The 57267-nt window shown below is 54.8% G+C and carries 50 protein-coding genes (1 of these 50 only partly in view); 27 read left to right on the top strand and 23 right to left on the bottom strand.

What is annotated here, in order from left to right; translation table 11 throughout:
- Positions 1–69: the end of a DNA-3-methyladenine glycosylase I gene (locus tag AC0QKW_RS11015; protein ID WP_473151118.1), read on the top strand. It extends 573 nt beyond the left edge of the window; only the last 69 of its 642 coding nucleotides appear in the window; its start codon lies beyond the left edge, outside the window; the stop codon is at positions 67–69.
- A 125-nt stretch (positions 70–194) separates the two neighbouring features.
- Here the strand turns inward: AC0QKW_RS11015 and AC0QKW_RS11010 are convergent, their stop codons facing one another.
- From AC0QKW_RS11010 to AC0QKW_RS10990, 5 genes are all read right to left on the bottom strand, one after another.
- Positions 195–2411, bottom strand: a complete 2217-nt coding sequence (locus AC0QKW_RS11010; protein ID WP_473151117.1) for a GumC family protein — start codon at positions 2409–2411, stop codon at positions 195–197.
- A 663-nt stretch (positions 2412–3074) separates the two neighbouring features.
- Positions 3075–4277: a polysaccharide biosynthesis/export family protein gene (locus AC0QKW_RS11005; protein ID WP_473151116.1), complete on the bottom strand. Its 1203-nt coding sequence runs from the start codon at positions 4275–4277 to the stop codon at positions 3075–3077.
- A 258-nt stretch (positions 4278–4535) separates the two neighbouring features.
- Positions 4536–5555 carry a glycosyltransferase family 2 protein gene (locus tag AC0QKW_RS11000; RefSeq protein ID WP_473151115.1) on the bottom strand — a complete coding sequence of 340 codons (1020 nt, stop codon included), beginning with the start codon at positions 5553–5555 and terminating at the stop codon, positions 4536–4538.
- Positions 5556–5954: 399 nt separating this feature from the next.
- Positions 5955–6938 (bottom strand): glycosyltransferase family 2 protein, encoded by a 984-nt coding sequence (locus tag AC0QKW_RS10995; RefSeq protein ID WP_473151143.1) that lies wholly within the window; start codon positions 6936–6938, stop codon positions 5955–5957.
- A 331-nt stretch (positions 6939–7269) separates the two neighbouring features.
- Positions 7270–10686 (bottom strand): amino acid adenylation domain-containing protein, encoded by a 3417-nt coding sequence (locus AC0QKW_RS10990; protein WP_473151114.1) that lies wholly within the window; start codon positions 10684–10686, stop codon positions 7270–7272.
- A 916-nt stretch (positions 10687–11602) separates the two neighbouring features.
- On the opposite strand from AC0QKW_RS10990, the gene hppD reads away from it, so the two are divergent.
- From hppD to AC0QKW_RS10965, 5 genes are all read left to right on the top strand, one after another.
- Positions 11603–12691, top strand: a complete 1089-nt coding sequence (hppD, locus tag AC0QKW_RS10985) for a 4-hydroxyphenylpyruvate dioxygenase (protein WP_473151113.1) — start codon at positions 11603–11605, stop codon at positions 12689–12691.
- A gap of 122 nt (positions 12692–12813) precedes the next feature.
- The gene (gene tyrA, locus AC0QKW_RS10980; RefSeq protein WP_473151112.1) at positions 12814–13932 is read left to right on the top strand and encodes a bifunctional chorismate mutase/prephenate dehydrogenase; all 1119 of its coding nucleotides are present in this window, start codon (positions 12814–12816) and stop codon (positions 13930–13932) included.
- Positions 13933–14141: 209 nt separating this feature from the next.
- Entirely contained in the window at positions 14142–15431 is a 1290-nt protein-coding gene (locus AC0QKW_RS10975) for a flavohemoglobin expression-modulating QEGLA motif protein (RefSeq protein ID WP_473151111.1), read from the top strand.
- A gap of 180 nt (positions 15432–15611) precedes the next feature.
- Positions 15612–16625, top strand: coding sequence for a ribose-phosphate pyrophosphokinase (locus AC0QKW_RS10970; protein WP_473151142.1), 1014 nt, complete (start codon positions 15612–15614; stop codon positions 16623–16625).
- A gap of 294 nt (positions 16626–16919) precedes the next feature.
- Entirely contained in the window at positions 16920–17099 is a 180-nt protein-coding gene (locus AC0QKW_RS10965) for a hypothetical protein (RefSeq protein WP_473151110.1), read from the top strand.
- 151 nt (positions 17100–17250) lie between these two features.
- Here the strand turns inward: AC0QKW_RS10965 and AC0QKW_RS10960 are convergent, their stop codons facing one another.
- Positions 17251–17742 (bottom strand): TM2 domain-containing protein, encoded by a 492-nt coding sequence (locus tag AC0QKW_RS10960; RefSeq protein ID WP_473151109.1) that lies wholly within the window; start codon positions 17740–17742, stop codon positions 17251–17253.
- Positions 17743–17891: 149 nt separating this feature from the next.
- Positions 17892–18509 carry a Uma2 family endonuclease gene (locus AC0QKW_RS10955; protein WP_473151108.1) on the bottom strand — a complete coding sequence of 206 codons (618 nt, stop codon included), beginning with the start codon at positions 18507–18509 and terminating at the stop codon, positions 17892–17894.
- Positions 18510–18576: 67 nt separating this feature from the next.
- Here AC0QKW_RS10955 and AC0QKW_RS10950 point away from each other — a divergent pair, with 67 nt between their 5' ends.
- Positions 18577–19011: an REP-associated tyrosine transposase gene (locus AC0QKW_RS10950; protein ID WP_473151107.1), complete on the top strand. Its 435-nt coding sequence runs from the start codon at positions 18577–18579 to the stop codon at positions 19009–19011.
- A gap of 24 nt (positions 19012–19035) precedes the next feature.
- Here AC0QKW_RS10950 and AC0QKW_RS10945 read toward each other — a convergent pair whose 3' ends face one another.
- The 3 genes from AC0QKW_RS10945 to AC0QKW_RS10935 all read right to left on the bottom strand — a co-directional run bounded on the left by AC0QKW_RS10945 (position 19036) and on the right by AC0QKW_RS10935 (position 20965).
- Positions 19036–19287, bottom strand: a complete 252-nt coding sequence (locus AC0QKW_RS10945; RefSeq protein WP_473151106.1) for a hypothetical protein — start codon at positions 19285–19287, stop codon at positions 19036–19038.
- Positions 19288–19613: 326 nt separating this feature from the next.
- Positions 19614–20399, bottom strand: a complete 786-nt coding sequence (locus tag AC0QKW_RS10940) for a hypothetical protein (RefSeq protein ID WP_473151105.1) — start codon at positions 20397–20399, stop codon at positions 19614–19616.
- Between the two features lie 215 nt (positions 20400–20614).
- Positions 20615–20965: a hypothetical protein gene (locus AC0QKW_RS10935; protein WP_473151104.1), complete on the bottom strand. Its 351-nt coding sequence runs from the start codon at positions 20963–20965 to the stop codon at positions 20615–20617.
- Positions 20966–21139: 174 nt separating this feature from the next.
- Between AC0QKW_RS10935 and AC0QKW_RS10930 the strand changes: the two genes are divergently transcribed.
- Positions 21140–21307, top strand: a complete 168-nt coding sequence (locus tag AC0QKW_RS10930) for a transposase (protein ID WP_473151103.1) — start codon at positions 21140–21142, stop codon at positions 21305–21307.
- Positions 21308–21422: 115 nt separating this feature from the next.
- Here the strand turns inward: AC0QKW_RS10930 and AC0QKW_RS10925 are convergent, their stop codons facing one another.
- From AC0QKW_RS10925 to AC0QKW_RS10905, 5 genes are all read right to left on the bottom strand, one after another.
- A complete protein-coding gene (locus AC0QKW_RS10925; RefSeq protein ID WP_473151102.1) occupies positions 21423–21626 on the bottom strand; it encodes a UPF0175 family protein in 204 nt (67 codons plus the stop codon).
- A gap of 131 nt (positions 21627–21757) precedes the next feature.
- Complete coding sequence (locus tag AC0QKW_RS10920) at positions 21758–22435, bottom strand: cupin domain-containing protein (RefSeq protein WP_473151101.1); 678 nt, start codon at positions 22433–22435, stop codon at positions 21758–21760.
- A 129-nt stretch (positions 22436–22564) separates the two neighbouring features.
- Complete coding sequence (locus AC0QKW_RS10915) at positions 22565–23533, bottom strand: flavin-nucleotide-binding protein (protein WP_473151100.1); 969 nt, start codon at positions 23531–23533, stop codon at positions 22565–22567.
- Positions 23534–23602: 69 nt separating this feature from the next.
- The gene (locus AC0QKW_RS10910) at positions 23603–24202 is read right to left on the bottom strand and encodes a glutathione S-transferase family protein (RefSeq protein ID WP_473151099.1); all 600 of its coding nucleotides are present in this window, start codon (positions 24200–24202) and stop codon (positions 23603–23605) included.
- 56 nt (positions 24203–24258) lie between these two features.
- Complete coding sequence (locus AC0QKW_RS10905; RefSeq protein ID WP_473151098.1) at positions 24259–25179, bottom strand: alpha/beta fold hydrolase; 921 nt, start codon at positions 25177–25179, stop codon at positions 24259–24261.
- 105 nt (positions 25180–25284) lie between these two features.
- On the opposite strand from AC0QKW_RS10905, the gene AC0QKW_RS10900 reads away from it, so the two are divergent.
- The gene (locus tag AC0QKW_RS10900; RefSeq protein WP_473151097.1) at positions 25285–25827 is read left to right on the top strand and encodes a TetR/AcrR family transcriptional regulator; all 543 of its coding nucleotides are present in this window, start codon (positions 25285–25287) and stop codon (positions 25825–25827) included.
- A 32-nt stretch (positions 25828–25859) separates the two neighbouring features.
- Here the strand turns inward: AC0QKW_RS10900 and AC0QKW_RS10895 are convergent, their stop codons facing one another.
- From AC0QKW_RS10895 to AC0QKW_RS10880, 4 genes are all read right to left on the bottom strand, one after another.
- Positions 25860–26270 carry an OsmC family protein gene (locus AC0QKW_RS10895; protein WP_473151096.1) on the bottom strand — a complete coding sequence of 137 codons (411 nt, stop codon included), beginning with the start codon at positions 26268–26270 and terminating at the stop codon, positions 25860–25862.
- A 30-nt stretch (positions 26271–26300) separates the two neighbouring features.
- Positions 26301–28913 (bottom strand): alpha-glucan family phosphorylase, encoded by a 2613-nt coding sequence (gene glgP, locus AC0QKW_RS10890; RefSeq protein ID WP_473151095.1) that lies wholly within the window; start codon positions 28911–28913, stop codon positions 26301–26303.
- A gap of 281 nt (positions 28914–29194) precedes the next feature.
- Complete coding sequence (locus AC0QKW_RS10885) at positions 29195–29653, bottom strand: single-stranded DNA-binding protein (RefSeq protein WP_473151094.1); 459 nt, start codon at positions 29651–29653, stop codon at positions 29195–29197.
- On the bottom strand, positions 29650–32181 hold the full coding sequence (locus tag AC0QKW_RS10880) for a sugar phosphate nucleotidyltransferase (protein WP_473151093.1): 2532 nt from the start codon (positions 32179–32181) through the stop codon (positions 29650–29652). The genes AC0QKW_RS10885 and AC0QKW_RS10880 overlap by 4 nt, the downstream gene beginning before the upstream one ends.
- Before the next feature lie 314 nt (positions 32182–32495).
- Between AC0QKW_RS10880 and AC0QKW_RS10875 the strand changes: the two genes are divergently transcribed.
- From AC0QKW_RS10875 to ppk2, 10 genes are all read left to right on the top strand, one after another.
- Complete coding sequence (locus tag AC0QKW_RS10875; protein ID WP_473151092.1) at positions 32496–32678, top strand: hypothetical protein; 183 nt, start codon at positions 32496–32498, stop codon at positions 32676–32678.
- A complete protein-coding gene (locus AC0QKW_RS10870; RefSeq protein WP_473151091.1) occupies positions 32675–33391 on the top strand; it encodes a class I SAM-dependent methyltransferase in 717 nt (238 codons plus the stop codon). Before AC0QKW_RS10875 ends, AC0QKW_RS10870 begins: the two co-directional genes overlap by 4 nt.
- Before the next feature lie 55 nt (positions 33392–33446).
- Complete coding sequence (locus AC0QKW_RS10865; RefSeq protein WP_473151090.1) at positions 33447–34241, top strand: SH3 domain-containing protein; 795 nt, start codon at positions 33447–33449, stop codon at positions 34239–34241.
- A 520-nt stretch (positions 34242–34761) separates the two neighbouring features.
- Positions 34762–35580: an alpha/beta fold hydrolase gene (locus AC0QKW_RS10860; RefSeq protein ID WP_473151089.1), complete on the top strand. Its 819-nt coding sequence runs from the start codon at positions 34762–34764 to the stop codon at positions 35578–35580.
- 28 nt (positions 35581–35608) lie between these two features.
- Entirely contained in the window at positions 35609–37207 is a 1599-nt protein-coding gene (locus AC0QKW_RS10855) for a GGDEF domain-containing protein (RefSeq protein ID WP_473151088.1), read from the top strand.
- Between the two features lie 106 nt (positions 37208–37313).
- A complete protein-coding gene (locus AC0QKW_RS10850) occupies positions 37314–37496 on the top strand; it encodes a hypothetical protein (protein ID WP_473151087.1) in 183 nt (60 codons plus the stop codon).
- The gene (locus tag AC0QKW_RS10845) at positions 37493–38737 is read left to right on the top strand and encodes an MFS transporter (protein ID WP_473151086.1); all 1245 of its coding nucleotides are present in this window, start codon (positions 37493–37495) and stop codon (positions 38735–38737) included. The genes AC0QKW_RS10850 and AC0QKW_RS10845 overlap by 4 nt, the downstream gene beginning before the upstream one ends.
- A 117-nt stretch (positions 38738–38854) precedes the next feature.
- Positions 38855–40582 (top strand): alpha/beta hydrolase, encoded by a 1728-nt coding sequence (locus AC0QKW_RS10840; protein WP_473151085.1) that lies wholly within the window; start codon positions 38855–38857, stop codon positions 40580–40582.
- Between the two features lie 29 nt (positions 40583–40611).
- A complete protein-coding gene (locus AC0QKW_RS10835) occupies positions 40612–41622 on the top strand; it encodes an aldo/keto reductase (RefSeq protein ID WP_473151084.1) in 1011 nt (336 codons plus the stop codon).
- A 91-nt stretch (positions 41623–41713) separates the two neighbouring features.
- A complete protein-coding gene (gene ppk2, locus AC0QKW_RS10830) occupies positions 41714–42685 on the top strand; it encodes a polyphosphate kinase 2 (protein ID WP_473151083.1) in 972 nt (323 codons plus the stop codon).
- Here ppk2 and AC0QKW_RS10825 read toward each other — a convergent pair.
- Positions 42679–43566 (bottom strand): SMP-30/gluconolactonase/LRE family protein, encoded by an 888-nt coding sequence (locus tag AC0QKW_RS10825; RefSeq protein ID WP_473151082.1) that lies wholly within the window; start codon positions 43564–43566, stop codon positions 42679–42681. The genes ppk2 and AC0QKW_RS10825 overlap by 7 nt on opposite strands.
- A gap of 199 nt (positions 43567–43765) precedes the next feature.
- Complete coding sequence (locus AC0QKW_RS10820; RefSeq protein ID WP_473151081.1) at positions 43766–44521, bottom strand: tetratricopeptide repeat protein; 756 nt, start codon at positions 44519–44521, stop codon at positions 43766–43768.
- 302 nt (positions 44522–44823) lie between these two features.
- On the opposite strand from AC0QKW_RS10820, the gene AC0QKW_RS10815 reads away from it, so the two are divergent.
- From AC0QKW_RS10815 to AC0QKW_RS10785, 7 genes are all read left to right on the top strand, one after another.
- On the top strand, positions 44824–46413 hold the full coding sequence (locus AC0QKW_RS10815; RefSeq protein ID WP_473151080.1) for a glycoside hydrolase family 57 protein: 1590 nt from the start codon (positions 44824–44826) through the stop codon (positions 46411–46413).
- Between the two features lie 106 nt (positions 46414–46519).
- Positions 46520–47749 carry a hypothetical protein gene (locus AC0QKW_RS10810; protein WP_473151079.1) on the top strand — a complete coding sequence of 410 codons (1230 nt, stop codon included), beginning with the start codon at positions 46520–46522 and terminating at the stop codon, positions 47747–47749.
- 170 nt (positions 47750–47919) lie between these two features.
- Complete coding sequence (locus tag AC0QKW_RS10805) at positions 47920–48177, top strand: type II toxin-antitoxin system ParD family antitoxin (RefSeq protein WP_473151078.1); 258 nt, start codon at positions 47920–47922, stop codon at positions 48175–48177.
- Positions 48170–48490 carry a type II toxin-antitoxin system RelE/ParE family toxin gene (locus AC0QKW_RS10800; protein WP_473151077.1) on the top strand — a complete coding sequence of 107 codons (321 nt, stop codon included), beginning with the start codon at positions 48170–48172 and terminating at the stop codon, positions 48488–48490. The genes AC0QKW_RS10805 and AC0QKW_RS10800 overlap by 8 nt, the downstream gene beginning before the upstream one ends.
- A gap of 8 nt (positions 48491–48498) precedes the next feature.
- Positions 48499–48822, top strand: coding sequence for a nucleotidyltransferase family protein (locus AC0QKW_RS10795; RefSeq protein WP_473151076.1), 324 nt, complete (start codon positions 48499–48501; stop codon positions 48820–48822).
- A 426-nt stretch (positions 48823–49248) separates the two neighbouring features.
- Positions 49249–49878, top strand: coding sequence for a flavin reductase family protein (locus tag AC0QKW_RS10790; protein ID WP_473151075.1), 630 nt, complete (start codon positions 49249–49251; stop codon positions 49876–49878).
- Positions 49879–50028: 150 nt separating this feature from the next.
- Positions 50029–50868 (top strand): hypothetical protein, encoded by an 840-nt coding sequence (locus AC0QKW_RS10785; RefSeq protein ID WP_473151074.1) that lies wholly within the window; start codon positions 50029–50031, stop codon positions 50866–50868.
- Positions 50869–50940: 72 nt separating this feature from the next.
- On the opposite strand, the gene AC0QKW_RS10780 is transcribed toward AC0QKW_RS10785, so the two are convergent.
- On the bottom strand, positions 50941–51402 hold the full coding sequence (locus AC0QKW_RS10780) for a DUF4079 domain-containing protein (protein ID WP_473151073.1): 462 nt from the start codon (positions 51400–51402) through the stop codon (positions 50941–50943).
- Between the two features lie 355 nt (positions 51403–51757).
- Here AC0QKW_RS10780 and AC0QKW_RS10775 point away from each other — a divergent pair, with 355 nt between their 5' ends.
- Positions 51758–53542 carry a M48 family metalloprotease gene (locus AC0QKW_RS10775; RefSeq protein WP_473151072.1) on the top strand — a complete coding sequence of 595 codons (1785 nt, stop codon included), beginning with the start codon at positions 51758–51760 and terminating at the stop codon, positions 53540–53542.
- A gap of 18 nt (positions 53543–53560) precedes the next feature.
- Here AC0QKW_RS10775 and AC0QKW_RS10770 read toward each other — a convergent pair whose 3' ends face one another.
- Complete coding sequence (locus AC0QKW_RS10770; RefSeq protein ID WP_473151071.1) at positions 53561–56818, bottom strand: phosphorylase b kinase regulatory subunit alpha/beta; 3258 nt, start codon at positions 56816–56818, stop codon at positions 53561–53563.
- Between the last annotated feature and the right edge of the window lie 449 nt (positions 56819–57267).

Here is a 57267-nt window from a genome sequence, read left to right as displayed (position 1 = left end):
CCAGTCACTTTGCTCGTAGATGCACAACCAACTAACGACTACCAGAAAAAGCAAGCAGAAGTTGAGTAAGTAGGTAGGATTGGGTGCAAAGATGCCGGCGGTCATAGAGGTCGCAATCAGCTGCCCAATGAGGGTACAGCCTCCAGGCTCTCTACCTTACAATTAATCAGACTTACTTATCTACCTCTAGAAAATCATACATAGTTAGCAATGATTCCAAGACAAGGTAGGTTAAACTCTCTAAACTCCTGGATCATTTCGTTGGCAGCTACTTTATCAGTCTTTTGAATTCCTACGACTATTAAGGAGCTAGATGCATAAGACGTTAAGAAGGTAGCATCTGAGGATTCTTGATAACTAGGCGTATCATAGATCACCAGGTCAAATGAATCATGCAACCTTTGGACGAGTTGCTTCATCTGATTAGATGCTAACAACTTGCTCGATTGCGATGAAGACTGACCTGCCGTTATGGCAAAGAGATTCTCTGTGTTGGGGACAGGTTCAATCGCATCCTCAACAGATATCTCGCTGAGTAAAACCTCACTTAACCCTTTCGAATTATTCAAAGAAAGCATTTCATGGAGTTGAGGAGATTGGAGATTTGCATCCACTAGCAAAACACGCTGATTAGCCAAGAGCGCCGCCTTAGCGAGATTCAAAACTAAGGTAGACTTCCCATCCTGAGGACAAGCTGAAGCGACTACGATAGACTGGATTAAATCTGCCGAAGGTGAAAGCCGAATCTTCGTGTAAGCAGAGTTGAAAGCTTGAAGAAATGAGTAGAAATTAGCGCCATCTTTCCTGTCTGACTTGTCAAGAAGTACAGCGCTTGAAGCTTGCTGTAAGCGCACGGCATCTTCACAATAAGGAATGGCAGCCAAAATAGGTAAAGATGTACCTTCCTCAAGGTCTGTCAGGCCAAGAAACGTATTTTTGCTCCTATCGGTCAAAATGGCTCCAGCAACTCCTGCCATTAGCCCTGCTAACAGACCCAAAGCCATATTTCGAGGAAGTTTACCCTCCTCAGGTACTGGATTCCCATCTACATCTCTAGGAACCTGAGACTTAGAAATCAAATCCCAAGGAAATTCATTTTGAGCAGCCTCAACTTGAAGGGTTTCTCTCTGGGCTAATAGGCGATCTAGAGTCTGAGTAGCCAGCAATAACTCTCGCTGCAAATCAGCATATCGTCGTGCAATGGCTGGAAACTGTTGCACGCTTTGGCTTACCGAACTGCCAGCTTGTGCAAGGGCATTAGAACGAGCCTGAAGTACTTGGATTTGGTTCGCTGAATCGACCATTTGCTGAATTAGGTCAGTGCGAATAGTGTTTTGATAGGCTAACATCTGGGAGCTATTTAATTCACTGAATGCAGGACCTAATACTTCCCGTGCTCGCTTTTCTTGTAGAGAAGACAATTCTTCTTGCTGGCCACGCAAATTTTGTATTACAGGGCTAGCTTCATTGTAGAAAGCAGATTCAACAGCAATCTGACTTTCAACTTCTTCTCTTTGTCTCAGAAGATTCTGATAACCAGGATCTTCGCTTAGGGTAGAAGAGGCAAGAGCCTGGTTTGGATCAAGTCCTAATTGTGCCTGCAAGTTTTGATAGAGAGTGGCTTGCTCTCGGAGTAAAGAGTCCGTTTGCAATTTTTGACTCGAAAGATCTGCCAGTTGAGTAGAAAGTTGATTACCCTGAGCTTGGGGATCAGTCAGCAGATACTGCTCTTGAAGCGACTGAATTTGAGACTGCAATAAAGAAACTCGACTTTCTAATGAAGGAAGCTGTTCATCAATAAATCTAACTCCTTCACTAATGCTGCTTTTGCGCTCTTCAAGGCTATACCGAAGAAACCGATCTGAAATCACATCTAAAACAAGATCTGCTCGCTGAGGATCAGAGTCTGCATAGATTACTTCAAGAATTCTAGTCTCCTGCCTACCTGTCCCTCCAACACCATCGCCAGAGCAACATCTTTCTACAGTTAAACCTGCTCTCAGATCACTCTCTCGGAAATCAGGAAAACTTGCCTGTACCTGCTCTACAACCTCAGACAGTAGACCTGAGCTTTGGAGAATAACTAACTGAGTCGGATAGTCTACCAGAGAAATATTCTGCTGCCTTGCTTGATCTTCTCCCCGAGCAACAGCTCCAGGATCTAAAAGTCTTCTCTCAGGAGTAATAGGCTCGACTAACAGCCTGAAGTTACTTTGATAGACTGGTGCTGCAGCAACGCTGACCCAATAGGCTAACCCCGTTGTCAATGCAGTAGCGCCAAGCACTAGCAAAGCATTGCGGCGAACACTGCGTAACAAGGGACGAAAATTGATACCCTGTTGCTCGCTGATGTCGCTAGCTGAGGTTTCTAGTGGGGTTGATTGCAATTGAGCAGATGTGGAGTCAGACATCGACTCATGAGACCTTTGAACTACTTCCATCCCGCCCTCTTGACTACTATGAATACAAACAATAAATATACGTAGTTATCTAGAATCTTGAAGAACCAAGCCGACCAACGTCAGACATGAAAAGAGGACTTTGTGTCTGAATGCTAAATAATCTTACTTGAAACCGCATTGCAAGGTCGGACGTCGTGGCTATCTTAACAGCTAAAGCCTCCTAAGCAGTAGAATGGCTTATAGCCTTAGACTAATTTATCTGAACAACTCCCGTCAAGATTATTAAATCCTCCATATATCTTACATTCACACCCACTAGAGTTGAAATTCTCTGCCAAATTCTCAAGATAACTTTAGACAATCTTATTAATGTATGCACTTTAGGCGGGTACGCCAGTCGATAGGCAAGCTATAAAAAAGCAGTGTGTGGCGAAAAAGCTACTGGGTCAGACCAAAAAAACATATTGCCATGAAGAGCACAGGTGATAGGGCAGAAGCCTGCTAAGGGTCATATCACTTAGGCAACAACAATCAATCAATCAATCAATCAATCAAACGCGTGAGAATTGTCATTTTATCTATTAACAGAGGCAAAAGAAATTAAGATTCTCTCTAGAGGGGAAATGCGTCGGCTGATGAAAACACAGGACTTCCAGCATGTTTGCGACTATCTTAATTATTGTTATCATTAAAAAAGTCAAAAATTCCTAGAACCTGAAAAATTGGATTTATGACTGCATCGATAGCACCTCCAAGTAGGCCTAGAAAATCAGAGGTTCGTGCTAAGTTGCCAGTGGAGATTAAAACAATATCGCCTTCGCGAAGCGCTGGGTTATTCTCTTCATTTAAAGGTTCCGAGTAATCAACCTGGATAATACGGTTTACGACTGTGCCATCCGGATTTAAACGAATGAGATTAGCTGATCCAGATTTTGCTCTAGGATTATCAAAGCCGCCTGCTGCTAAGATGGCCTGATTAAGAGACGAGTTGGGTCTAATATCAACCAGGCCAGGAGCCCTAACTTCTCCAGCAATATTTATAGCGATGCTGTCCGGAGAGAAGTTAGCTATCGCAATTCTCTGTGCTTCAGAAGGGTCAAGAGCCGCAGCTATTGGAACAAAAATAGTGTCGCCATCACGTAGAGTAAAATCCTGAGGTGCATTTTCTCCTTGTAATAGCGACCACAAATTCACACTCAAATTTCGCGTAGATCCATTCTGTTCAAGACGACGCAGCTGAACGTTTCTAAGATCTGCTTGCTGCTGTAGTCCACCAGCCGCCTGAATCGCTGTAATAACGGTAGGCCAGTCATTAGGATTTCCTCCCACTTCGGTTAGTCCACCCCCGATACCTTGCTCACGGGGGGTCAGGGTATAGGAACCAGGGCGTTGTATTTCTCCTGCAACAACGACGCGCAAAGAACGAGGACTAACTAAAGTAACAGTGATATCGGGATTTTTAATAAAAGGCGCATAACTAGCCTCGATCTGTGTTTCAGCCTCTCTCACAGTTAAACCTTCAACACTTACCTCACCTACCCAAGGCAAATTCAACCGACCATCTACAGGAACAATATATCTTTCCTCATCGAAAAATGCTGGATCGACTCCGAACAGCCTAATTCTAAGTTCATCACTTCGACCTAGTCTGTAAGCGTCTTCACTGTAAGGGTAAGGTTCATTCTGTATCTCCGCTGGGGTTTCATCAGTTCTCTGGATATCTAGTCTTACAGGCTCCTGAGCGCGAGCCGCCAAAGGGAGAAAGGCAGAAGATAGAACTATTGAAAGAACTACTCTAGAAGAAAATATCAAACTGCGCTCTTTGTGAGGGACTGATTTTTTCTGGAGACCCAAATTTAAATTGCAAAATTTCATAACCCTTAAATCCCTAAACCTTCAGTTAAAAATACAAATAGAATCTAAGCCCACCAGTTCCAAGATTGTCCAATCTTAACCCGTTAAACCTTAAATGGCATGCCGCTGTGCATCCTGAGAGAACACTATCCAAGATAACAGCAATTGACATCGCTGCCAGTATAAATGTTCCCAAATAGCTGTGCACTTGAATCAAAGTTAATGCAGTAACCTAGTACAGAGGAGTCTAGAAACTTGTCTAAGTGCTTTAGCCCCAAATTACACCCCTAAGCCTCGGAATATAAAGCTATTGCGCAGAAAATCTCGCAATAGGAATGGAGGATCCTGATCCGGTTTGCGTTGTATGACCCGCCGCAATCGCCAAGTTGTAAAGCCTATAGCCCATGCCATATCTGCAATTGTCAAATAAGCCCAGCCATGATTCTTCAAGAAATAATGATGCCGAGAATCAAAAACATACTTAGGACGACGCTTAAGCGGATACTTTGTATTGGTAACGCCAGAACTCTGTCCAATTAAATGCACAACATGACTTTCAGGAACGTACCAGCAAGGCCATCCTGCTTTGTTAGCTTGGAGGCAAAAATCCATCTCCTCATAATACATAAAGTAGTCTTCGTCCATTAGACCTACTTGTTCGATTACCTCCTTTCGGATAATCATGCTTGCTCCTGCAACCCAGTCAGTGGGGCAAGCAGTCTCTGAGATAGGAGGAGCAACAACCCATCTTGAGAGCATTTTAGAAAGTAAGCCTAGACGCATTCCACTCTCTAATTCACTCCAGACTGTATGAAAGCGAAAAGCCGTCCGGTGAGGAGTTCCGTCTGGATCTTCTAGGCGGCTACCGGCGATTCCAACTTCGGGATTGTTCTCCATAAACTCTAGTAGCGCTCGAATTGCACCAGGACGAACTACTGTATCGGGATTGAGTAGCAACACGTAAGGCGGCAGTTTTCCAGTCTCTAGTGCCTGCCGAATCGGAAAATTATTACCGTAGGCGAATCCACCATTCCGTTCTAAGGGCATGAACGTCACCCATTCCCAACCTTCTTTAGCGATCGCCCCCGAAATTTTCTCGTTTGACTCGTCGCCAGAGTTATTATCTGTCACTACAACTTGAATATTAGGCAAATCTTTAACTTCGTTTACCAAGGAATGTAGACAGTCAATAGTCAAGTCGGGAGTTTGGTAATTGAGAATCACTACAAATACGGCAGGAAGGAACGCTGACTCAGTATCCCTTAACTCACTTTGGCCAGGCAAATGCTTACTGATCATGAGACCTCGCTAAAAATCCGAAAAATTGCTCTAAAGATGTTGGCAATTAGTCAATAACCTAATACTTCTAGGGACATTAGGTCTTCCTCACTTGCTCAAGCAGAAGAGAATTTTCTGGCTGCTAAAAGTAAATTAGAGTCTGCTAGTATTTTGGGGTAAAAATAGATTTTCACTTTGAAATTCTGTGGAAGAGGCAAATAGGCAATTACGCATTTTTCTAGGTCAAGGCTTGCTTGCAGTCAAGTAAAGCAAGAGTTTTTAGCCAGAAAAATCTGCAAGTTAGAACTTCAGATGCTATATGTCAGGAGATGCAGAATGTGGAGCCTTGAACCGATCATTTAATCCTCCAGAGGAGGTAGTAAATATCTAAGTTATCCAACTCAGATTGAATAACTTTCATCATTTATATTCTATAAGTTGCTTCCTGCCTCCTCTTAAGCGGTTCCAATGAAATATAACCTGGCCCTGTAAGCCTGGAAACTTGCCCAAGACACAGGAAACTGCATACATAGCAGCATCTCCTGCATGAAATCCGCGCTGTAGCCCATGTTGGTAGGTTTTATATATAGATAGTGGATATAGACTAAGTAACAGTAAGCTTAGTCCTTGGGTCTGAAATATAAGAGATAGGGAAACAATTGGTATAGCCAAGCCCCATACCCAAATCCTGCGGCTTTCCTTTACCCAGTGTCTTTCTGGTGGCTGGCCGTGCAGCCAAGCTCCTTCTGCATAGGCATACCCTGCTCTCTGAAAGCGTCTCCACCACTGACTAATACTGTGCATTTGAGCATCATGAAGTGTCATGTCAGCATCGATACGAAAAATCTTCCAATCCTTTTGGCGAAGTCGGACGCAGAGCTCGGGCTCTTCGCCTGCAATTAGGGTGGGATTAAATCCCTTAACCTGATCAAATGCTGCTACTCGTATAAGCGCATCCCCTCCACAGGCTTTCGCTTCACCGATTGGAGTGTTCCACTCTAAATCACACAGCCTATTATAAATGGATGCATCAGGATGTCGCTCTCGGCGACGACCACAAATAACTGCAACAAAAGGTTGTTCGTCCAGTATTCTCAGTGCTTGCTCAATCCAACCTTGCACTAGCTCGCAGTCTCCATCAATGAACTGGACATAGTCTAAGTCAGGCACTGACTTTATCAGCTGGTTGAATCCTGCGTTACGGGCACGTGCTGCGGTGAATGGAATAGACAAGTCAAGGCTTATAACTTTGATACCCAAGGACTGGGCAATATCAAGACTGTGATCCGTAGATCCTGAATCGACATATACAACATGAGATACTTGGGCGATCGCCGAAGTTAAGCACTGCCGCAGACGTTCGCCTTCGTTTCGCCCAATGGCAACCAATCCTACCCTATGCACGATAATCTCTCCTAGACACCGAGTTGTTGAGATGCCATCGAAAAGCCACAACCCCATCTAACTATCAACGTTATAGAACAAAACGCTTAGTCAAGGAGGTTGTTTGAGGAAGTCCATCAAAGCATCATATTTTGGTGAACTTTCCTAATCGGCAAACTCTAAAACTCTTCGGCAACCCTGCCGACCAGCACCCGTCTCTAAAAGTATAATCCTTGATTTCTCGTTGCCTAGAACCCTTTGACAGAAGCCACTCTAAAGGACAGCTCACTTTAGCAGTCCAGTTGGATAGATTTATCTCCTCCTAAAAAATAGTACTTTCACCCATAGTTCCCTAAAGTATAGTGTCTAGGTGGGTCTGTATGGTCTTGGCCAGCACGTTCACATTCGGGCTTTGAAGCATACTGGAGTGCCCTCCTGGCATTTCGTGTAGGGTGACCGTTTGGGCCAGCCTTTGCCAACCCAGCAGGGGATCACTGTAGATCTCCCGGTAGGGAGTATCGTCAATTTCAGTACCGTCAAAGGCGTTGCTACGCTGAGTAGCCAAAAACAACAGCACTTCTCCTGAGTAGGGCACATCGGGAACATACTCTTTTTCTGCGAATCGAAGGGCTGTCGTTACAGAGATGTGGCGTAGAAACTTGGGTAATGGCAGCCCCCGATCGAGGCAATAGCGGAAGAGCAGCATCTTCGCCCGTGCCTGAAGAACGGCAGCTCTGCTGGTCATTTCATAGGCGATTAGATTTGTTGCCTTCTTACTAAGGATTTTAACTAGTCGGGCTGAACGGGCTAGAGCGTTGATTTGCGAGTCGCCCCCTAGGGCTTTTGACAATCTGTCGAGGCGCTGGCTGGTAATTCGGCCTGGGCGCACCGGCAAATTAACCACAGCGGCATCTAGCAGCGCGATCATTTTGACCGTTTGCCCCTGGCGACGCAGGTTCCGTGCTATCTCAAAAGCAATAAAGCCGCCAATACAAAGTCCGCTGAGTAAGTAAGGACCTTCAGGCTGAACCGTGCGAATCTGCTCTGTATAGTAGGCCACAATATCATCGAGGCGCGTGTGCAAAATAGGAAAATAGTCTTGACTGTGGGGCTGAATGCCGTAAATTGGATGCTCAGCATCGAGCAAGAGCGCCAGAGTGCGGTATAAGAGTGTTTCCCCCTCACCGTCATGGATAAAGAAAATAGGCGGCTTTGAACCACCCCGTTTAAGGGGCACTACCGACTTATGTAGATCAGAGGTTTTGTTGTTTTGGAGTATGTCAGCTAGCTGAGCAATGGTGGGCTCTGTAAGCAGAGTGCTAAGGGGCAGCGCTTTGCCAAAGGCTGCATCAATAGCCACCATCAGCTCCACAGACTGTAGAGAGTCACCGCCAATGTCGAAAAAGTTGTCTTCAACCCCAATGGGCTGCATAGCCAAGACTGTTTGCCAAATATCTGCCAGTTTTGCTTCACAGTCGTTGCGAGGAGCCACAAAGGGCTTAAAGCCGACTAGATCTTGCTGGGTGGGGGCCGGTAGGGCTTTACGGTCAACTTTTTGGTTGATGTTAACCGGTAGTGCGTCTAAGACCACAAAGGCGCTGGGCACCATGTAGTCGGGTAGCTTTGTCTGTAAGAAGCGACGTGTATCTAACAGGTCTTGGGTTGAGGATTGATCTTTAACAATGTAAGCTACCAAGCTTTTTTCCTGCTTGCCAGGCAGCTCTCGGGCGACCACCACGCTCTCGCGAATGCCAGGAGCCTGGCGCAGGGTTGCCTCAATATCACTAGGCTCAATGCGAATGCCCCTGAGCTTAATTTGATAGTCAGAGCGCCCCAAAATCTCCAGGTTACCCTCGGCATCAAAGCGACCCAGGTCGCCCGTACAGTAGAGCCGCTGCCCTTCGACGGTAATAAATTTGCTTTGGGTCAAGATGGGCTGGTTGAGATAGCCTTGAGTGACCCCAGCCCCACCAAAGTGAATCTCCCCCACTACCCCCACGGATACTCGCCGCCGATTAGGATCTAAAAGATAGACGGTAACATTGCTAAAAGGCTTGCCTACCTTGCTTTTAGTCAGGGTCTGATCGCGCGGGGCAGGGTAGGTGCATCCCATGCAGCTAATTTCGCTACAGCCGTAGATCACATAGACCTCGGCGGTAGAAAAAACCCGCTTCATCGCTTCTAGTAGATCAGCAGAGACAAAATCTCCTCCTGAGGAAATATGCTTGAGCTGGCTAAAGCTCTGAAAGTCGATACCGGTGCTTTCAATGTGGCCGATGAGCTTTCTCAACAAGCTGGGTGACATATGCACAACTGTGGCTTGCTGCAGGGTGGCCACCATGCGATTGATATCGAGAATGTGGTCGCGATTGAGCAGCAACAGCGTGCCGCCAGCCACCAGGGGCGACCACAGCTCAAACATGGTGATACTAAACGTAAATCGGGCCATAGCCGGCATGATATCTTCGGCAGTAAACCGATATCTTTCTTGGGCAGCCCAGATGTAGTTGATTAAATTGGCGTGGCTGGTCATTACTCCTTTGGGTTTGCCCGTAGTGCCTGAGGTATAGATGATGTAAGCCGTTTGGTCAATATCGATGGGACAGCTGGGGTTGTGGTCTGGCTGCTGAGCAATGATGGGCCAGTCAGTATCTAGGCAAACAATGTTCCCGTTCACTGGCGGTAGTACCGAGGTCAAGTGCGACTGGGTCAGCACTAGGGGTGGCCGGGTATCGTCTAGCATGACGGCTAACCGCTCAGCAGGGTGGCTAGGGTCTAGGGGAATGTAAACCCCGCCAACTTTAAAAATGGCTAAAATACCGACTAGTACTTGCAGAGACGGCTCTAGACACGAGGCTACGTTAACCCCAGGCTTAATACCTATTTGGGTAAGGTAATGGGCAAGTTGGTTGGCCTGCTGATTTAGGTCTCCGTAGCTTAAGTGCTGGTCTTGGAACCGAATGGCTACCTGGTTAGGATGCTCAAGGGCGTGACGCTCAATAGCGTGGAAAATGGGTTGTCGAGGGTAACTAGCTGGTTGGCTGCCCCATTGTTCTTTAAACTGTTGCTCTTCTGCTTGGGTCAGTAAGGGTAAGGCCGTAATTGGCATGTCGAGATCCCCTATGCAGTTTGCAATGACTTGATTTAGGTGACCAGCCATGCGCTCAATGGTGCTTGCCCGAAACAGATTTGGATCGTACTCCAAGCAACCCTGGAGGTGCTGACCATCCTGGCACACTAGCAGATGAAGGTCGGCATAGGGTTGCGCTAGTGAGCGGGGAGGGGGTGTGAGGCCCCATGACTTAGATGCAGTCATCTCAGACTCAGCTAGGTCGGGGGCGTCTGGGGCGATCGCATGATCGAGATAGGTAAAGGCCACCGATGAGCAAAGAGCTGTTGGTACTGCTAACGATCCATGGCTAGCGCTGGTGAGCAGAGCTGCGGCCTGATCAATGAGACCGCGAGTGGATGGAGCATCTTCCATCAGGAGGGCCGCAGAGACTGTTGTTTTGGAAGTGGCGACCTGCTGCTGGTTGAGGAGGGTGCAGTCGACGGTGATCAAATCCTCCTGCGTATAGCGATAAAGCAATGCAGCAAAGGCGGACAACAGTAGGCTATCGGGAGTTGGCCACCCAGAGGAGGCGTGTTGCTCAACCAACCCCAGTAGAAGCGGGGAAAACTCAACCGTGACGGTCTGATACTGCCGGGTGGCCTGGGGGCGGCGCGGAAAATCGTAGGGAAGTGGCAGATTTACCCGTTCATCGGTCATGACTGTAGCGTTGAGAGGGACTGTGGCGTTGAGAGGGGGCTGTGGCGGCAGGCTTGGCCCCTGCTGAGATTTACTGACTACATAACTTTGCCTATCAGATGGTGTTGAAGAAAGTTCAAGACTCACGATTTCAAGCTCCTCAATCTTGTTGATGGTGGGCGGCATAACGGCAGCGCGCTAGCTCACAGGGGCTGAAAATCGGGGGGTGCCATGGCTGCCTTGCTAAACCACTGTGAAAATATCTCGGTATGGCGTGCCGACCAACATATAGCAATTTCTAGATTAGGAATCTAGATCTGCTTCTTAGTGGTGTAGGAAACGCCTGAGACCCCTGTAAAACAAAGGATTCTTGCTGAGACGACGATCTTGAGATTTATTGGACATGCAAACGAGGGCGATAGATATCAGCCGCTGTTTTGGCTATTTAGGTCATTCATCATGAGGCTCAAAAAAGTTTTCTAGGCTACCAATAATTTGCCTATGTGAAAAGGCTGCATGGCAAGTCTATATTGATTTATGAAATAGATATCGTGGGAAGACAAGGCTTTCCGGAGTCTTTATGCTTCGACAATTGCGTCGGATCGCTGTAGTAAAACTGTTCTTACTTGTTCTGTTAAAAACTTGACATCTAAGGTTAGCTCATAGCGCTAACCTGTCTCTACTATTTTTCCGTAGGTTAATGGAATCTTTGTCAGGAACCCTGCGGAAGGAGTTTTTTCATAAAGAGCTGATATTTGATGAAAACTCCATGTTGAGGCTTGCCGCCTGCTAGCTGCTGCGGCTACCTTCGGTTAAGTTCGTTAGATGTACTGATGCATCAGAGCGGTTGTTCGGGAGGCTCGACTTGAGCTAAGTGTTTTTACTTAGCATACGTTTTTATATTTTTAGTTTGACTCAGCTCAGTTCTGGAGAAGCTATGTTAAGTCGCGTTTGTCCAATTTTAGCGATTGACCACTTAGAATTTTTTGTGGGAAATGCCAAACAGGCCGCTTACTTCTACACCACCTGCTTTGGGTTCACTCAAACAGCCTACCGTGGATTAGAAACCGCTGAACGGAAGACTACCTCCTATGTATTAGAGCAGGGAGAGATTCGGTTTGTAGTCAGTTCGGCTATGGTGGCGGAGCATCCGATTGCGCAGAGTGTCGCTAGGCACGGAGACACCATCGCGGTGGTGGCAATGGCGGTGCCCGATGCGGCAGCGGCTTACCATTACGCTGTGCAGCACGGGGCGGTAGGGGCCATTCCGCCTACTCAGCAAACCGATGACTATGGAGAGTTTCGCTATGCGGCTATTCGCTCTCTGGGCGATGTCTTGATCAAGTTTGTCGATCGCAGCAGCTATGATGGCAATTTTGCTCCGGGTTTCGTGCCCCGTGCCCAAAGCCCTGGAGAAGGGTTTGGGCTGAGCCAGGTTGACCATGTGGTAGGCAATGTGGAGCGTGGCGCCATGGACATCTGGAGCCAGTTCTTTAAGAATGCCTTGGGCTTTGATCTGCGGATGCATTTTGATGATCAAACGATCTCAACCGAATACTCTGCACTGATGTCTAAGGTGATGCAGAGCGGCAGTAAGGTGATTTTTAACATCAATGAACCAGCGGACGGCCTGCGGCGATCGCAAATTGATGAATATCTAGATGCCCACTACGGGCCTGGCATTCAGCATATTGGCCTAGCCACCACCGATATCGTGAAGACGGTGACCTGTCTGAAGCGGGCTGGCGTTGAGTTTTTGCCGATTCCAAAGACCTACTATGAGTATCTAGACAGCTGGATTCACGAAATTGATGTGCCGGTTGAGCAGCTGGCTGAGTTGGGAATTCTCATCGATCGCGATGAGGACGGCTATTTGTTACAGCTGTTTACGAAGCCCGTGGGCGATCGCCCCACTCTGTTTTTTGAAATTATTGAGCGACATGGATCACGGGGGTTTGGCGCAGGTAACTTTAAGCACCTGTTTATTGCCTTAGAGCGCGAGCAGGCCCTACGCGGAAATCTTTAGGGCTCAGCCCTGGTGAGTAATTTGACTGAGCCACCATCGGGGAGGGTCGGTCAAGTCCAAAGACGAAGGGCGATCGTCCAGGTTATTCGCCTGCAACTTTTTAGTCCACGGGAGGGTTAATAATGGCTAAACTAAATGCGCTTCAGTCTCTGGATCAAGAGATTATTCACCTGCTACGTCGGCGGATTGCTCTCTTAGGCAGTGGAGAAACGCCTACCCTTGACAGCCAGCTGGCGATGGTTCAGCCCTTATTAAAGGAGGCTAATTTACCGGAACTGGCTTGGCAGTCTGTGCTGGTGCACTGTATGGCGGCCCTCGCCCAGGCTCCGGCTCCGGTCACCCAATCTGCTCACAGAGTCCGCCGCATTACGGTGGTGGGGGGCCGGGGGGCCATGGGGGCGATCTTTGTGGAGCGACTGACTGCTCTGGGGCACCGGGTCAGCATTCTAGAGCACGACGATTGGGATAGAGCCGATGGGCTGTTGGGTCAGGCTGATCTGGTGATTGTGGCGGTGCCCTTGAAGTACATGGTGCCGGTAATTCAACGAGTAGGGCCTTATCTTTCTGCCCAGACGGTGTTGGCTGATATTGCCAGCACTAAAACCGAGATCATGGCGGCGATGCTGGCGGCCCACGCGGGGCCGGTTGTGGGTTTGCACCCCATGTTTGGACCGGGGGGAGCGTCGTTTTTAGGGCAAAAATTTGTGGTTTGTCCAGGTCGCTATCAGCCCCGCTGCCAGTGGCTACTCGATCTTATTGAGATAGATGGCGGCACGCTGATTTCGTGCTCTGCTGACGAGCACGATGCCATGATGGTGGCGGTTCAGGCGATTCGCTTTTTTTCAAACTTTAGCTTGGGCACGTTTTTTGCCAAAGCAGGCATTGATATTGAACGCAGCTTTGAGTTTGCTAGCCCGCTCTACCGCATGGAGATGACGACCATTAGCCGCTTAGTGGCCCAGGATGCTGGCCTCTACGTCGATATTTTGCTGGCGTCGCCAGATCGGTGTGAGGCGATCGAACAGCTAGTCGACACCTTTGCCCAACTGGCAGAGCTGGTCAAACAGCGCGATCGTGATGGTTTGATTGCCGAGTTTGAGAACACTCGCCAGACATTTGCCGCAGGGGCAGTGCGATCGCTCAGCCAGAGCAACTATCTGCTCAACAATCTCAGCGCGCTGCTGGCCGCCACCCATGTGGAAGAAGCCGAGGCCAAGAGTGCTCTAAACGCAGCGGCTTAGAGTAGTTGCACCGCTAGCAATCCACTTTTGGATCGTCATCTATACCTAGCCCACTGATATCTTGTCGCCGCACCTACGCGGTATTGGGGGCATGCAGATAGGATTTGGGATTACCTAAACCATGTGGTGCGGTAGATTTTCATCCTGGGATAGTATCGGCCTACCCGTACCGATAGACTGATACTATCTCTATTGCCCCTGGCTACCCAATGGTTGCTACCTTCGACACCGCAGAACAAGAGCGCATTACCACCGTTGCCCAATGCCTGTACCAGGCGGCAAAACCCATCAAAATTCTCAAGGTCATTGGCTGGAATGACGAAGTAAAAGCCAACTTCTTTGCTCGGGGTGCCACAGAGCTGCCCCAAGTGGAGTACCCGACCTTTGACCCTAAGCCGGTGCTCGACCTGGTCTACACGGCGCGGCGTAATATCTTTGCTGGCTCAGCGATCGACGGCTGGCTAGAACGGCAGGCCAGTGCCTTAGAGACCGGCGCTAGGATGCTGGCTGGTGTTAGCACCCCTGTTTTTTTTGAGTACTCCCGCCAGGCTTATGGTGAACCCACCTCGCCGATGCGGTTTGACACCGAAACGCCGCTAGATCTGGCCCGGCAGATTCAGTCCACCATTCAGCAGCTCGACCACATCAAGCTCGACATCTCGCCGCCGGAGTTTCACAGCGCTGAGGTTGTGGCTGGGGAGATTGCGATCGCCGTCCAGCAGCATTTTGGAGCGGCTGCCCCTGCGATCGAGGTGGTTGATACCCTCTCAGCCAACGCCCTAGCCTCGGCAAGCCGCATTCGCCTGCGCCGAGACGCCCGCTTTACCGATCGCGATGCTGCCCAGCTGCTGCACCACGAAGCCCACATCCATGTCGCCACCTCCCTCAACGGCCAGGCCCAGGCTCGCCTGCCCATTCTGGGGGCGGGGCACCCTGGCACCACCCGCACCCAGGAGGGGCTGGCTGTCTTCGCCGAAATCGTCAGTGGCACTATCGAGCTCAATCGGTTTCAGCGCTTGGCCAATCGCGTTTTTGCCATTCAAATGGCGGTGGAGGGGGCCGATTTTTTGCAGGTCTACCAATATTTTCTAGAGCGCACCGATAGCCCTGATCAGGCTTTTGAGAGCACCCGTCGAGTCTTTCGCGGTGGGGTGCTGACTGGTGGGGCTCCCTTCACTAAAGATGTGGTCTACCTCTACGGGCTGCTGCAGGTCAGCACCGCCATTCGCGCTATGTTTAGTGCCGGGCGGGCCGACTGCCTACGGCTGCTGTTTTGCGGCAAGCTCGATATCTACGACCTGCCTGCCCTGGCCGAACTGACAGCGGCGGGGCTGTGTCAGCCACCCAGATTTGTGCCCCCCTGGGTGAGCGATCCTCGATATTTGCTGGCGCTGCTAACCTACTCGACATTTATGAACCAAATTGAGTCAGATCGGGCCCTTGCTGCCGCTAAAAAGCTGCTCGAAAACACCCCTATCCTTGACATGACAACCCATTAGCCGATCGCCGACCAGCCCCTGACCTCGGTTGGCCCCTGACGCTGATCGCCCCCGGCGAGAACGGCTGAGATCGGGGATGCACGGCTTCCTTCATGTTTTCTTTCTATCTCTAGATAAAGTTTTTAAGGATAAATGCTCAAAAGCTTTTCTGGTTGGAGTGCTAGGATTTCCTAGGTGAACATGCTCAAGGGGCTTGCTGTGATCCGTTCTGCAACGTTGCCGATTCAAACTCCGTCGCTGACTCATTTCGGAGAAAACAATCGCCTCAAGCTATTTTCGGGGTCGGCCAACGTCGATCTGGCGCGAGAAGTCGCGCGGTACCTGGGTTTAGATCTTGGCCCTATGGTGCGCAAGCGCTTTGCTGACGGCGAGGTCTACATTCAGATCCAAGAGTCAATTCGGGGCTGTGATGTCTATTTAATTCAGCCCACCTGCTATCCGGTGAATGATCACCTGATGGAGCTACTGATCATGATCGATGCCTGCCGCCGAGCCTCGGCGCGGCAGATTACTGCTGTTATTCCTTACTATGGCTATGCCCGGGCCGATCGCAAAACCGCCGGACGCGAGTCAATTACCGCTAAACTGGTGGCTAACTTGATGACCAAAGCCGGAGCCAGCCGGGTGTTGGCCATCGACCTGCACTCAGCCCAGATTCAGGGCTATTTTGACATTCCCTGCGACCATGTCTACGGCACCCCGGTGCTGATCGACTACATCTCTAGCAAAAATCTCGAAGATTTGGTGGTGGTTTCTCCTGACGTGGGTGGAGTAGCCCGCGCCCGCGCCTTTGCTAAAAAGCTTAACGATGCGCCCCTGGCCATCATCGACAAGCGCCGCCAGGCTCACAACGTGGCCGAGGTAATGAATGTAGTGGGCGATGTGCGGGGCAAAACTGCCGTGCTAGTCGATGACATGATCGACACGGCGGGCACCATCTGCGAGGGAGCTCGCCTGCTCAAAAAAGAGGGAGCCCGCCAAGTCTATGCCTGTGCCACCCATGCGGTGTTCTCGCCCCCGGCGGTAGAGCGTCTGTCTGCCGGGCTGTTTGAGGAGGTGATTGTTACCAACACCATTCCCATGACGGCGGCTCGTCAGTTTGAGCAACTGACGGTGCTGTCGATGGCCAACCTGTTGGGCGAGGCGATCTGGCGTATCCACGAAGAGAGTTCTGTCAGCAGTATGTTCCGCTAGTCAAGCGGCTCGAGGCCTTGGGCGGTGTGCGCTACCTCACCTACTAGGATGAGGTGGCTGATTACCAGCAGTTCTATCAGCAGTTTGTCTGTTGGCGTAGAGAATGCGCCAACGACATTGGTCGTAATACAGCCGCCATTGAGATGCCGCTCTAAGGTACTGATACTAAATCCTGCTCGTTTACCCCCGATTTAGCAGGGCGAACAGCGGTTCGCCCCTACAGGTTAACCGGCTAGGAATCGGGGGTATGGAATTCGGATTCGGTATGACTCGGTTGAGCTAGCGTCCGAGCTGATGGTCATTCTGGTGCTGGAGTACACCCAAGGCTATACAGTGCTGCTGTACGACAACCGTGCCCGATCATCTGGCCTGGTTTGTGGGTTGCACCAGCTCTACGCCTTTTGCTGCCACTGCTGGCACTCGAGGCCTGAGCAGGTTAAATCAATGGAGGAACTGGCCACCTACTTTGAGTAGGGGCTGTCTGGCCGCGATCGCCGCCACCATGCTGACAAAGCCCACCGTCTAGCAGATGCAGAAGTGCCTCGCCTGGTTGAAGGCTCAGTAAGATTGGGGATGGAAAATGCCCGTTGACACCTCTGTGCCGGTCTTTGACCCATTGCCTTCGCTATACATCAAACACGTAGCGCACTGCTCCAGAATCTGGATCGTTGGTGACATCGGCATAGCCGCTGTGCAGAGCAGCCTGAATTAGGGCCTCTACCCGCTCTGGGCTTAGCCCCGTGTGCATGGCCACCTGGGCCTTAGAGAGCTTGCCCCCGTTGGCGTGGGCTGCCTTTAGCAGCAGTTGCATCGGGTCTGCTTGGGGTTGGGCAACCGCCTGGGCCGTGACCAACTTTTGGTCTATGGGCACCGGCATCGCCAGGCCATCCTCGCTCCACTCGGCCAGGTACTTGCGCCGCAGTTGATCGTTGCGGTCTTTGACCATGCCGGGTACCAGCACCAGATCGATGAGTTGGCCGATGCCAAACAATCCAAAGGTACATAGGTAGACGATACCCCACACAATCTGCCCGGCATAAAACCGATGCAACCCGCAGACACCAAAAATCCCTAGCGCCCAGAGCAAGTAGGCTGTTCCAGTTTTTGCTCGTGCCATGGTGTGTCTCTGAAGAGGCTAATGGTCGGGGGCCGCAAACCTGAGATCGGCGCACAGCCGCCACCTAGAGCCCATTATAGTCAGCCGATTTTTGGGATTGCTGTCCCTGTAACCGACCCGTAATACCGTGATTGAGTTGTAGGGCAGCTCTACTGGCCAGCCTGAAAGATGGCCTCAGCCGTTAGCACTAGGTCTGGGAACAGCTCAGAGTGAATGGGTTCATTGCCGCGAAACTGGCTGACCTGGTACTCATCTTCGACCAGGCGATAGATGGACAGGGTAGGTCGCTTGGGGTTGCCAATGTAGCGGCGACCGCCCAGACCCAGGTAATCGACAATCCAATATTCGGCAATGCCTAGGCTTTCGTAGTCAACCAGCTTTTTGCCGTAGTCATCGCGCCAGTTGGTGCTCACGACTTCTATAACCAGCGGTACTGAAGCGCCTAGCGTGACGGTTGAAGCCTTTTTCCAAAGGGATTCCTGGGGTAGGGCGTCGCGGTTGAGCAGCAAGACATCGGGCAGGTAGGCGGTATCTTCACCGGGCAGTTTGACGAGGGCTTGCTTGGGCAGCATAAAGGGCTGCTGTAGCCGATGCACTTCTAGCACAAACACCGAGTTTAAGAAGGAAATAATCTCCTCGTGGTCGCCAGTGGGTTGCATTTCAATCGGGGTGCCGTGGTGAAGTTCGTACCGGCGGTTGTCGGGTTTCCAGTCAATGAACTCAGCAAAGGTCATTAACTGAGCATCGGGGAGAGGAACAGTGACCATAGGGATATGGCTTATGCAGTAAGCGCAGATCTTAGCTTACCTTCACCGCTATGTTTAATTTCCGTTCATGCCCTTCGAGGTTACCGCCGCCGTTTTGCTGCCCGACCACATTCATTTTGTGTGGTCTTTGCCCCAGGACGATGATGATTACTCAAAGCGGGTCGGACGGCTAAAGGTGTTGTTTACGCGATCGCTGAAGGGAAGTTGTGCGCTACCGCAAGATGTTTGTATGTCTCGCCAACGGCAACGGGAAAGCGACGTATGGCAACGACGATTTTGGGAGCACACCATTCGCGATGAGGGTAATTGGGTGGGGCACATCAATTATTTGCACTACAACCCGGTGAAGCATGGGTTGGTGGAGTGCCCCCATCAGTGGGAGTTTTCGAGTTTTCGGCGGTTTGTTGGGGATGGGTTTTATGGAGGGGATTGGGGATGCCGGTGCGGAGGGAAGGAGGCAGCGGTTGAGTTTGAGGGGGAGGGGTTGGTGGTGGGTGAGTAAATGGGGTGGCGGGCAGTGCCTTAGTTAGCCCGGAAAGTCGCGAAGAAACTTGTCATCTGCACGACCTCTGTCCCCACTTAAGCCAACTAACACCTGGAACCGCTCTCTCATTTGAGTTCGATAAGGTTCTTGGAAATGTTTTTCTGATTTAAGCAGAATATTCGTAAATTCCCTTCCAGAATGACGTTCTGTACTCCCAAGCCCATATTTCATCCTGTTATATGTATAGGCAAGTTCTTGAGCAGCTGCCTCGATCTGTTCTTGAATTTCGCTCATCTTTATTCATCCCCCCTGCAGAAAAATAATAGAACGCGCCCGCCTATATAGTTCAATATTACTGCATTATTGAAACTTTGGCTAAAGAATTATTTTGTGAAGTTCAGTTTTGGTTTTTTCAAGAAAAATAAATATCTATAAGTTGTTCTAGATAGGTTTCCTTGGATTTAGAGATTGATTGCTCGAAGTATTATTGAACAAGAGTATAACCCTGAGTAAAAATAAAAGCTTCGTATCTTCTCTTCTCGAGGAGCTTTAGCATTTAAGTTTAAATTAAGCCAAATTAATGTGAATTAAGGCTACGCTGATCCGTCTATAGTGACACATCAAATGTAATCGGAATCATCATCAAACCCGCTAATATATGGGGATCTGCTAGGCAGTGTTTGTAAAAAATTTGGACTATTTAGCTCCTGGGGCAGAATGTTCATGATTGATGTCATAAATTTCTCTATTTCGCTGTTTAATATGTGTATGACCTCAATGCCAGAATCACGATAACGCCTATCTCTACGAATTACATCGGGCAACAACTTATTATCTGAGTCAATTTCGATTGCAATCATTCTTTGCCCAGTCCAAAAAGCAAAGTCTACCTTTTGCATATGTGTTTTACACACTAGAATATCATCTATATAAAGATGCGCTTGTGGCAAAGGAAGTAAAGGACGCAATTGTTCCTGCAATGAAAAAACAGAGGGGCCATGCTCCCAAGCTTTGTCAGACCAATAGTCGAAATATATATCTAAAAATTTACTTTCGTAATTAGAGCCTAATTCGCAACGGGTTTTTAGGTAAGTATAAATTATCTGAAATCTGTGGCCAAATTCTCTAGCTGCATTATTAGAAATATCATCAAAATCGTATTCACTTCTGTCGAAATGCGGACTAACTCTTTTAAACGAGCCTACGAAATTGTCCGGCACAACATCCCAAAAATCGGCAATTTGCAAAGCCTTGCCTGCATTCTTGTCAATATAAGCGAAGGGAATCTTGCCTTCTAAATATGTTCCGTTAGGAGTCACTTTCGAAATTCTAATATTTTCGATTTCCCATTTTGGTCTTCCAAAGGGTACAATTAAATGATCTTTCAGGTATAACTTTCGAGCCATATAGCAATTCGAATTAATTTATAAAGGTAGGACGGGCATTTTGCTCGTGCAGGCGAGACGCTGAACTACGAATTTTCATGATTCACAAAGGATTGCTATATCAATACCCTAAAGTCACATCTACGCCAGCACGCTATCAGACTTTGCTTGTTTTTATCACCTCGTGATCAGAATAAATAGTGCTTATATCACTCAACAGTTGAGGCATATATCCCCTAGAATTCTATTGGTTTTGATTGGATGCGTTGATAGTTTATTATTTTATTTACAAAAAGATGTAGCTGTTTTAAAAGAAAGTTAGCTCTTTCGTTAGAACTAGGCTTTGCCAGAAAATATTTGAGTTCTTGCATGACTTTTGTCTTATTGGCACTATGTTCTTCGCCAGCGATCTCTTCGGAATGCCAAGACCCAGAAGAAATGTTTTGTGCTTCTTTCTTCGATTGATAGTATATCTCTTCTATTAACTTCCTGGCTTCACTGTACGAGGAGATTTCGGGTCGCTCCAGAAAACTTTCAACTATGGCTTTCAAGCGAGTTGTCTGATCGTCTGAGGTTGGAGTTGTCATTTTTTAGTATCCTGACTATATTTTTTCTGTTAATACTAGATTGAGCAGGTTTGAAAGTTGTCTATGTTAGCTAGTACTCTTATAGCACCGTAGGGTGGGCACTGCCCACCTTTCCACTCAGCCATCACCAACCCATCGGGAACACTGTCTTAGAGTATTTGCACCTACCCCCAGATGTCCAATTATCGACGCGCCTACACTCCTGGCGGAGCAATCTTTCTCACCCTGGTCACCTTCAATCGCAGACCCATCTTTGCAGAACCCGACAACGTAAAACGCCTGCGCCGGGCTGCGATCGCCGTTAAAGCTGAAATACCCTTGAGTTTGAGGGGAAGAGGGTGATGGTGGGTGAATTGATGGCGTGGTGGGCGGTGCCCACCCTACTTGACGCCAAACAGGGCGATCGCTGGGGCGATCGCAGCTAGGTTGGTGAGGGGCGAAGTGTCGCTGACAACAATCATTGCCAGTTGTTTTCTTCCAGGCTTTTCACATCCTCATACAGTTCAGTAATGCCATAGTGGAGCGGAATTTTGCGATCAGCAAGCAAGTGTTGAAAAGCAAGCTGATTCATACCCGCAAATCGGCTTGCCTGCCCTAGCGTAAAGCGCTCTTGCTGAAAGAACAGAACGGTAATTTCCTGCTGCAATTCTGCTTCCGTCATTTGAAGCGATTACAAAACTTTATCTGAAATAATGACGCTCATTGCATAGCCTGACTATAACCTTAGATCTAAGATAAGGGATTGAACCCTAAAGAAGCAGCCAAAAGCGATCGACGCATTACCTTAATTCTTCAAGCGGGGCTGAGCGCTTCGGCCCCGACCAAATGCCCCGTTTTTACATAGATCGTGCAGCCCTCGCGGCTAAACGGATTGTGGCGGCTGCCGTGGGGGCTGCGCAGCCAGGTGCCCGCCGGGTAGTCGCCGTGCTCATCGGAAAACACGCCTTCTAACACAAAGATCTCTTCGCCACCCCAGTGGGTGTGGGGCTGAAACTGGGTGTTTGGTGCCCACTTCACTAGAGCAACATTCTCGGTGCCGTAGGCGTGCAGCGGCATTACCTGCAAGCCTTCCACTAGGCCGGGGTGCCAGGGTGCGGTGGTTGTATCGACCACTACCCGAGTCTGGTCGTCGGGGTGCATTTGCCACAGCTTGACCAAGATAGTGCAGCCCGGCTGGCTCGATGGCGTATGGGTCGAACCGACCGGGTTGCGCACGTAGGTGCCCGCCGGATAGTCGCCGTGTTCGTCAGAAAACACCCCTTCGAGCACAAAGAATTCTTCACCGCCGCCGTGGGTATGGGGCGAAAAGGCACTGCCGGGGGCATAGCGCACCAGAGAGGTAGCGCGGGCCACTTCGTCACCGACGCGATCGAGCAGGCGGCGGTGAACACCGGGCATGGGCGAGTCTACCCAGGGCAGAGCGGGGGTGGTGAGAACGACGCGCTGGGTGAAATCGGCGTGGAGTTGCATAGGGGGTGGGGTGAATGGGGAGATGGGTGGATGGGTAGGGGCGAACGGTGTTCGCCCTGAAACGGTGTTTGCCCTGAAATGTATTTTCCTTTAATCAGGTTTGCCCTCAATGGGGCTTTCCCTATTCCATTATTCAGGATTTTGCCAGGGACCGGTGTCAGCTAAAAACGGCGAAAACTCTGGGGCTGACCCGGTGAGGGGCAGGCTGCCTGCAACCCGGTAGCCCTGGTTGAGCGAGAAACGCAGCAGACGCTCGGCTCCTGCGTAAGCCAAAATTGCGGGATCATCCCAAATAACTTCGGCGGTGCCGGTGAGGTAGAGCAAATCGCCCCGGTCAAAATCGATGAAGATCAGTCCAGCGCGAGGGTTGAGTTCTAGATTGCCAAAGGTGTTGAAGTATAAGTTGCCTGAAAAATCGGGAATGGTGAGCGTGTTGGCATCGTCAATTCGCACAAAGCCCGGTTTGCCGCCCCGGTGCGACACATCCACTCCGCTGACCGCTGACTCAGCCTGGTAGGCCGTAGCAATGAAGAAGGTATCTGCAGCGGCAATGATCGCGCTTTCGCATGCCCCTAGGGTCGTTAGGGAATGTACCGGCTTAGGTGCTGCCGGGTCAAAGGCGCGCCAGTCAAACCGCCGCGCCTGAATGTACTGGGGGCAGTTGCCAAAGCTCTGGCCCACCGCCACCGTTAATCCTTGGGGATGGCTGGCCGCTAGGGTGCCATTTAGGCGGTTGCGGCGGCGGCTGTGCAGCTCAATGCCCAGCAGGCCAATGTCGGCTCCGGCTACCAGATTGTGGTGCAGCGGGTCGCCCCAGAGAGGCTGTGTGGCGATGTGCAGATTGTGCTCATCGGGGGAGGTGATAAACCCCGGTGCCCCCACCAAAATAGAGGCCCAGGGCTGGCCCTGGCTATCTACCGTACCCACCAGCAAGTAAGAGAGTTGGGCAAAAAACTGGCGGTGCTGCTCGGGCAAATAATCGCGAATGATCCGCCGTCCCTGGCGATCGATTTGCTCTTGCACCCCCAGCCGCGCCTGAATTGCCCGTTCTCCAGGGTGAAAGGGGGACTGTTCGTAGGGCCAGCCAAGATTTGCCATGGGTATGCTCCTGCTGATTAGGGCTGAGGGGCAAACAACCGTTTGCCCCTACAGTGTGGTCAATGTGGTCTAGATGCCTGCCATCGGCATAAAGCCGGGGAGCTGCTTGATGCGATCGATCCAGGCCAGCACGTTGGGGTAGGCATCGAGGTCAATTTTGCCGTCGCGGGCCAGGGCTACGTAGGGAAATACCGCTATATCGGCAATGGTGGGGCGATCGCACTCTAGCCAGGGGCGGGCGCTGAGGTGCTGGTCGAGCTGGGTAAGAATGTGTGCGGCTTTTTGGTGCGATCGCTCGATGTTGATATTAGCCATCCCAAACAGATGGAAAAGCCGCGCATTTTCTGGCCCCTGGCGCACTTCTCCGGCAGCGGTTGAGAGCCAGCGCACTACCTGGGCTAGGGGCAGCGCCTCAGTAGGCAACCAGGTATCGCCACCATACTGCCGGGCCAGGTAAACCAAAATCGCCTGGGCATCGGCCAGGGTAACCTCACCATCGACGAGCACGGGCACCTGACCAAAGGCGTTGAGGGCAAGAAAGTCGGGCGCTTTGTGCTCGCCCTTCATCAAATCCACCTTGACCCATTCGTAGTCGAGGCCGAGTAATTCTAGAAAAAGACGGACTTTGTAGCTATTGCCAGAGACGTCGTGACCGTAGAGCTTAATCATGGGTTTCTACTCGCTAAATTAAGGAATTAGTCAAAGGAAATGCCTGGGGACAGGGCTTAGGTCTGGGTAAAAAAATCAAGTAGCGCTGCCGAAAATTGGTCTGGGGCATCCTGCTGTATCCAGTGGGATGCGCCTTCAATGGGCTGAAACCGAGCGCCAGGAATTTCGCTGGCCAGCTGTTGGCCATCCGCTGCTTTTTGCCAGGGGTCATCCATCCCCCACAGCACTAGGGTTGGGGCTGCGATCGCGCCGTGGCGATCGACTAACGCCATGGTTTGGTTAGTGTTGAGGGCCGACGCATTGCGCAGCAGACTCAACTTTCCTTCCTCGCTGGCCCAGGGGGCAATGATGCCAGCGCGAAACTCTGGGGTCAGCCGCAGTGCATTGGAGAGCCCCGCCGCCAGGCTGTCTTCCAGGGCTTGAACGAGATCGTCCACCGAGCGAGGCTGCCATCGCAGCGGATGGCCAAAGTCGAGCATGTCGTCGTCAAAACGGTCGTAGCAGACTGCGTTAGTGATGACTAGACGGTTCACCACCTGGGCATGCTCGATCGCCAGAATCAGCGCCACCGCCCCGCCCGTGTCGTGGCCCACCACATCGACCCGATCTAGGCCCAGGGCAGACAGTAAGGCCACAATCATGTGCGCCTGAGTTTGAAACGATCGATCAAAGCGATCGCGGCGATCGGACCAGCCGTGGCCGAGAAAGTCTGGGGCCAACACCCGATAGCCCGCCTCAACCAGGGGCGGTATGACCGCGTGATAGAGATAACCCCAGGTGGGAATGCCGTGCATCAGCAAAATGGTGCCTTGCCGAGCTTCACCCCTATCGATATACCGAATTGTGACGGGGATATGAGCAGCGGTGCCTGCGGGCACCACCATCTGTTGCTGAGCGGCCTTAAAGTCTTGCCAGGTGCTCCAGCCCTCGCAGGCTGGGAGCATATCATTGCCCAGGGCTGAACTATTAGACCCCATAACATACCTCTATAGACTCAGTACCGAACGTTCGGTACACAGCTACTGTACTGATCGTTCGGTATGATGTCAATAGGTAAAAAACGTTTTAGGTGATGCGCGGCGATGTCTAAACAAGCCTACGTGCCGTCTCTGCTCGATCTATTTCGGCAGTACGGCTACGACGGAGTCAGTCTGTCGAAAATCTCGCAGGCAACGGGCTTGGGCAAAGCCAGTCTTTACCACCACTTTCCCGGCGGTAAAGATGACATGGTGACGACAGTGTTAGATACCCTCGACCAGTGGCTGCAAGAGACGGCCTTGGCAGCGCTAGAGGGAGAAGGCGATGTCTTGACTCGGCTGGGGCGCATGGGCGATCGCATTCGTGAGTCCTACAGCCACGGCGAAAAGCCCTGTATACTCGCATCCCTCATGCTGGGTTCTGCCAAAGACGACTTTCAACTCCAGGTGCAGGCCATGCTCAGGCGGTGGATGGGGGCGATCGCCGCCGTTTTGACCCAGGGCGGCATGGCAGCATCCTTGGCTCAGGAGCGCAGCGAAGAGGCCATGATCGCTATTCAGGGCGCGCTGATTGTGGCGCGGGCCATGGGCGATGCCGCCATCTTTGAGCGCACTATGGAGCGTCTGCCCCAGCAGCTCTGCCGCTAGGCTAACCGCGCTGGCCTATGCTGGGGCGATCGCTACTCTGGTGGGGAACTGGCCCTGGGGGTCAGCACGGTCTGAATGGCGGTGGTGCCGCTGAGCAGGCGGTGAACGGGGCAGCGATCGCCGATGTCCTGCAGGCGCTGCCGCTGTGTTTCCGTCAAGTCGCCTACCAGAGTGAGGTAGACCGCAATCACCGACTGTTTGTCTACGGTTTGCAGCTCCGCCGCCACGTAGACATTCTCGACCGGCCAGCCCTTGCGCTCGGCATACATTTTGATGGTGATCGCCTTGCAGCTGCCCAGCCCGGCCAGCAGCAGCTCGGTGGGAGTTGGCCCCCGATCGTTGCCGCCCACGGTAATTGGCTCATCGGCAACCAGCTCAAACTGGCGCAGGGCAATATCTTGGCCGTAGCGCGACGCATTCGACGAAACCTGCACTGAGGTCATACAAATCTCCATTGCCCCTAACGGTTGACGCTAGAGGGCGATCGCAGGGGACAGTTCTCCCGACACAATTTGCACCGAGTCGGGGTTGGCCCAGAGCACCAGTTTAGGGTCGTAGGGGCTATTGAGATACTGGTGTCGGGGCAGTAGCCGCAAAGAAAGCCCCTGCAAGCCGCTGGCAGTGTACTGCATTTCTAGGGTATAGAGGCTGCGGTCTTGGTCGTCTTGCCCCCGGTAGGTCATGGGGATAGCGGTGCCCGCGTGAATTTCGCCATCTACCGAGACGGTGCCCTGGTAGAGCTCGACTTCAACGTCGTCGGGGGTCAGTTCGCCGAGGCGCAGGGTGGCGATCACCTTAAAGGGCTGATTGACCTTGAGGTTGGTGGTGGCGGCGATGGCAACTTGTTCAAAGCGGATGTCGTACCAGTGGTTAGTGAGGTGGTCTTGCCAGGTGGCGAGCTCTTTGCCGGGGCCGTAGTTTTTGGCGACTAGGGCGTGGGCGCGATCGCTGGCCGCAAAATAGCCCAGGTTCGCATAGTCTTTGACCATGCGGGCCGTGTTGAACTGGGGCGTGTTGAGGGTGATCGCCTGCTTCATCTTGGCCACCCAGCCGCGAGGGATTTCGTCTTTGTCGCGCTCATAGAACAGCGGCACCACTTCTTTTTCGAGGATGTCGTAGAGGGCGTTGGCCTCCACATCGTCTTGGTAGTCGGGGTCTTCGTAGTTTTCGCCGTGGCCGATGGGCCAGCCGGTGAGACTGTAGTCGGCCTCATCCCACCAGCCGTCGAGCACGCTGAGGTTGGGCAGACCGTTCATCGCCGCTTTCATGCCGCTGGTGCCAGAGGCCTCGCGGGGGCGGCGGGGGGTATTGAGCCACACGTCGCAGCCCGCCACCATGTCTCGCGACAGGTGAATGTCGTAGTTGGGTACAAACACCAGCGACTTGCTCAGCCCCTCGTCACGGGTAAAGTGCACAATGCTGCGAATTAGCTCTTTGCCGGGAATATCTTTGGGGTGGGCCTTGCCCGCGATCACAAACTGTACCCGGCGACCGCTACCGCCGATAATCTTGCGAATGCGATCGAGGTCGTGGAGAAAGAGGGTGGCCCGCTTGTAGGTGGCGAAGCGGCGGGCAAAGCCGATAGTCAGCACAAAGGGATCGAGACATTCTTGGGCCTCGGTGAGCTCGCGAGCCGAGGCACCACGCTCTTTTAGACCCTGGGTGAGGCGATCGCGCACGGTCATCACCAGGTGCGATCGACATTGCTCGTGGTTGCGCCACAGCTCGTCGTCGGGGATAGTCTGCACCCGCTGCCACAGCGAGGCTTCTGGGCTGGCCTGAGCCCAGTTGGGGCCGAGGTAGCGATCGTAGAGTATCTGGGTTGACTTGGCGACGCAGCTGCGGGCATGCACCCCGTTGGTAATAGCCTGAATGGGCACCTCTTGGAGGGGTAGCCCCATCCACAGATCGCTAAACATATGGCGGGAGACTTCGGCGTGGAGCTGGCTCACCCCGTTGATAAAGGTGACGGTCTTAATCGCCAGCACCGCCATGCTAAAGGGGGCCGAAAAGTCTCCCGTCTGGGTACGGCCCAGGGCGAGAAACTCGGCCTCGCCCAGGCCAAAGCGATCGCGGTAGTGGCCCAGGTAGTGCAATACCTTGTCGGGTGGAAACAGGTCGATACCGGCGGGCACCGGGGTGTGGGTGGTAAACATCTGGCTAGCCTGGGCCACTTGCAGCGCCTCGGCAAAGCTCAGACTGGCTTCATCCATCAGCACCCGCATGCGCTCTAGGGCCATAAAGGCGGAGTGGCCCTCGTTCATGTGGTAGGCGGTGGGCGCGATCCCCAGCGCTTTTAGCATGCGAATGCCGCCGATACCCAACATGATCTCCTGGTGGATGCGCATGTCGATATCGCCGCCGTAGAGGCGATCGCAGATATCCTGGTCGTACTGGTTATTCGGCTCAATATTGGTATCCAGCAGGTACAGGGGCACCGTGCCCACCTGCACCCGCCAGATCCGCGCGTACACCACCCGGCCGGGATACTCCACCTCGATGCGCAGTTCGTTGCCCTCGGCGTCGTGCTCTAGGTGCAGGGGCATGTTGTAAAAGTCGTTGATCGGATAGTATTCCTGCTGCCAACCGTCGGCATTGAGGTATTGGGCAAAGTAGCCCTCTTGGTAGAGCAGACCCACCGCCACCAGGGGCAGGCCCAGATCGCTGGCGCTCTTGAGGTGGTCGCCGGCCAGCACCCCCAAACCGCCCGAGTACACTGGCATACAGGTGGTGAGGCCAAACTCCATAGAGAAGTAGGCATAGTTCTCCCCCGGCACCGGGGTGGGGCGGTGCTTTTTGTACCAGGGGCGATCGTGCAGATAGTCTGCTAGCCGCTGGGCGGCCCGATCCATCTGAGCGAGAAACCCTTCATCTTCAGCGATCGCGTTAAGACGCGCCTGGCTGATGGTGCCCAGCATTAGCACCGGGTTGTAGCGGCTCGACTCCCACAGGTCGCTGTCCAGCCGACGAAACAAATCGACCATCTCCACATCCCAGTCCCAGTGGAGGTTGTAGGCCAGAGTGCGGAGCGCCTCCAGCCGCTGGGGCAGCGCCGGCGTGACATTGAAGGTGCGAATCGGTCGCATAGAGCAGAAGGTCCATGAACGGGTGGGGAGCAGCTTGCCCGGTTAGCCAGGGTTCAACCGGCCTCTCCACTGTACTGCCTCTCACCCTCTCGCTCACGGGCAAGCTAAGTCAAGCCCCTGGTGTCACAGCATTCTAGCCCCGAGGCGACTGCTGGGAAGTCGTGGTCTGGTGGTAGGCATTGCCCGCCCTCCGGTGGTTCCAGTCGCTGGATCAAGCTGGAATCTGCTGGCCTGGAAGCTTCCCCAGTGCCCCGAGGCGGCCGGGATCTACCGGCGGGTCGCTAGAAGGGAATATCGTCGTAGCTGGCGGGCTCGGTGGGCGGGGCCGCAGCGGGGGCCGCCATCGGAGCCGCCGCCGAGGGGCGAGAGGCCGCCGGGCTCGGGGTGGCAGATGGGGGCGGCACTGCGGCAGGCGGGGCCATGGGCATGGTGCCCAGATCGCCCACGTTGTAGATGCGCGATACAGTCATCTCCACCTGCTTTTCTTTGAAGCCCTCGGGGCGCTCGACCACATTCATGGCCAGGCGGCCTTCGAGCATTACCCGCTGGCCCGCCTGGTATTGAGCCTGAATGTCTTGGGCCAGATTGCCCCAGCCCACCACCTTCATCTGCGACGAGGGGTCGCCCTCCCGCAGACCCGGAAACTGCACCACAAACTCGGCTACGGGCGTTTGGTTGTCGGAGGTGTAGCGCAGCTGGGGCGACTGCACGATCTCGGCCATTATCAGGCAATTGTTCATAGCGGCATGGTCTCCTTAATCCCCTGTTCTTTCTCGATGAAGTTTTGGACGTGGTTTTGGTACTTGCCCATGGTTTCATCGAGCCACTCGCGGCTCTCGCTGTTGCCGTAGAGGTGCACCAGGGGCTCACCGGCATCGGGCAGTACTAGCACCCAGTCGTCGGGGTTGTCGCCCAAAATTTTAACCCCATCGATGAGCTCTAAACGCTCCGGTGGGTTATTTTCGACCAAGTAGCGCATCAGGGCACCCTTCACCGTCCAGGGGCAGCGCAGGGTCTGCATGCGGTAGGCCATGCGGGGCAGGTCTGACCAGATCTGGCCGAGCGATCGCTGCTGCAGGCTCAAAATCTCAATCAGCTTAGCAATACAGAACATGGCGTCAAAGCCAGGATGTAGCTCGGGGAAAATAAAGCCCATCTCGCCACTGCCCCCCAGTACCACGTTGGGGTTGGTCTGGCAGGCTTCCATCAGGGCGGTGGGGTTGGCCTTGGTGCGTATCACCTTGCCGTCGTGACGGCGGGCGATGTGCTCGATCGCCCCAGAGGTGTGCACGGGCACCACAATGGTGCCCCGAGGGTGAGAGCAGAGCATCATGTGGGCCATCAGGGAGGTCAGCACTTCGCCGCGAATGCGGGTGCCGACTTCATCGACGAGAATTAGCTGCTCACCGTTGGCCGACACCTGGGCCCCAAAGGTGGCCCGCAGCGACTGCACCACCTGCCCTAGCTGGCTCAGCATCACCTCACGCTCATCATTAGAGAGGGCCATTTGCCGCAGGCTAGCGTTGAGCACCACCGCATCGCAGTCAAACTTGCCGAGAATCTGAGGCAGCACCGCCCCTGACACGGCATAGAGGTAGTCAATCACCACCTTTGCCTGACTGTTAGTGACTGCCTCGACATTGAGGTGTTTTTCAAAGGCGGTAATGTAAGTCGAGACCACGTTGGTGGGATAGGTGACCGTGCCAATCTCATGGACGGCGGCGCGGCGTAGATCTTCTTTAAAGTAGGCACCCTCGATCTTTTTCTCTTTGCCTTTGGGGATGTCGATGCCCTTGTCGTCAAAGAACTCGATCAGCACATAGTCGGGGCGATCGGGGTGCAGCCGTACATGGATGCCCCCGGCGACGCCCATTTGGGCCAGCACAATGCGGGCCACCGGAATCGCTGTGGCCTCTAGGTTTTGCACGTTGACGCCGACGGACATGAGGCCCGCAATCAGCGATCGCGACACCATGCGCGAGATAGTGCGCTGATCTCGCGATACCGTCACGTGGGATCCCTGCTTCAGCGTTGAGCCAAAGGCGGCTCCCAGCTTGACCGCAAACTCGGGGGTGATGTCAATATTGGCCAGCCCCGCTACCCCCCGCTGACCAAACAGATTGCGCTGGGCCGTATTGCCCCAGATAAGGTTGATGTTCAACGTTGCACCCGACTCAATTTGCTTGCTCGGCCAGACCCGCACGCCAGGGCTGATTTGGGCCTCCTCGCCCACCGTAGATAGAGGGCCAATCACCGCCCCCTCCAGCACGTGAGAACGGCGGTCGACCCTTGCCCCTCGGGCGATGCTGCACGCCCGCAGATGCACTTCGTCACCGACGATCGCCCCATTCCAAACGATCGGCCGCTTGAGGTCGGCATCGTTGCCAATGGTGACGTTGTCGCCGATCACGGTGCCCGGCTCGATCACGGTACGCGCACCGATGCGGCAGTTGTTGCCAATCATTACGGGCGGGTGAATCTGAGCCGTTGGATCTATCTGAGTATTTTCGCCGATCCAAACGCCGGGCGATGTCTCGGGGTATGCATAATCGACCACAACTTTGCGATATAGAGCATCGTACTGGGCCTCGCGATAGGCCTCCAAATGGCCCACATCACACCAGTAGCCATCGGCCACGTAGCCATACATGGGCTCGCCCTTCTCCAGCAGCAGCGGAAAGAGATCTTTAGAGAAGTCAGACTCTTCGCCATCGGGCAGGTAGTTGAGCACCTCTGGCTCAAGAATATAGGTGCCGGTATTCACCGTGTCAGAAAAAATTTCGCTGGTGGAGGGCTTTTCTAGAAAGCGCTTAATGCGGCAGTCTTCGTCGGTGATCACCACCCCAAACTCAATGGGGTTGGGCACTCGGGTCAGCACCAGGGTAGCCTTAGATCCTTTTTGCCGGTGAAACTCAATGGCGGCCTTGAGGTCAAAATCTGTCACGCTGTCGCCGCTGATCACTAAAAAGGTGTCGCTGAGCAGGTCGGCAATATTTTTGACGCAGCCAGCGGTGCCCAGGGGCTGGTCTTCTTCGACGGCGTAGGTCATCTGCACGCCAAAGTCGCGCCCGTCGCCAAAGTAGTTGCGCATGACGTCGGGCAGATAGAAGAGGGTGGCGATCACCTCGCTAATGCCGTTGCGCTTGAGTAGGTTAACAATATGTTCGGCAATGGGCCGATTGAGAATCGGCACCATTGGCTTGGGCAAATCACAGGTTAAGGGCCGCAAACGAGTCCCCGAACCACCGGCCATCAGCACTGCGCGCATAGTGTCTCCTTCCTGCTGTTGAATAATTCCCACTGGGGGCACCTCTGCCCAGATTAACCACTGGTCAAAGGCGAGAATGATGTACCAACCAGAGTCAACATCGTTGGGGATGTCTATAACCTTACTCCGGCCTTGGTACGTCCTAGGATAGATTAGAGTAAATGTACTGATCTATATCTCTATCCCAGGTGAGATCTGTGAACCGGATCATGGCTCGTTGCCATCCGTCTAAGGTTAAGACGATGGCCATGCGATCTACTACGAGATTGGTATGGTAGAAGCATAGGTGACCCCAGGGGAAAGGAGCAGTGACGATGAGTACATTGATAGTGCTTTTGCTGGCCGGTATCTACGGTGGTGGGGCGTTTAAGTTTTGGACTGGGTTTAACCGCACCAACTTCACCGAGGGCAAGGTGAAATTTACGGTGCTGTGGCCCCTGTTTTTGGCTCTCAGCAAGCCGTACCGCGAAAACTTTAGCCGAGCCCTGAAGGGATGAGCAACGCGAAAATTAGTCGTCTTCCCGGGGTTGACCCGTCGCCCTGGGGGCCGCTGGTGCAGGCGGTCACCCGCCGCTACGACCAGGAGTTTGGCGGCCAGCCCTTTGACTTGCCCCCCGAGGTCGAAGAGATGCCGGTGTTTCAAGACTGGATTGGCGGTTCGCTGACGCCGCGGATTTCGACGCCGTTTTGGCAGGCGGTGAAGCCCCGCAAGCGCGATCGCTGCCTTGATATCGGTTGCGGCATCAGCTTTTTGATCTATCCCTGGCGAGAGTGGGAGGCCCTGTTCTACGGCCATGAAATTAGCTCAGTGGCCTGTGCCGCCCTCACCGCTCGCGGCCCCCAGCTCAACTCCAAGCTATTTAAAGGGGTCACCCAGGGGCCAGCCCACCGGCTGGAGTATGAGCCCCACTCGTTTGATATGGCGATCGCCACCGGAGTGAGCTGCTACTACCCCGCCGACTACTGGGTCGAGGTGCTCCAGCAGGTGAAAACAATTCTCAAGCCCGGCGGCTGGTTTTTGTTTGATGCCATCAACCCCGACGCTGAAATCGCTGAGGCCTGGGCCATTCTTGAAACCTACCTGGGGGCCGAAGTGTATCTAGAAGCCCTCGATCGCTGGCCGGCCCTGGTCAAGGCCGAGGGCGGGCGGGTGGTCTCGACTAAAGACTACGAGCTGTTTCGCCTGTTTAAGGTGAGGTGGGACGGGTAGGTTGCGCTAGTATGGGCGGCGATATGGGGCTATTTCTGGGGCCAGGAGGTGGGGTATGGGTTTGGTCTGGGGAAGCCCAAAACGGTGGCTGGGGCTGGTGTTAGCGCTCAGTCTGCTGGGGGGCTGCAATCGGGGCGCTGAGGTGTCAGACACCCCTACTGAGCCAGGGGCGGCTGGCGAGATCGCGCCTGAGTCTGGCAATGGCTCAGAGGCACCGGCGGGGGAATTTGAAGACGAAGGGGGGTTTCGCTCGACGCCGATCAACCCGACCCGCACGGCCCATCTAATGACCCAGGCGACCGGGTCGCAGATCAACCTGCGATCGCAGCCCACCACCCAGTCTGAGTCTAAGGGCTACGGCCTCGGCGGCGATCAGATTACCCTGCTGCGGCTGGCAGAGGGTGAAGGCGGCTTTAGCTGGTACTTTGTAAAATTTTCTCAGTCGGGGGCCGAGGGCTGGGTGCGCGGCGACTTTGTCGATACTAGCGGCCAGGCGGCTAGCCCGGCCCCCGGTGTAGATTCTGACCCGGCCCCCGGCACTAACCCAGACATCAGCACCGGCCCCTGCGGCGAGGCTAACCGCCCCGAGGCCTTTTTTGAGACCAAATCGTTTACCATTCATCTCTGCCAAACCCCTCGGGGACTCAGCTATATCGGCATTAATAAAGCCAGCAATGAAACCCTCACCACCGCCGATGTGCAGCTCAACCAGGGGACTTACATCGCCATCAACGGCAACTACCAGTACCACATCAATGACAACTCGCTGACGGTTTACCAAGTCACCAGCGGCAGCTATAACCAGCTCGAAAACGAGGCTGTTATGCGCCACGAACGGTTTTTGTATTAGTCGTCAAAGGCAGCCATTCCTCAGGCCCGAACTCGGCCTGCCGAGCTGGTTGTGGCGAGATTTTGGATCAGCACTTAATGGGGGCAATCTAATGTTAATTACCCCAGCGATCGCGGGGCGATTAGCTTAGCGTAGTCCAATGGATAAAACATCCAGTGGGTGCCCTCACCCTACATTCCTCTCTCAGAGCGAGAGAGGGTCTTTGAGTCTGTCTGTCTCTCCTGCTTCCATTTTGGGAGCAGGGGCTGGGGGATGTCGCTGGCTTGCCGCAGGGTGGGCCAGACGGATGGTCATTTTCATGGATCACTCTAAAAATTGATTAGAAATGCTGCACTCAATGACGTCTTATAACGATAGGTTGCGCAGAGGCCTGTCGCTCTACTACTGGGTGGCGTTTAGGGAACGCTAAACTGCACATCAAACCTGATCCCAGTCCAAGGGCAGAGTTTTGCCTGTGGGAAACTACAGATTTTGAGATGAGACTGGGTACAGCGTTCTCGCACGGGGTATTAGGGGCTACATGGTAACGGACGTTTTAGCTCGAAACAATGTGCGGGTGATGGGCCATGGGCCAAGGCCGATGGTGTTTGCCCATGGCTTTGGCTGTGACCAAAACATGTGGCGGTTTGTCGCCCCGGCCTTTGAGGCTGACTACCGCCTAGTTTTGTTTGACTATGTCGGGTCGGGTCAGTCAGACCTCAGTGCCTACGATGCCGGGCGCTACAGCCAGCTAGAGGGCTACGCCCAAGATCTGCTAGAGGTGTGCGAAGCCCTAGACCTCAGAGATGTGGTGCTGGTTGGCCATTCAGTCAGCAGCATGATTGGCCTGCTGGCGGCTATTGAGGCCCCCGATCGCTTTGAGCGCTTGGTGATGATCGGCCCATCGCCCTGCTATGTCAACGACGCGGAGCAGGGCTATGTGGGGGGCTTTGAACGCCAAGACATCGACGATCTGATCGACATCATGGAGAAAAACTATATCGGCTGGGCCAGTTTTTTGGCCCCTGTGGTGATGCAAAACCCCGATCGCCCCGAGCTAGCCCAGGAGCTAGAGGGCAGTTTTTGCTCGACCGATCCCACCATGGCGATTCGCTTTGCTAGGGCCACGTTCTATAGCGACAACCGGCAGGATCTGGTCAGGGCATCGGTGCCGTCGCTGATTTTGCAGTGTAGCGACGATGCGATCGCCCCCCTTGCGGTGGGCCACTACCTGCACCAGCAATTGCCCGATAGCACCTTTCAACTGATGCAGGCTACGGGGCACTGCCCTCATATGAGCCACCCCGACGAGACCATTGCGCTGATCAAGACCTATCTGGAGGCGGCTAGCAACGGCTAAGGCCATGGTAAATCTCGGCTCTGTACCTATGTCAGTTCCCCAGGATATTGATCCCCGCTTGGATGCAGCCCCCTGCGGTTTTTTCTCGGTGCGTGATGACGGTACCCTAGACTACGTCAATGCTACGCTGCTGGCCATTTTGGGTTGGGATCGGGCTAGCCTGACGGGGCAGACCATTGGGCGTATCTTGCCTATGGCCAGCCGCATTTTCTACCAGACCCATGTGTTTCCGCTGCTGCGGCTGCAGGGCTCGATCGATGAGATCTATCTGTCTCTGCGACCGCAATCGGGGCCAGACATTCCCGTATTGCTCAACGGGGTGCGGCGGCAGCACCAGGGGGCAGCCATCAACGACTGCATTGTGATTGTCATTGGCCAGCGCATTCAGTACGAAGCCGAGATTCTCAAGGCCAAAAAAATCGCTGAGGCGGCGATGGCGGCCCAAAAGCAGGCCGAGGCTACTCTTCAGCAGCAGTACGAGCGCGCCGTGGCCCTGGCCCAGATTACTCAGCAGATTCGGCAATCGCTGGAGCTGCCAAAGGTGTTTGCAGTGGCGGCCTACGAGCTGCGCCAGTGCCTCGGGGTTGACCGGGCCGGCATTTTTCGATTTGCCGACTCTGGGGATGGGCTGGTCTCTGGTTTGGTCTCTGAGGCCGTTGCACCGGGGGTGGCGTCGGTGATGGCATCGGCGTTGCCCCATCAGGGTTTCGGCGACTACTATCAGGGCATTCGCCCCAATGGTGGCACCCTGGCGGTGCGCGATATTCACGGGGTCAGCCTGCTGCCAGAGCACCAGCGGCTGCTGGCCCAGTTTCAGGTGCAGGCCACGCTGGTGGTGCCGCTGCGGGCGGGCGATGACATCTGGGGGCTGATCTGCTTGCACCAGTGCTCTGGGCCGCGCTACTGGCAAGCGGTGGAGATCGAGCTAGTCGAGAATATTGCCGTCCAGTTGGCGATCGCCATTCAGCAGGCTGACCTGTTCCATCAGCTGCAACAGGAGCTGCGCGATCGCCAGCGCACCGAAGCCCAGCTTAACGCTACCAATGCTGAGCTTAGGCGCGCCCAGGGGCTGCTAGAGCAAATGGCTTTGACCGATGCCCTCACCCAGATTGCCAACCGCCGCCACTTTAACGATCGCCTCACCCAAACCTGGACCCACGGCAACGGCGAGGGGCAGCCCCTAGCGCTGCTGCTGTTTGACATTGACTACTTCAAGCTGTTTAACGATACCTACGGCCACCAGCGGGGCGATGACTGCCTGCTGGCCATTGCCCAGGCGGTGCAGGCGGTGGTGTGCCGCCCGACCGATCTGCTGGCCCGCTACGGGGGCGAAGAGTTTGCGGTGATTTTGCCCAATACCGATTTATCGGGGGCGATCGCTGTAGCCCAGCACATTCACCAGGCGATCGCGACTCTGGCCATCCCCCATGAGACCTCCACCGTGAGCGATCGGGTGACCCTCAGCCTGGGCCTCAGCGTGCTGACCCCTGGCCAGGGTCTACCGACAAACCTGCTGCTCAAACAGGCCGATCAGGCGTTGTACCAGGCCAAGCGTCAGGGGCGCGATCGCTCGGTGGTCTTTGAGGCCGAGCCTGGCCATCGCTGTCTGTCATCGCCGATCGGCTAGCGATCGCCCCACCCAAGCAGAACCCATCGAAGTCTGGGCCGGGAGGTAGGTGTAAGGTGAGAAGGGCGATCGCCCCTGTCACTCTATACATTTCTGCTGCCCTGCTATGGCTGATACCATTCCGCTGGTCTACCTGCCTCTGTTTTTGCACTGCGTGATTGGGCTGGTGGCGGCCCAGGTGGCCCAGCGCAAAGGCTACGACCTAGGGCTGTGGTTTGTGTGGGGCATGGTGGGGGGCACCCTGGCTCTGGTCGATGCCCTCTGTCGCCCGCGCCGGTCGGCCCTATGAGCCGGTCATGGCCCGGCTGGCTCAAGGGCTGGCTGCCTGACTTCGATCGCCGCGTGTGGATTTTGGCCTTTGGGCGGCTGCTGTCCCAGGTGGGCATTGGCTTTACGCTGTTCTACGCGCCGATTTTTTTTACCACCCAGGTGGGGCTGTCGGCCACCCAGGTGGGCCTGGGCATTGGCCTGGGGTCGGTGGCAGGCATAGCGGGTCGGTTTTTGGGTGGCTCTATGGCCGACTCGCCCCAGGGAGGGCGACGGCCTACCCTGCTGCTGTCGGCTCTGCTGTCGGCCCTGGCCGATGGCGTGCTGCTGCTGGCCAACGATTTCTCAATCTTCTTGCTGGGCAATCTGCTGATGGGGTTTGGGGTGGGGCTGTACTGGCCCGCTGCCGAGTCGGTGGCGGCAGACATTACCGCCCCAGCGCAGCGCAACGAGGCCTATGCCCTGGTGCGCCTGGCCGACAATCTGGGCCTGGGGGTAGGGGTGGTCGCCGGAGGGGCGCTAATTTCGCTGACGGGGGCCTACCGGGCGCTGTTTGCCGTAGACGGCATTACCTTTTTGCTGTTTTTTGGGATTATCTACGTCGCCATTGCTGAGACCCGCCCAGCGGGCAACCCGACGCGATCGCTGTGGCAGGGCTGGGGAATCGCCCTGAGAGACAAAACGCTGATGGTCTACGCCCTGGTCAATGTGCTGCTGACGGGCTATCTGGCTCAGATTCAAAGCACTCTGCCGCTCTATCTCAACCGCTTTGTGGGCGAGGGCGAGGGGCTGAGCGAGGGCACCTTGAGTATGCTGTTTACCGGCCATGTGGTGCTGGCGGCGATCGCCCAACTGCCGGTGGCTCGCTGGCTGCGGCGCTACCGCCCCGCCCAGGGGCTAATGGTGTCATCGCTGCTCTGGGGGCTGGGCTTTGGGCTGGTGTGGCAGTCGGGCAAGGGCGGCTCGCCGCTGCTGTGGAGCGGATTAGCTCTGGGGGTGATGGCTCTGGCTATGGTGGCCTACACGCCCATTGGCTCTGCGCTGGTGGCGGCGATCGCCCCCGCAGCTCTGCGCGGTGTCTACCTGTCGGTCAATTCGATGTGCTGGGCAGTGGGCTACCTGATTGGCCCCCCGGTGGGCGGCTGGGCACTCGATCGGGGCGACGCCGCTGCCCATAGCTTTTGGCTGGGGATGATGGCCACGGTGCTGCCCGCTTTGGCGGTACTGGGCTGGCTCGATCGCCGCCTGCGTCATCCCCGATAATGTCGGCTTCCTTCTATGGTTCTAAATGGGTTTTAAATGATCTAGGGTCTGTGAATAATTCAGGCTAGAGCTTTTATGGGGGAAAATACAGTCATCCCTCACTCCCCAGGTCGCTCTATGGCTTTTCGCTACGGTCACGGGCAACGTTTTGTTATCAGCACCAGAGCTTTGGCAGGATGGCGGCTAGCCAAATTTGTGCTGCTCCTGGGGCTGGGTTTGGGGATAGCGGTGGGCTTGGTCCTGCCGCTGCGGGCTGCCGATCAGGTGGTGCTAGAGTTTGGCCCCTTGAGTCGATCGATATCCACTGAGTCGCTGGTGACGTTTGCTGAGACCGGGGTGGTCGATCGCCCCCTGGCCCCTTTCCTCAGACGCCTTGACGCAGCCCAGCGAGAGCGGCTGCGCGCCGCCCTAGGAGCCCAACGATCGACAAATCTGGTGCCTATTTCCCAGTGGTTTAACAGCCCTATGGGCGATCGCAGTCTAGAGTTTTTGGGCCAGGTGGTTCGCACCGAGGCCGGTCTCAATGGTCGTCAGGCCCTGCGGGCAGCGATCGTGGCGGCGGCGGCGGATGGCAATATTTCGGCGATCGATATCATGCGCCACTTTCCCACCACCAGCCTGCGGCTGGATCTGGCCCAGGCCCAGGCTATTGGTCGTCAGGTGCGGGCCGAAGCCCGAGATACCCTAGCCATTGCCGCTGCCATTGAGCAACAGTCTAGGGCCGACGCCGCCCTGCAGCCAGCCGTTGACCTGGCCGCCCTGCCCGACCTCACCCAGCCCGGCCCCTACGCCATTCGCCAGGTGCCCCTCACTCTAGTCGATGCCAGCCGAGACCGCACCTACCCCGCCGATGTCTTCTTGCCCCAAAATCTGGCGGCGATCGCAGGCCCTCTGCCCGTGGTGACCATTTCCCACGGGCTGGGCGACAGCCGCACCAGCTTCTTTGCACTGGCAGCCCACGTCGCCTCCTACGGGTTTGCCGTGGCGCTGCCCGAGCATGTGGGCAGCAACAGCAGTCAAAAGCAGGCCATGCTCACCGGCCTAGACCGCGAAACCTTTAGAGTCCAAGACTTTTTAGACCGCCCCCTCGACATCAGCTTTTTGCTCGATGAGCTAGAGCGGCTCAACGCCACCACCTTTGAGGGGCGGCTCGATGTCAGTCGAGTGACAGCGGTGGGGCACTCCTTTGGCGGCTATACCGCCCTGGCCCTGGGTGGGGCGACCATTGATTTCGATCGCCTGGCCCAGCGCTGCGACCCCGCCGCCAACCTGCTAGCTGATGCAGCCATGGTGCTCGAATGCCGCGCCTTAGAACTGCGGGACAATGCGGCGGTGATGGCGCGACTGGCCCAGGGTACCCAGGACGATCGCGTCAAGCTGGTGATCGCTCTGGCTACGGTGTCTAACCTGTTTGGCCCCCAGGGTGTGGCTCAGGTTTCTGTGCCCGTCATGCTGCTAGGCGGCGAAGTTGACCTGCTGGCCCCCGTGGTGCCCCAGCAGGTGGCCGCCTTTAGCTGGCTCCAGGGCTCAGACCGCTACCTCTATCTGGGCGAAAACACCTCCCACGGCCCCGACTTTACCAAGATATTCACCCAATTTTTGTATGTTGACGCTTCCCTAGAGCAGAGCCTTGACGAAGCGGTGAACGCCACGCGGGGGGTGATTAAATCGCTGGTGGTGGCCTTTAGCCAGGTCTACCTCAACGAACAGGACGACTACCGCCCCTTTTTGCGATCGGCCTACGTAGAAGCGGTCAGCGCCGACCCCTTTCGCCTGCACCTGGTGAGAGATCTGCCCCCCGCCGTGCTCGAACGGATAGAGTCGGGGCTCCCCGGCCTGGAATAATGGGGGCAATCTTTCCCCTTGACTCACCCATGACCGCTCCTAGCGTAGATTCTTCCAAATCCATTGCCCTACCCGAGATGGGCTGCGGTACCTGGGCCTGGGGTAACCGGCTGCTGTGGGGCTACGACCCCACCATGGATGACGAACTCCAGCGGGTGTTTAACCACTGCCTCAGCCATGGCGTCACCCTGTTCGACAGCGGCGACTCCTACGGTACGGGGCGGCTAAATGGCCGCAGCGAGGTGCTGCTGGGGCAGTTTGCCCAGGATTATCAGGGGCCGCATCGGGATCGCCTCTGCCTGGCCACCAAGCTGGCGGCCTACCCCTGGCGGATCACCCCTGGCTCGGTGGTCAAGGCGGGGTTGGCCTCGGCCCAGCGCCTGGGTCGCCCCATTGACCTGGCCCAGATGCACTGGTCTACCGCCAACTACGCCCCCTGGCAGGAGGGGCCGTTTCTCGACGGGCTGATGGATCTCTATGCCCAGGGGCAGGCGCGGGCCATTGGCTTGTCAAACTTTGGCCCCCGGCGGCTCAAACTGGCCCACCAGCGATTTCAAGATCGGGGACTGACCATTGCCACCCTGCAGGTGCAGTATTCGCTGCTGTCGACCTACCCGGTCACCGATCTGGGGCTCAAGGATCTCTGTGATGAGTTGGGCATTCGCCTGATTGCCTACAGCCCCCTGGCCCTGGGGTTGCTGACGGGCAAATACTCCGCCTCGGGGCCGTTTCCCCCTGGGATTCGAGGTCTGTTATTTCGCCAGCTATTGCCTCGCATTCAGCCGCTGCTAGATACTTTGGGGGCGATCGCTACCCATCGCCAAAAAACTTCTGCCCAGGTGGCCCTCAACTGGTGCCTCTGCAAGGGCACGATCCCCATTCCGGGGGCTAAGACCCTGGCCCAGGCCGAGCAAAATACGGGTGCCCTGGGGTGGCGACTCGATGCTGGAGAAGTGGAGGCATTAGATCGAGCGGCCCAGGGTGGCTTAGGCCGGGCCGGAGGGGGCCAGATGGTGCAAAATATTTTTCAGTCTCGGTAGGGGGCGCACTGCTGTCGCTTCTCAGTCATGACGGTACAGTTTCTCAACCGGGCCTGGGCTAGAGTGAAACCAATAAGTTTGGGTCATAACCATGGGCAACAATAACGGTGCCGCTGTGTCTAAGGGCAACCCATCCCCCAGCGTTGACAAGTCAAACAAAAAAAAGAAGCATCAGAAAAAAAAGCATAAAGACCAGAAAATCTCCAAAAAAGACCTCAAAAAGGCCAGTGCAAAGCTGGCGGAGTCGTCATTTTCCCCTTACCTCTCAGAGTCGGAGGGCAGCTCTAAGCTATCTAGCAAGGTCTACGAAAAAGAACTGTCTCGCCTGCAGGTAGAGCTGGTAAAAATGCAGTATTGGGTGAAGCACACCGGCACCCGGATCGTGATTATTTTTGAAGGGCGCGATGCGGCGGGCAAGGGGGGCACCATTAAGCGCTTTACTGAGCCGCTAAACCCGCGCGGCTGTCGGGTGGTGGCCCTGGGTACCCCCAGCGATCGCGAAAAAACCGAGTGGTACTTTCAGCGCTACGTCACCCACCTGCCCGCTGCTGGCGAGATCGTCTGCTTTGACCGCAGCTGGTACAACCGGGCTGGGGTAGAGAAGGTGATGGGCTTTTGCACGGATGAGCAGTACCAGGAGTTTATGCAGACTTGCCCCGAGTTTGAGCGCATGCTGGTGCGATCGGGGATCATCTTGATCAAGTACTGGTTTTCGGTGAGCGACGACGAGCAGGAGCGACGGTTTCAGTCGCGCATTACCGACCCCGCTCGCCGCTGGAAGCTCAGCCCCATGGATCTAGAATCGCGCGATCGCTGGGTGGAGTATTCCCAGGCTAAAGACAACATGTTTGCCCATACCAACATTCCCGAAGCGCCCTGGTTTACCGTCGAGGCCGACGACAAAAAGCGGGCCAGGCTCAACTGCATCAGCCACCTGCTCAGCAAGATTGACTATGTGGATATGACCCCCGAGCCGCTAGAGCTAACCCCCCGCAAGAGCGCCCCAGACAACTACGTGCGACCGCCCATCAATGAGCAATTTTTTGTACCCCAGCGCTATTGACCAAACGGGTGGGTGGGTAGGCCGGGGGCGGGGGCGGCGATCGCAAACACATCCCCCGAGTAAAAGCCCTCCTGTAGCTCTTGCTGGCTCAGCCCCGCCGAGGCCGTGGTGACGTAGAGCGTTTGCAGATCGGGGCCGCCAAAGGTAGGGCAGGTAGGCCGCTGCACAGGAAAGGCGACCCGTCCTAGGGGCGCTCCCGTGGGGCTAAAGCAGGCGACGCACCAGCCATCCCACAGAGCCGTCCAGAGATTGCCGTCGGCGTCGATGGCCAGGCCGTCGGGCTCCACCGGTTCGTCGCCCAGATCCACGGCTACCCGGCGATCGCCAATCTCCCCGGTTGCCCCATCAAACCGATAGGCAAAAATCTTGCGCTGGGGCGAATCGGTCAAATAAAAGGTGCTGCCGTCGGGGCTCCAGCCCAGCCCGTTAGAGATGGTCAGCCCCGTTTCCATGGTGTGTACCGATCCGTCGGGGTCATAGCGGTAGAGGGCCGCGGTACCCGGCTCAGGGCTAATGGTGCCAATCCAAAAACGGCCTTGGGGGTCGCACTTGCCGTCGTTAAACCGGGTGCCGGGGTGGTCAAACTCAAAGGTTTTCAGGGTTTCGACCGCCCCGGAGGCGAGATCGAGGGTGGCGATCCTGTTGCCCATCGCCACCAGCAGCTGATCCTGGGGCATCAGCGCCAGGGCACTGCCCATGCCGCCCACATCCCAGTGGCAGTCGTCGCCGCTGCTGGGCTCAAACACATGCACCCGGTGGTTGAGAATATCGACCCAGTAGAGCACCTGCTTAGCACCGTCCCACAGGGGGCCTTCCCCCAGCCGAGCGCGGGCATGCAGTACGTTTTGGGCCGATAGCTGGGACAGATGAGCAGTGGTCATAGCTAGAACACCGAAGTAGTTTTACCGAAGGCTTGTACAGTCCGATCCTGGGCGTTTCTTATCTGAGGGCATCTGAGGATAGAAGCCCCGTGTTGTATTAGCAGTATCACCGCTGCATGCAGCGCAGCTCAAGGAATTGCCCGACCCACCCCTGCCCCTCCTCGGAGGGGATGCTGAGCAAACCCACCCCTAGATTGGCCTATAGCCCCATCGCCTGGCGAATTTCGTCTGTGGCCTCAATCTGCTCCTCATTAAATCCGGCTTGCAATAGATGATCGAGATACTCGCGGCTGGTGTAGCGCCCGTCTAGGCTCAGAGCCTGACGGTAGTGGGCGATCGCCTCTCCCCGCTCCCCCGCGATCCAGTGGGCCAGGGCCAGAGCGACCCAGGGGTGGGGGTTGCCCGGTTCTAGGTCGGCGGCGATCGCGGCTTCAGAGATAGCCTGCTCGGTTTCGCCCAGGCGCTGGTAGGCCAAGCTGAGGTTGTAGTGGGCGATCTCGTTGCCGGGCCTAATCTGGGCGGCGCGGGTGTGGGTGGCCACGGCAGCATCGAGCTGGCCATCTACCAAATAGACAATGCCCAGGGCGTTGAGGGCGGGTACGTGGTCAGGGTTGTGGGTGAGGGCCGTTTGCAGCGCCGTAGCGGCGGGTGCAGAGAACCCAGCCAGGTGCTGAGTCCAGCCCAGCAGCACCTGGCCTTCGGGATTGCGCGGGTCGAGAGCAGCGGCGATCTTCAGGGTGGCGATCGCCTGCTCCAGATTCCCCTGCTGTCGAAAAGCCAGCCCCTCCTGTCGGTAACGCGCTGCCGTCGCCCCATCCACCAAAAACGGCGGATAGGCCAGCTGATCTAACGCTTCTGGGGAAAGCCTGGCAGTCTGCCAGGGCACCGCCGCCTCCCGCTGGCAGCTGACCAAAACTAAAGCTGTACAGAGTAACCACCCAGAGACTTTTCCCATAGATCGTGTTGGCTAGATTGATCAAAACATTCCTCGCGATCACACTCTATCGGCTCCTGCCCCATACAGCGCTACGCCCTCCTACGGTCATGCCCTCACCATTAACCTTTCCCCAGAGAGTTCTCTCTGAACGGTCTGGGGTCACCATTTCATGAGATACCAGTGCCGACTGTGCGATCGCCCCCAAGCGGGTAGATATAGCCCGGCCTGCCGTTAGCGTTTACCTTTTGCTCTAGAATTTGGTCAACGGCGGTTACCCTCCCGACAGCTCGGCACTCAGTTAACTTCTTCAGCGGCACCCTATGGCTACCGGATATCTCGCACTCGTCCTCCACGCCCACCTGCCCTACGTGCGTCACCCCGAGAGTGACTACGTGCTCGAAGAAGAGTGGCTCTACGAAGCCATCATCGAGACCTACGTGCCGCTGCTCACCATGTTTGAGGGGCTCAAGCGCGACGGCATCGACTTCAAGCTCACCATGAGCATGACGCCGCCCCTGGTCTCCATGCTGCGCGATCCGCTGCTGCAAGAGCGCTTTGACAACCACCTGGCCATGCTCGAAGAGCTCACCGAGCTAGAGGTCGAGCGCCACGTCCACAACGGCCACCTGCAATATTTAGCTGAAACCTACGCCCAAGAGTTTAACCACGTGCGCAACGTGTGGGAGAGCTACAGCGGCGACCTGGTCAATGCCTTTAAGCAGTACCAAGACAGCAACAACCTCGACATCATCACCTGCGGAGCCACCCACGGCTACCTGCCGCTGATGAAAATGTACCCCGAGGCCGTGTGGGCACAAATTCAGGTTGCCGCCGAGCACTACGAAGACACCTTTGGCCAACCTCCGAAAGGCATTTGGCTACCCGAGTGCGCCTACTACGAAGGCCTCGAGCGCATGGTCGCCGACGCCGGTCTGCGTTACTTTCTCACCGATGGCCACGGCATTCTCTACGCCCGCCCCCGGCCCCGCTTTGGCAGCTACGCCCCGATCTTTACCGAGAGTGGCGTCGCCGCCTTTGGCCGCGACCACGAGTCGTCGCAGCAGGTGTGGTCGTCGCAGGTGGGCTACCCCGGCGCGCCCGAGTACCGCGAGTTTTACCGCGACCTGGGCTGGGATGCCGAATATGAATACATCAAGCCCTACATCATGCCCAACGGCCAGCGCAAGAATGTGGGCATCAAGTATCACAAAATTACCGGCAAGGGCCTGGGCCTCTCTGACAAGCAGCTCTACGACCCCTACTGGGCCAAAGAAAAAGCTGCCGAGCACGCCGCCAACTTTATGTACAACCGCGAGCAGCAGATCGGCCACCTCCACGGCCTGATGCAGCGCCCGCCGATTATCGTGTCGCCCTACGACGCCGAACTGTTTGGCCACTGGTGGTATGAAGGCCCCTGGTTCCTCGACTATCTCTTCCGCAAGAGCTGGTTTGACCAAAGCACCTACGAAATGACCCACCTGAGCGACTACCTCCAGGGCCACCCCACCCAGCAGGTCTGTCGCCCCTCCCAGTCGAGCTGGGGCTACAAGGGCTTCCACGAGTACTGGCTAAACGAAACCAACGCCTGGATCTACCCCCACCTGCATAAAGCCGCCGAGCGCATGATCGACCTGGCCAAGCGCGAACCCGCCGACGAGCTAGAGTGGCGCGCCCTCAACCAAGCGGCGCGAGAACTGCTGCTGGCCCAATCCTCTGACTGGGCCTTTATCATGCGGACGGGGACGATGGTGCCCTACGCCGTGCGCCGCACCCGCACCCATCTAATGCGCTTCCAAAAGCTCTGGGATGACATCCTGCGCGAAAAGATTGACTCCGGTTGGCTAGAGAAGATCGAGGTGGTAGACAACATCTTCCCCAATATCAACTACCGCGTTTATCGCCCACTCTAAAGATACACGCTTCATAGAACCCCGGATTACACAAAATCCGGGGTTCTATACTATTACTCATCCGTCAATTATTGATTATCCATACTACTCAAATGCATAAATAGAGATGGACAACGAACAGTACAGAAATATCCTTCAACTCATTCTTGATCCGGTATTGCCGGGTGCCACTTACGGAGATTTGGAGCCTATTGGCAACCAAAAGAAGAGGGTTGCCTTCTTAAAAAATGGGACTGCATTGGGGATCTTAGCTCCTAACGAAGATAAGGATCAAAGATTTCTCGTGAAGAGAAGTCAACCGTTCAGCAAGAATGAGAAACTGTTTATAGAGGGCTTGGCAAACAGTCTATTTGAGATAAATTGTTTGTCTAATCAAGCAGCAAAATTATTATCGTTAAATATTCCTAGCGCAGCTATAGCTTACGCTTTGACCGAAAAGGAGGAAGATGACCTCATTCTCATCATTTCTGAAATCATAGAGAAGATGAGCGAATGGTCGTCGGAGACATATGAGGGGAGCAACATCTCCTTGTCATTTGTGTTTGACCGAGACAGCAATGAATCAAGCGAAATAAAATTTAAGGATTATGTACTAAAAGACTTCAGCAAGGTTCTAACGAATGGCTTTGATACCTACATTGAAATCAACAAAAATGGATGTATATCAGGATACAAATATATTAGTGCTTCAAGCTCTAGTGACAACTATAAATGCCCGCATAGATATACTGGAATTTGCTCTGTTACCGCTGGGAACAACAAGATTAGCTTTTTGCTTAACAGGAATGGTGAAATATTAATATTTAAACAAAATGAACTCGTGTTTGCAAAGAGAAGAGGCTACTGGACAATTTTCAATCACAATACAGTTATAGATAAAATTGCATTTGAAAGCAAGAAATTCGATAAAGAGCTTCGTAAAAGTGTTTATGCTTCAGCATTAGATGTTTCTTTTTCCAGATCAGGAGGATGTATCGCATATTTCTATAAAGGCAAAACAAGTAAGGGGATAGAGTTGGTAGGGGAAGAGAATCTTATGTCTTCGCAGGGAGATGCTAAAACAATATTCTTGAATAAGGTGATAACCGAGCCATTTCAAGATATTGATAGAGTTTTGAGGCAGGAACTCATAGCTATCGACGGCGCAACAATTATTGGTCAAGATGGAAGATTGCTGGCAGTTGGCTCAATTGTAAAAGTCAAGTCCGGGAGTGATGGAGGTGGTAGGTCTGCTGCCACACAAGGACTTAGCGGGTGTGGAATCGGAATAAAAATTTCAGAAGATGGCAAAATAACAGTCTACAGAAACCAAGAAAAAAAGTTTGGTTTTGCGTAGGATTTAGTGAATAGGCTGGTGGAGCGAAGCATAATCCAACGCGAACTCGGCTTTCTGAGTTCCGCTAGCACTCTACCTAACCTACAGCATTGAAGCATTGTTAGAAATTGTGCGTTAGGGGTAGTTATGATTGTTGTAGGTGATTTCTCACCCTACATGGAGAAAACTCTATGACCAACTTAACCGTTTCGCTCCCCGAAGCTCTCACCACCTATCTGCAAGAGCAGATTGCCGCAGGCCACTACGATACTGCCGACGATTATATTCAGGCTCTCATTCAGCAAGACAAGGCCCGCAAAGAGCACCTTGAACCCCTACTGCTCGAAGGGCTTGCTTCTGGAGAGGCAACGCCTATGACGGCCACCGACTGGGAGACGATTCGCGCCGCCGTTCGCCAAAACCAGAGTGGCAGCGCCTCAAATGGCTAACTTGGTCAAGCGCCCCATCGTTATTCAAGACCTGATTGCCCATGCGACCTACATCAGTCTTGACAATCTCGATGCGGGCGATCGCTTTCTATATGCTGCCGAAGCTACATTTCAGCGCATTGCTGCAATGCCTGGGATTGGGAGGTTAAGTGGGTTTAGCAATCCTGCGATCGCTGAGGTTCGTCAGTATTCAATCAGAGGTTTCAACAAATACATCGTCTTTTATCAAATTCATCCTGGGACAGTAGAAGTTATTCGAGTTCTTCACGGCGCTCAAAACCTTGAATTTATCTTGGATCAAGAAAACTCTTAGGTAATATCATGACCATTGCACCAATAGAGAGTCAGTTAATACTCTCTCCAGAGCAGCTACAAAAGCTTTTGCGAGAATTTAAAGAGCAACGGGGAGAAAGCTTTCGGCTAACTGCTCTGGGTTACTTTGGCTCCTATTCCCGTGGGGAAGCCAGCTCCGACAGCGATGTGGATATTGTGTTTCAGACGGATTATCCAAACTTTCTACTTACCTCGCGGCTGCGCCTCGACCTAATCGATCTTCTCAACCGCCCCGTAGACGTCATCCGCTACCGCGAAAACATGAATCCTCGCTTCAAGGCTCGTTTAGATAGAGAAGCCATCTATGTTTGATGGAGATGATATTCCTCAATTGATTGAAACAGTTCGCCAAATGATTCGAGACTTAGATAAGTAGGTTGAAACAAAGTTTAACCAACGCTGCAAGATTTGCGGGCTTGGTGGCAAGCGAACAATTAACGCAGAGGCGATCGCGCAGACTGGGCCAAACTTGACCGCGATCGCCCACCATGGGGGTTTAAGCGAGTGTGTGGTTCAGCGGTCGCCAATCGCAGTTCAGGCTGCGCACCCATATTTAATGTCTCTCTCAGGGGCAAAAGGCCTTTTGCCCCTACCAAAGTTCCTCCCTCAATTCAGCCATACCCTTTTCCTTAGGGCCTGGGCGGAATGGCCAAAGCTGTAGGTAGTTACCTAAAAATCAGCCATACTCGGCGAATCATGGCAGAATTCGTGGAATTGTCTACACCACCCCTAATTCCAATGGAAATTGACCCTGAGCTTTTAGACCCCTCAACCCGCTACAAACTGCTGATTGGCAGCGTCGTGCCCCGTCCGATCGCCTTTGTCTCTAGCCTGTCACCCCAGGGCGTGGTCAACCTGGCCCCTTTTTCCTACTTCAACGCGGTGGGCCACAAACCCCTGGCACTGATGTTTAGCGTCAGCCGCAAGCCTGACGGCAGCGACAAAGACACCCTGCGCAATGTGCGCCCGCCCAGCGAGGGCGGCACGGGAGAGTATGTGATTAACCTGGCGGTTGAGTCCTATGCCCACCAGGTGGCCGAGTGTGCCGAGCCATTGCCCTACGGCGAGTCAGAGTTTGACTACGTAAACCTATCAACGGCCCCCAGCCGCGTTATTCAGCCGCCCCGCGTGGCCGAGTCGCCGGTCGCTTTTGAATGTCGCACCCTGCAAATTGTGCCCGTGGGCGAGTTTTCGATGGTGATTGGCCAGGTGGTGCACCTGTTTGTGCGCGACGACGTGCTGGGCGAAAACAACCGCATTGACGCTGATAAATTGGGGGCGATTGGGCGCATGGCCGGTTATGAATATTGCCGCACGGGCGATCGCTTTGAGATTCCCAATGGCTTTCCTAAACCGCCGTCGGTCTAGGGGCGTGCTATGGGGCTGATGGTGAAGCGTTAGACCGGATCGAACCAATGGCTAACAGGCAACCCATTGGCCTGGAGCTGGGCGATCGCAACCCAGCCTGCGATCGCAGCATCTGGGTACTCTAAACGCAATAGAACTCGGTGGCATTGTATGGTCATTCACCCTGGGCAAACGCTGGGCTTGAGCCTTGGGGCCGTTGTGTTGAGCCTGGTTGAGGTCTGTGGGGCGATCGCCAGCCCAGCCCAGGCGCAGTCGGGGCCGATGCCCATTCCCCCCGCCTATTGGCAGGCTGTCGAAGATGCCAGAACGCCGGAACCCAGCGAAGTCTTTCGAGACCTCACCGCCATTACGCGCCAAAACAGCGCCCTAACTTGGGACGAGCGGGGCCATGTTTTAGTGGCGACCTGGGCCGACTGGGTCGGCTACACCCAAAACGTAGGAAATCGGCTGATCGTTACCCGCGATGTCTGGGTTACAGCTGTCCCCGATCTGCAACGCTTCTGCAATGCCTACAGCCCAACCGCCGAAGTTTCTCTAGCCGCGCGCCTCGGTCAGTTGCTCGGTTTGCCGCCCGAGCCCGCTGCCCAGGCAGCTAATCGCCAGGTGGTTGAGATCTGGGTAGACCCCCAATTTCTCTTTCGCCCCAGCCCCGACCCCGAAATTACCGATCACGAGGCTGAGCTGAGCTTTCGCACCGCCAGTGAGTTTGTCTCGGTGCCGAGCAGCTATCAGCACTGGTTCTATGCCCAGTACGACCAGCGCTACCAGCACCAGGGCCAGCCGATCGCAATCAACGACGCAGACCCCCCCAGCGCTCTGCCCTACCCCTGGACTCAGCTGGGCTATACCTACGACTGGGGCGATCGCGCCGACTGGGCTACTCTTGATGGCGATCGCCCTGCGAATGTGGGCCTGAGTGAATTTGTTGTTCGCCAGTGGTCACCGATCGCAGTCGAGGCCACGCAGCCGATTGACGATTACTGCCGCTAGGGGCAAGACTCAAGAATCCAGGGTTTTTCAAAAACCCTGGATTCTGTCGAAGTTATGTCTACGTCACGTTAACTACAGCTTAGCCAGCAGCCGCTGCACGATTTGCATACCGGTCAGAGCTTGCCAGCCAAATAGCCCCACCAAAATGATATTCAGGCTGATGTGGGTGAGCCGAGCCGTTTCGCTGCCCTTTTGCATAAAGGGTACCAGAGCTGCTGAGGTGGCAATCAGGGTGGCCATGCCCAGACCCACCAGCAGGTGAGGCCCCACGAACAGCTTGCCCGCCTCTATGTAAGTGGCCCCCATACCGCCCACGGTGCCAATCACCATGAAGGCCAGCAGGGCAGAGCCGACTTTGTGGTGCTTGAGGGCAAACTTGCCCTTGATCAGTTCTTTGCGGGTTTCGGCATCGGCCAGGCGGGTTTTGCGCGCCTGAATGCCTAGATAAAGCGCGTAAAGGGTAATAGCCAGCAGCAGCCACATCACCACGGGGTGAACAAAATTAAGCCAGGGTTTTAGGGTGTCTAAGGTCATGAGGCGCCAGTGTTACATTTATTCAAGAATTATAGGATTAGGGATTCTAGCTTGGCAAAGCTTTAGTCAGAATAGAGCAGTCATCTGGGGGAACTTTGGCCTAGATCAATCGTCAATTGGTCAACATAATTGTCTAGAGTTGTCTAGATAGTCAGGGTGCCAAACGCTACAAAACCCTTACACAGCCCCTCCCTAGGGCACAATGGGGCGGCTATCCCCATGCCAAAAATTCTTTTGATAGATTGGGCATTGGTTAAATACCAATCGTTCATGCCGCTAGAGCGGCACCCCCCACAATAAAAATCTATTTTTAGAGCAATCGTCTAGGCAAATTATTTCTGGCAGTACGACTCTTATGCAGCGGTTTAAACGGTTTTTAACGGCTCTGCTGGCTGGCCTGTTGGGGACGGTGCTGCTGAGCCAAGGCATGGGGGCGATCGCGTACCCTAGAAGCCAAGCACTCGCCCAAGAAACCCTGGCTCAAGAAATCCTGGCCCCAGCAGTCCCAGCCCCAGCCGCACCGGAAGACGGCTCTGCCTCGACTAGCCCCCTCCAGGTTGAGCCAGCCTCTCTCCCTGACCAAGGGCTGCCGGTTCCCTACCCTACCCAGCCCGACGGCACCCTCAAACTACCGCCCAAGGATCCTTCCATTCCTGGTCTAGAGGTAGAGGTTGACCCAGAGACGACCCACGACGAGGCTGAGGGGGCGACTGACCTATCCATGAGTCAGCTGCTCGTCGGCCTGTCGCCTGAGGCGGCTAAACGCAGCCAGATGCTGATGGAGGCCGATCGCCTTTACCAGGAGGGCGATCGCGACAATGCAGAACTGCTCTACCGTGCTGCTAAGGATCCGACTTGGCTGGCAGAAGCTGGGGCAGATGTGGCGATCGCCCCCATTGACGACCCCGCCGACCTACCCCCCGCCGGGCAGGTCTACTGGCGCGAGGCCATGGCCGGAGCCGAGTCTGGGTTTCCTAGCCGGGTCTTAGTGCCCTTAGAACTGCTGGTTAAAAACTACCCCGAGTTTTTGCCCGCTCAGGCCTTCTATGCTCGCTACCTGGTACAAAATGGCCGCGCCGATGAGGCGATGCAAATTCTCGATGCGGCGGTGACTCGCTTCCCCTTCTACCCTGACCTGCTCAAGGCCCAGGCCGACGTGCAGATGGCCCAAGAAAAGTGGATTGAAGCGGCCATTACCGCCAACCAGTTTGTGATCTTTAACCCCGAGCACCCCGAAGCTGAGGCCATGACGGCCCTGGCCCGGCAAAACCTCGATCGCTTTCGCGGCGAGATGAACCAAACGCTGACCCGTAACCTGGTGTCAAATATCATCACCGGGGCGGCGGGGTACATTCTCACCGGGGGGCTGCTGGGGCCGTTTAGCGCTATCAACTCCGGCATTTTGATGATGCAGGGCGAGAGCGGTCTGGGCGATCGGGTGGCTGAGCAGGTCAAGCGGCAGCTGCCCATGGTCGACGACCCCGAAATTCGCGCCTACGTCAACGATATGGGCCAGCGGCTGGCGGCGCTGGCGGGGCGCGACGAGTTTGACTACAGCTTTGAGGTGATCATGGATGACAGCCTCAACGCCTTTGCCCTGCCCGGCGGCAAGATTTTTATCAATGCCGGGGCGATCACCAAAAGCCACTCCGAGGCCGAGCTGGCCGGGCTGTTGGGCCACGAGATTGCCCATGCAGTGCTCTCCCACGGTTTTCAAATGGTGACCCGGGGCAACCTCACCGCCAGCCTGGCGTCGTTCATTCCTATCCCTGAGGTGGCCAATATTGCAGCGGGGCTGATCGTGTCGAGCTACTCCCGCGATATGGAGCGCCAGTCTGACATCCTGGGTACCAAGCTGCTGGCTACCAACCGCTACGCCGCCGATGGGCTTCACAACCTGATGCTCACCCTTGAAGCAGAGTACGGCAATCGAGGGGTGACTTGGTTTGCGTCACACCCCAACCCCGGCGATCGCGTCAGCTATCTAAAACAGTTAGTCGACCAGGGGGGCTTTAACCGCTACACCTACGAAGGGGTTGAGACCCACCTAAAAATGCGCCATAAAATGACTCAGCTGCTGACCGAGTACAAGCTAGAGCAAGGACGGGAGGACAACGCGCCTATGCGCGATCGCCGTTAGCATCTCGTCCACGACGGCTTAACCCACCTCGCGCAGGGTCTTTTCTGCGGCCTCGGTTTCGCCCAGCACCGTGAGAAACTGAAGCGCCATCGCAATGTAGGTGGCGCACTGGGTGGGCGGCAGCTGATAAAACGCCTGCCAGGCAGCGGCCTTATCAGACTCGTAGGTGCCAATGCGATCGGGCTGGTGGTCAAGCCAGCCGAGCCGCACAGCATGGCCGATTAGCACATCTAAATAAATGTGATCTTCGAAGTAAAGGTCGGGATTGACATTAAAAATCTCTCCCATTTCCCGCAGGGCTTCGAGGTTGACATGGCGGTACTCTGGTGCCTGAATTTTATTCAGCAGGTGGGTGATGCGGCGCTCAAAGTTTTGCTCGCCAGGGGTCATCTCCGAGAGAATGCGATCGCTATCGAGCCGGTTTTTGCGATCGAATTTGTTGCCAATCACAATGCCTTTCGAGTGCTTCAGTACCTCCCACACCTGGGTGTAGAACCCCTCAGAGATGCGGGCGATTTCACCGTCGATAATGCGTTTGCGCCACCAGTCAGTGGGCTTGGCCTCGGCGGTTTCGGGCTCAGCCTCGATGCCGGTGGGCAGCACCTGCCAGTTGATCGAGATGTGGGGCTTAATGTGCAGCGACTCGCGGCGAAACACCGACTGATTGAGCCCGTCAAACCCGGCCAGCACCTGGCGCAGGCGAGTTTTTAGCTCAAAAGGGCTGAGGTCGATCAGCTGACCGTAGGCTTCGTCTTGGGTAATGCCGCGCTCGCGGGCGAGTTCGCTGGTGATTAGCAGCAGCAGGTAGCCAATCCGCAGGGTCATCAGCCCTTTGAATAAACTGGGTTCAGCTTTAATTAAGATGCTTAGATCGATCAAGATCTCCTGGGTGAGCACGTGGTCGCGCACATCATCACCGCAAAAGGTGCGAATTTTATCGACAATCTCGCTGTGGCCCATGGGTTCGGTGATCAGCGACGCCTCACTGTACGACTTGCCCACCGAAATCTGCTTTTGACGCACTAGCAGCTCGGTCACCGCGTCCGACAGGGTGATGTCGGCCTTGCCCAGCAGCCCAGCGGCCCGACGCAGCACGCTCCACTGCTCTAGCTGGCTGGCCTTGGCATAGACCTCATCGAGCAGGTTTTCGACGGTGACGGCCCGGCTGGGGCTGCCCAGACCAGTGTTAAAGTCGCTGCCATGCAGGTGCTGAAGGGTGGCGAGCAGCTCTAGCTGCTCGTAGACATTGTTCGACTCGCGCAGCTGGGTAAGCAGGCGATCGATGTCGGTTTCATTCTCCACGTCATACTCTTCGAGCAGCGACAGGGGGCCGTCGTGGCCTGACTCAAAGCCCAGATAGGCCGTCCACAGAGGTGTATAGCCCACGGAGGTGCTGCCCAGCTGGTAGCCGTTGACGTTGTCGATACGCTCTAGGTTAGTGGTCATGGTGAGCTGGTGCAGAGGGCCGAGCTTGACCGGCACATGGTCACAGCGATCGCCCTGCAACTCCTGCATTAGCGCCATCAGCGGCGACTCATAGATCGGCTTACGTCCCAGCTGAAACATGGCGTGGGTCAGCAGCAGCGTTACCGTGGGTCGCCCCGGCTCGCGCCAGTGGTCGTAGATGTAGGCCAGCTCGCTGCGCATCTGAGCCACCAAAAAATGGTAGTCGAGGGTGAGATAAAACCGCTGCTGATCTAAGAACGACGGCAAAAACACCACCGACTCGCCCTTGATGCGAAAAACACGCGATGTGGTCAAGCTGCGCAGCCGCCGCACCGGGCGACCGCTGAGGCCCAGCTTATCGTTCTTGCCGATCTCGGCATAGATCGACGACAGCTCCGTGGCCGGAAACACCTGCACCGGGGCAATTTCTTCAAGGGTTTGGGTGGGCAGGCCGTAGGTGGCCAGCTCCGTTTGCAGGGCTTTGTCTTCAGCGAGTAGCGCCACCTGCACCACCGGGTAGCGGTGGTCGCCCAGGGCGCGGTACCGCCCTAGGGGGTCAATGTCGCTGGGCTTGAGCAACCCGTCACGAAGCAGCTGCCCCAGCAGGTAGAGGCTCTGCGCCCATACCAGGGGCAGGTTGTCGTTGGGTAGGCGAGTCTGGCTGCCGGGTTTGGCCCGCTCGGCCTCAATTTTTTCTTCGGGCACGTAGTACAGCTCGGGCAGCAGGCCCACCCCGTCGCGCTCGACTTCTAGGGCTGCCAGCCGCGCCTGGTAAAACTCAATCTGGTCTTTGTCGCCCGCAAACAGGCTGTCGAGCCATAGATAGGTAAAAAACAGTGGCCACTCGCACTCGATGTGCTCAAACTGCTTCAGCTCTTCGGGCTCATAGTGCAGCCGGGTAGTGTCTTCGATCACCGCCTGGTGGCCATCGCGCAAAAACCGCTTGCAGCCGTAGCGCCCCTGGAGCTTATCGACAATCTTTTGCCGGGTCTTGCGGGCCAAATCGGCATCGTCAATGGCAAAGGCGGGGTAGCCAATTACGTTGAGCAGAGCGGCATCGACCTCCTTCGAACCCGATTCTCGGGGCAGCATCGACTCTAGGGTGATGCGGGCGCGGGCAATCTCATCGGTGAGCACGTGGATGGTGGAGGCCTGCCCGCCGCGCATGCCAAACAGATTGAACCCTCGCAGCGCCTCTAGGGCCGCCTTGGCTAACCCCACAGAGCTCGCATTCAGCTCCGGCTTGCCGTGGTTCATTTTGTTGCCCCGCTCCCAGATGCCGTAGTCGGGGGTGCGGTAGGCCCGGCCAATGTAGTAGACCAGGTTTTGCACAAAGTTGACTTCATCTTGGGTGAAGATGATTTGCAACCCCGAGGCGGTCATCTGGGCCAGCATGAGCAGGTACACCGAGGTGGCGTCGATTTGCAGGTGGCCCCACTCGTCGTCGCCCACTACGGGCAGCCCGGTGCCGGTGTCGTACTTGGCGTGCAGCGCCTGCAGCGGATCTTGACGTTCTTTGAAATGCTCGACTTTTTTTGACTGGCGCAGCATGGCCTGGAGCAGGCCGCGCATCAGCTTGACTACGCTCTGCTCTAGCTCGACAGTGCGGCCTTGGTCGTCGTCAAGGTGGCGGTAGGCCAAGCCCACCCCCCACACCGCCAAAATGCTAAACACGTTGTCGCGTACCCAGGCGTCAGTGTAGTCACCGTGCACATTCACCGCCGTGCTGGCTGGCAAGAGGCCGCTCACCGGGTGCTGTCGCGACAAAATCACGGTTTTAACCTGGTGATAATAGCGATCGAGCTGCTCTTGAAGGGCGGCTGAAGACATAGGCGGCGACAATAGGAACGACAGGGAAAGAAATTAATCGGGGTTTAACCCACTCTAGGGGCGATCGGCCAGATAGTAGTTATGGAGGTTACAGAATTCTGTGAATTGAATCTAAATGACTGACGGCAAGGCACTGCTAGGTAGATCTCTGGACTGCCCGATAGAGTTGAATGAGAATTTTGGCTAGACCTCCCAATTTCTGCGTGAGCTTGCTGATCGTCTCTCTAGAGTAAAGGAGAGCTGGTACAACAGCACCTTGATAACCCATGTCTGACTTTCAAGGAACCCGCCCCAAGTTGTGAGCAATCGTTCTGACGAGCGTCGCAAAACTATTCGCCTTCCAGTCTTTCTACCCTGGTTGACTGACAAAACTAATCGGCAGCATAGCAGTACGTGTGTATTTTGAACTCGATTCGATAGATGCGCTGCTCATGTTGTTTCCGAGACGC

It is taken from the genome of Pseudanabaena sp. PCC 9330, assembly GCF_055795045.1.
This window is presented reverse-complemented; position numbering and strand designations above follow the sequence as displayed.

Bases quoted from the DNA above. Each gene is read 5' to 3' on its own strand.
- AC0QKW_RS11010 (WP_473151117.1), bottom strand. From the start codon at position 2,411: ATGTCTGACTCCACATCTGCTCAATTGCAATCAACCCCACTAGAAACC.
- AC0QKW_RS11005 (WP_473151116.1), bottom strand. From the start codon at position 4,277: ATGAAATTTTGCAATTTAAATTTGGGTCTCCAGAAAAAATCAGTCCCT.
- AC0QKW_RS11000 (WP_473151115.1), bottom strand. From the start codon at position 5,555: ATGATCAGTAAGCATTTGCCTGGCCAAAGTGAGTTAAGGGATACTGAG.
- AC0QKW_RS10990 (WP_473151114.1), bottom strand. From the start codon at position 10,686: ATGACCGATGAACGGGTAAATCTGCCACTTCCCTACGATTTTCCGCGC.
- hppD (WP_473151113.1), top strand. From the start codon at position 11,603: ATGTTAAGTCGCGTTTGTCCAATTTTAGCGATTGACCACTTAGAATTT.
- tyrA (WP_473151112.1), top strand. From the start codon at position 12,814: ATGGCTAAACTAAATGCGCTTCAGTCTCTGGATCAAGAGATTATTCAC.
- AC0QKW_RS10975 (WP_473151111.1), top strand. From the start codon at position 14,142: ATGGTTGCTACCTTCGACACCGCAGAACAAGAGCGCATTACCACCGTT.
- AC0QKW_RS10970 (WP_473151142.1), top strand. From the start codon at position 15,612: ATGCTCAAGGGGCTTGCTGTGATCCGTTCTGCAACGTTGCCGATTCAA.
- AC0QKW_RS10965 (WP_473151110.1), top strand. From the start codon at position 16,920: ATGGTCATTCTGGTGCTGGAGTACACCCAAGGCTATACAGTGCTGCTG.
- AC0QKW_RS10960 (WP_473151109.1), bottom strand. From the start codon at position 17,742: ATGGCACGAGCAAAAACTGGAACAGCCTACTTGCTCTGGGCGCTAGGG.
- AC0QKW_RS10955 (WP_473151108.1), bottom strand. From the start codon at position 18,509: ATGGTCACTGTTCCTCTCCCCGATGCTCAGTTAATGACCTTTGCTGAG.
- AC0QKW_RS10950 (WP_473151107.1), top strand. From the start codon at position 18,577: ATGCCCTTCGAGGTTACCGCCGCCGTTTTGCTGCCCGACCACATTCAT.
- AC0QKW_RS10945 (WP_473151106.1), bottom strand. From the start codon at position 19,287: ATGAGCGAAATTCAAGAACAGATCGAGGCAGCTGCTCAAGAACTTGCC.
- AC0QKW_RS10940 (WP_473151105.1), bottom strand. From the start codon at position 20,399: ATGGCTCGAAAGTTATACCTGAAAGATCATTTAATTGTACCCTTTGGA.
- AC0QKW_RS10935 (WP_473151104.1), bottom strand. From the start codon at position 20,965: ATGACAACTCCAACCTCAGACGATCAGACAACTCGCTTGAAAGCCATA.
- AC0QKW_RS10930 (WP_473151103.1), top strand. From the start codon at position 21,140: ATGTCCAATTATCGACGCGCCTACACTCCTGGCGGAGCAATCTTTCTC.
- AC0QKW_RS10925 (WP_473151102.1), bottom strand. From the start codon at position 21,626: ATGACGGAAGCAGAATTGCAGCAGGAAATTACCGTTCTGTTCTTTCAG.
- AC0QKW_RS10920 (WP_473151101.1), bottom strand. From the start codon at position 22,435: ATGCAACTCCACGCCGATTTCACCCAGCGCGTCGTTCTCACCACCCCC.
- AC0QKW_RS10915 (WP_473151100.1), bottom strand. From the start codon at position 23,533: ATGGCAAATCTTGGCTGGCCCTACGAACAGTCCCCCTTTCACCCTGGA.
- AC0QKW_RS10910 (WP_473151099.1), bottom strand. From the start codon at position 24,202: ATGATTAAGCTCTACGGTCACGACGTCTCTGGCAATAGCTACAAAGTC.
- AC0QKW_RS10905 (WP_473151098.1), bottom strand. From the start codon at position 25,179: ATGGGGTCTAATAGTTCAGCCCTGGGCAATGATATGCTCCCAGCCTGC.
- AC0QKW_RS10900 (WP_473151097.1), top strand. From the start codon at position 25,285: ATGTCTAAACAAGCCTACGTGCCGTCTCTGCTCGATCTATTTCGGCAG.
- AC0QKW_RS10895 (WP_473151096.1), bottom strand. From the start codon at position 26,270: ATGACCTCAGTGCAGGTTTCGTCGAATGCGTCGCGCTACGGCCAAGAT.
- glgP (WP_473151095.1), bottom strand. From the start codon at position 28,913: ATGCGACCGATTCGCACCTTCAATGTCACGCCGGCGCTGCCCCAGCGG.
- AC0QKW_RS10885 (WP_473151094.1), bottom strand. From the start codon at position 29,653: ATGAACAATTGCCTGATAATGGCCGAGATCGTGCAGTCGCCCCAGCTG.
- AC0QKW_RS10880 (WP_473151093.1), bottom strand. From the start codon at position 32,181: ATGCGCGCAGTGCTGATGGCCGGTGGTTCGGGGACTCGTTTGCGGCCC.
- AC0QKW_RS10875 (WP_473151092.1), top strand. From the start codon at position 32,496: ATGAGTACATTGATAGTGCTTTTGCTGGCCGGTATCTACGGTGGTGGG.
- AC0QKW_RS10870 (WP_473151091.1), top strand. From the start codon at position 32,675: ATGAGCAACGCGAAAATTAGTCGTCTTCCCGGGGTTGACCCGTCGCCC.
- AC0QKW_RS10865 (WP_473151090.1), top strand. From the start codon at position 33,447: ATGGGTTTGGTCTGGGGAAGCCCAAAACGGTGGCTGGGGCTGGTGTTA.
- AC0QKW_RS10860 (WP_473151089.1), top strand. From the start codon at position 34,762: ATGGTAACGGACGTTTTAGCTCGAAACAATGTGCGGGTGATGGGCCAT.
- AC0QKW_RS10855 (WP_473151088.1), top strand. From the start codon at position 35,609: ATGTCAGTTCCCCAGGATATTGATCCCCGCTTGGATGCAGCCCCCTGC.
- AC0QKW_RS10850 (WP_473151087.1), top strand. From the start codon at position 37,314: ATGGCTGATACCATTCCGCTGGTCTACCTGCCTCTGTTTTTGCACTGC.
- AC0QKW_RS10845 (WP_473151086.1), top strand. From the start codon at position 37,493: ATGAGCCGGTCATGGCCCGGCTGGCTCAAGGGCTGGCTGCCTGACTTC.
- AC0QKW_RS10840 (WP_473151085.1), top strand. From the start codon at position 38,855: ATGGCTTTTCGCTACGGTCACGGGCAACGTTTTGTTATCAGCACCAGA.
- AC0QKW_RS10835 (WP_473151084.1), top strand. From the start codon at position 40,612: ATGACCGCTCCTAGCGTAGATTCTTCCAAATCCATTGCCCTACCCGAG.
- ppk2 (WP_473151083.1), top strand. From the start codon at position 41,714: ATGGGCAACAATAACGGTGCCGCTGTGTCTAAGGGCAACCCATCCCCC.
- AC0QKW_RS10825 (WP_473151082.1), bottom strand. From the start codon at position 43,566: ATGACCACTGCTCATCTGTCCCAGCTATCGGCCCAAAACGTACTGCAT.
- AC0QKW_RS10820 (WP_473151081.1), bottom strand. From the start codon at position 44,521: ATGGGAAAAGTCTCTGGGTGGTTACTCTGTACAGCTTTAGTTTTGGTC.
- AC0QKW_RS10815 (WP_473151080.1), top strand. From the start codon at position 44,824: ATGGCTACCGGATATCTCGCACTCGTCCTCCACGCCCACCTGCCCTAC.
- AC0QKW_RS10810 (WP_473151079.1), top strand. From the start codon at position 46,520: ATGGACAACGAACAGTACAGAAATATCCTTCAACTCATTCTTGATCCG.
- AC0QKW_RS10805 (WP_473151078.1), top strand. From the start codon at position 47,920: ATGACCAACTTAACCGTTTCGCTCCCCGAAGCTCTCACCACCTATCTG.
- AC0QKW_RS10800 (WP_473151077.1), top strand. From the start codon at position 48,170: ATGGCTAACTTGGTCAAGCGCCCCATCGTTATTCAAGACCTGATTGCC.
- AC0QKW_RS10795 (WP_473151076.1), top strand. From the start codon at position 48,499: ATGACCATTGCACCAATAGAGAGTCAGTTAATACTCTCTCCAGAGCAG.
- AC0QKW_RS10790 (WP_473151075.1), top strand. From the start codon at position 49,249: ATGGAAATTGACCCTGAGCTTTTAGACCCCTCAACCCGCTACAAACTG.
- AC0QKW_RS10785 (WP_473151074.1), top strand. From the start codon at position 50,029: ATGGTCATTCACCCTGGGCAAACGCTGGGCTTGAGCCTTGGGGCCGTT.
- AC0QKW_RS10780 (WP_473151073.1), bottom strand. From the start codon at position 51,402: ATGACCTTAGACACCCTAAAACCCTGGCTTAATTTTGTTCACCCCGTG.
- AC0QKW_RS10775 (WP_473151072.1), top strand. From the start codon at position 51,758: ATGCAGCGGTTTAAACGGTTTTTAACGGCTCTGCTGGCTGGCCTGTTG.
- AC0QKW_RS10770 (WP_473151071.1), bottom strand. From the start codon at position 56,818: ATGTCTTCAGCCGCCCTTCAAGAGCAGCTCGATCGCTATTATCACCAG.